The sequence below is a fragment of the Helcococcus sp. SA-HE-C1 genome, from assembly GCF_985670335.1.
The window spans coordinates 57672-115342 of the sequence record NZ_OZ484652.1 but is presented as its reverse complement, the minus strand read 5'-3'; the positions used below and the strand labels follow the sequence as shown (position 1 = coordinate 115342).

General features: G+C 28.1%; 56 protein-coding genes and 3 pseudogenes (2 of these 59 cut by a window edge). 14 read left to right on the top strand and 45 right to left on the bottom strand.

What is annotated here, in order from left to right:
• From deoC to AC4KN9_RS00515, 8 genes are all read right to left on the bottom strand, one after another.
• Window positions 1-603: the 5' portion of a deoxyribose-phosphate aldolase gene (gene deoC / locus AC4KN9_RS00550; protein ID WP_491016746.1), read on the bottom strand. Its footprint begins 63 nt before the window's first position; 603 of the gene's 666 nt are visible here — the first part of the coding sequence; it begins with the start codon at window positions 601-603; the stop codon falls past the left edge of the window.
• Complete coding sequence (locus tag AC4KN9_RS00545; RefSeq protein ID WP_491016745.1) at window positions 603-1475, bottom strand: ABC transporter permease; 873 nt, start codon at window positions 1473-1475, stop codon at window positions 603-605. Before AC4KN9_RS00545 ends, deoC begins: the two co-directional genes overlap by 1 nt.
• A complete protein-coding gene (locus tag AC4KN9_RS00540) occupies window positions 1472-2608 on the bottom strand; it encodes an ABC transporter permease (protein WP_491016744.1) in 1137 nt (378 codons plus the stop codon). Before AC4KN9_RS00540 ends, AC4KN9_RS00545 begins: the two co-directional genes overlap by 4 nt.
• On the bottom strand, window positions 2601-4124 hold the full coding sequence (locus tag AC4KN9_RS00535; RefSeq protein WP_491016743.1) for an ABC transporter ATP-binding protein: 1524 nt from the start codon (window positions 4122-4124) through the stop codon (window positions 2601-2603). The genes AC4KN9_RS00540 and AC4KN9_RS00535 overlap by 8 nt, the downstream gene beginning before the upstream one ends.
• Window positions 4125-4174: 50 nt before the next feature.
• Window positions 4175-5296, bottom strand: coding sequence for a BMP family ABC transporter substrate-binding protein (locus tag AC4KN9_RS00530; RefSeq protein WP_491016742.1), 1122 nt, complete (start codon window positions 5294-5296; stop codon window positions 4175-4177).
• Between the two features lie 220 nt (window positions 5297-5516).
• A complete protein-coding gene (locus tag AC4KN9_RS00525; RefSeq protein WP_491016741.1) occupies window positions 5517-6518 on the bottom strand; it encodes a BMP family ABC transporter substrate-binding protein in 1002 nt (333 codons plus the stop codon).
• Window positions 6518-8446 (bottom strand): ribosomal protection-like ABC-F family protein, encoded by a 1929-nt coding sequence (abc-f, locus tag AC4KN9_RS00520; RefSeq protein ID WP_491016740.1) that lies wholly within the window; start codon window positions 8444-8446, stop codon window positions 6518-6520. Before abc-f ends, AC4KN9_RS00525 begins: the two co-directional genes overlap by 1 nt.
• A gap of 190 nt (window positions 8447-8636) precedes the next feature.
• A complete protein-coding gene (locus AC4KN9_RS00515; RefSeq protein ID WP_491017910.1) occupies window positions 8637-8795 on the bottom strand; it encodes an IS3 family transposase in 159 nt (52 codons plus the stop codon).
• A 129-nt stretch (window positions 8796-8924) separates the two neighbouring features.
• Between AC4KN9_RS00515 and AC4KN9_RS00510 the strand changes: the two genes are divergently transcribed.
• Entirely contained in the window at window positions 8925-9812 is an 888-nt protein-coding gene (locus AC4KN9_RS00510) for a GNAT family N-acetyltransferase (protein ID WP_491016739.1), read from the top strand.
• Between the two features lie 580 nt (window positions 9813-10392).
• Here AC4KN9_RS00510 and AC4KN9_RS00505 read toward each other — a convergent pair.
• The 5 genes and pseudogenes from AC4KN9_RS00505 to AC4KN9_RS00485 all read right to left on the bottom strand — a co-directional run bounded on the left by AC4KN9_RS00505 (window position 10393) and on the right by AC4KN9_RS00485 (window position 15224).
• Entirely contained in the window at window positions 10393-11172 is a 780-nt protein-coding gene (locus tag AC4KN9_RS00505; protein WP_491016738.1) for an IS110 family transposase, read from the bottom strand.
• Entirely contained in the window at window positions 11102-11617 is a 516-nt protein-coding gene (locus AC4KN9_RS00500) for an IS110 family transposase (protein ID WP_491016737.1), read from the bottom strand. The genes AC4KN9_RS00505 and AC4KN9_RS00500 overlap by 71 nt, the downstream gene beginning before the upstream one ends.
• 348 nt (window positions 11618-11965) lie before the next feature.
• Window positions 11966-12607 carry a redox-sensing transcriptional repressor Rex gene (locus AC4KN9_RS00495; RefSeq protein ID WP_491016736.1) on the bottom strand — a complete coding sequence of 214 codons (642 nt, stop codon included), beginning with the start codon at window positions 12605-12607 and terminating at the stop codon, window positions 11966-11968.
• A 331-nt stretch (window positions 12608-12938) separates the two neighbouring features.
• Window positions 12939-14750 (bottom strand): annotated as a pseudogene (gene typA / locus AC4KN9_RS00490) (translational GTPase TypA).
• 90 nt (window positions 14751-14840) lie between these two features.
• The gene (locus tag AC4KN9_RS00485) at window positions 14841-15224 is read right to left on the bottom strand and encodes an ATP-binding protein (protein WP_491016735.1); all 384 of its coding nucleotides are present in this window, start codon (window positions 15222-15224) and stop codon (window positions 14841-14843) included.
• 133 nt (window positions 15225-15357) lie between these two features.
• Between AC4KN9_RS00485 and rd the strand changes: the two genes are divergently transcribed.
• Together rd and AC4KN9_RS00475 are read left to right on the top strand one after the other, a co-directional pair.
• Complete coding sequence (gene rd / locus AC4KN9_RS00480; protein ID WP_491016734.1) at window positions 15358-15516, top strand: rubredoxin; 159 nt, start codon at window positions 15358-15360, stop codon at window positions 15514-15516.
• 125 nt (window positions 15517-15641) lie between these two features.
• On the top strand, window positions 15642-16301 hold the full coding sequence (locus tag AC4KN9_RS00475; protein ID WP_491016733.1) for a TVP38/TMEM64 family protein: 660 nt from the start codon (window positions 15642-15644) through the stop codon (window positions 16299-16301).
• Window positions 16302-16348: 47 nt separating this feature from the next.
• On the opposite strand, the gene yihA is transcribed toward AC4KN9_RS00475, so the two are convergent.
• The 14 genes from yihA to tmk all read right to left on the bottom strand — a co-directional run bounded on the left by yihA (window position 16349) and on the right by tmk (window position 30350).
• Window positions 16349-16933 carry a ribosome biogenesis GTP-binding protein YihA/YsxC gene (gene yihA / locus AC4KN9_RS00470; protein WP_491016732.1) on the bottom strand — a complete coding sequence of 195 codons (585 nt, stop codon included), beginning with the start codon at window positions 16931-16933 and terminating at the stop codon, window positions 16349-16351.
• Window positions 16933-19269 (bottom strand): endopeptidase La, encoded by a 2337-nt coding sequence (gene lon, locus AC4KN9_RS00465; RefSeq protein ID WP_491016731.1) that lies wholly within the window; start codon window positions 19267-19269, stop codon window positions 16933-16935. Before lon ends, yihA begins: the two co-directional genes overlap by 1 nt.
• Window positions 19270-19302: 33 nt before the next feature.
• Window positions 19303-20517 carry an ATP-dependent Clp protease ATP-binding subunit ClpX gene (gene clpX / locus AC4KN9_RS00460; protein WP_491016730.1) on the bottom strand — a complete coding sequence of 405 codons (1215 nt, stop codon included), beginning with the start codon at window positions 20515-20517 and terminating at the stop codon, window positions 19303-19305.
• Window positions 20517-21107 carry an ATP-dependent Clp endopeptidase proteolytic subunit ClpP gene (gene clpP, locus AC4KN9_RS00455; protein ID WP_491016729.1) on the bottom strand — a complete coding sequence of 197 codons (591 nt, stop codon included), beginning with the start codon at window positions 21105-21107 and terminating at the stop codon, window positions 20517-20519. The genes clpX and clpP overlap by 1 nt, the downstream gene beginning before the upstream one ends.
• 26 nt (window positions 21108-21133) lie before the next feature.
• Window positions 21134-22471 (bottom strand): trigger factor, encoded by a 1338-nt coding sequence (tig, locus tag AC4KN9_RS00450; RefSeq protein ID WP_491016728.1) that lies wholly within the window; start codon window positions 22469-22471, stop codon window positions 21134-21136.
• Window positions 22472-22533: 62 nt separating this feature from the next.
• A complete protein-coding gene (locus AC4KN9_RS00445) occupies window positions 22534-24165 on the bottom strand; it encodes an ABC transporter substrate-binding protein (RefSeq protein WP_491016727.1) in 1632 nt (543 codons plus the stop codon).
• 2 nt (window positions 24166-24167) lie between these two features.
• Window positions 24168-25001: a DegV family protein gene (locus tag AC4KN9_RS00440; RefSeq protein WP_491016726.1), complete on the bottom strand. Its 834-nt coding sequence runs from the start codon at window positions 24999-25001 to the stop codon at window positions 24168-24170.
• A gap of 8 nt (window positions 25002-25009) precedes the next feature.
• Window positions 25010-26356 (bottom strand): phosphoglucosamine mutase, encoded by a 1347-nt coding sequence (glmM, locus tag AC4KN9_RS00435; protein ID WP_491016725.1) that lies wholly within the window; start codon window positions 26354-26356, stop codon window positions 25010-25012.
• A 76-nt stretch (window positions 26357-26432) separates the two neighbouring features.
• Window positions 26433-27239: a 16S rRNA (cytidine(1402)-2'-O)-methyltransferase gene (rsmI, locus tag AC4KN9_RS00430; protein WP_491016724.1), complete on the bottom strand. Its 807-nt coding sequence runs from the start codon at window positions 27237-27239 to the stop codon at window positions 26433-26435.
• Between the two features lie 33 nt (window positions 27240-27272).
• Window positions 27273-27890, bottom strand: a complete 618-nt coding sequence (locus tag AC4KN9_RS00425) for a hypothetical protein (RefSeq protein WP_491016723.1) — start codon at window positions 27888-27890, stop codon at window positions 27273-27275.
• Window positions 27862-28623 (bottom strand): hypothetical protein, encoded by a 762-nt coding sequence (locus tag AC4KN9_RS00420; protein ID WP_491016722.1) that lies wholly within the window; start codon window positions 28621-28623, stop codon window positions 27862-27864. The genes AC4KN9_RS00425 and AC4KN9_RS00420 overlap by 29 nt, the downstream gene beginning before the upstream one ends.
• Window positions 28610-29407, bottom strand: coding sequence for a DNA polymerase III delta subunit-related protein (locus tag AC4KN9_RS00415; protein WP_491016721.1), 798 nt, complete (start codon window positions 29405-29407; stop codon window positions 28610-28612). Before AC4KN9_RS00415 ends, AC4KN9_RS00420 begins: the two co-directional genes overlap by 14 nt.
• A complete protein-coding gene (locus AC4KN9_RS00410; protein ID WP_491016720.1) occupies window positions 29407-29733 on the bottom strand; it encodes a cyclic-di-AMP receptor in 327 nt (108 codons plus the stop codon). The genes AC4KN9_RS00415 and AC4KN9_RS00410 overlap by 1 nt, the downstream gene beginning before the upstream one ends.
• Window positions 29730-30350: a dTMP kinase gene (gene tmk, locus AC4KN9_RS00405; protein WP_491016719.1), complete on the bottom strand. Its 621-nt coding sequence runs from the start codon at window positions 30348-30350 to the stop codon at window positions 29730-29732. The genes AC4KN9_RS00410 and tmk overlap by 4 nt, the downstream gene beginning before the upstream one ends.
• A gap of 279 nt (window positions 30351-30629) precedes the next feature.
• Here tmk and AC4KN9_RS00400 point away from each other — a divergent pair, with 279 nt between their 5' ends.
• Entirely contained in the window at window positions 30630-32645 is a 2016-nt protein-coding gene (locus tag AC4KN9_RS00400; RefSeq protein ID WP_491016718.1) for an alpha-amylase family glycosyl hydrolase, read from the top strand.
• Between the two features lie 91 nt (window positions 32646-32736).
• Here the strand turns inward: AC4KN9_RS00400 and htpG are convergent, their stop codons facing one another.
• Both htpG and AC4KN9_RS00390 read right to left on the bottom strand, forming a co-directional pair.
• Entirely contained in the window at window positions 32737-34605 is a 1869-nt protein-coding gene (gene htpG, locus AC4KN9_RS00395; protein ID WP_491016717.1) for a molecular chaperone HtpG, read from the bottom strand.
• Window positions 34606-34692: 87 nt separating this feature from the next.
• A complete protein-coding gene (locus tag AC4KN9_RS00390; protein WP_491016716.1) occupies window positions 34693-36249 on the bottom strand; it encodes an N-acetylmuramoyl-L-alanine amidase family protein in 1557 nt (518 codons plus the stop codon).
• Window positions 36250-36391: 142 nt separating this feature from the next.
• Here AC4KN9_RS00390 and cbpB point away from each other — a divergent pair, with 142 nt between their 5' ends.
• Window positions 36392-36844, top strand: coding sequence for a cyclic-di-AMP-binding protein CbpB (cbpB, locus tag AC4KN9_RS00385; protein WP_491016715.1), 453 nt, complete (start codon window positions 36392-36394; stop codon window positions 36842-36844).
• 303 nt (window positions 36845-37147) lie between these two features.
• Here the strand turns inward: cbpB and AC4KN9_RS00380 are convergent, their stop codons facing one another.
• The 9 genes from AC4KN9_RS00380 to AC4KN9_RS00340 form a co-directional block, all read right to left on the bottom strand.
• Entirely contained in the window at window positions 37148-38317 is a 1170-nt protein-coding gene (locus AC4KN9_RS00380) for an IS256 family transposase (RefSeq protein WP_491017909.1), read from the bottom strand.
• Window positions 38318-38465: 148 nt separating this feature from the next.
• Window positions 38466-38957: a hypothetical protein gene (locus tag AC4KN9_RS00375; RefSeq protein WP_491016714.1), complete on the bottom strand. Its 492-nt coding sequence runs from the start codon at window positions 38955-38957 to the stop codon at window positions 38466-38468.
• Complete coding sequence (locus tag AC4KN9_RS00370) at window positions 38929-40674, bottom strand: glycoside hydrolase family 3 protein (protein ID WP_491016713.1); 1746 nt, start codon at window positions 40672-40674, stop codon at window positions 38929-38931. The genes AC4KN9_RS00375 and AC4KN9_RS00370 overlap by 29 nt, the downstream gene beginning before the upstream one ends.
• 30 nt (window positions 40675-40704) lie before the next feature.
• Complete coding sequence (locus AC4KN9_RS00365; protein WP_491016712.1) at window positions 40705-42006, bottom strand: PTS transporter subunit EIIC; 1302 nt, start codon at window positions 42004-42006, stop codon at window positions 40705-40707.
• Between the two features lie 19 nt (window positions 42007-42025).
• Window positions 42026-42124, bottom strand: coding sequence for a PTS sugar transporter subunit IIB (locus AC4KN9_RS00360; protein WP_491016711.1), 99 nt, complete (start codon window positions 42122-42124; stop codon window positions 42026-42028).
• Entirely contained in the window at window positions 42117-43025 is a 909-nt protein-coding gene (gene murQ / locus AC4KN9_RS00355; RefSeq protein ID WP_491016710.1) for an N-acetylmuramic acid 6-phosphate etherase, read from the bottom strand. Before murQ ends, AC4KN9_RS00360 begins: the two co-directional genes overlap by 8 nt.
• A gap of 14 nt (window positions 43026-43039) precedes the next feature.
• On the bottom strand, window positions 43040-44101 hold the full coding sequence (locus AC4KN9_RS00350; RefSeq protein ID WP_491016709.1) for a MupG family TIM beta-alpha barrel fold protein: 1062 nt from the start codon (window positions 44099-44101) through the stop codon (window positions 43040-43042).
• A 15-nt stretch (window positions 44102-44116) separates the two neighbouring features.
• Window positions 44117-45430, bottom strand: a complete 1314-nt coding sequence (locus AC4KN9_RS00345; RefSeq protein ID WP_491016708.1) for a PTS sugar transporter subunit IIC — start codon at window positions 45428-45430, stop codon at window positions 44117-44119.
• A gap of 7 nt (window positions 45431-45437) precedes the next feature.
• Window positions 45438-45650 carry a hypothetical protein gene (locus AC4KN9_RS00340; protein WP_491016707.1) on the bottom strand — a complete coding sequence of 71 codons (213 nt, stop codon included), beginning with the start codon at window positions 45648-45650 and terminating at the stop codon, window positions 45438-45440.
• A 237-nt stretch (window positions 45651-45887) separates the two neighbouring features.
• Here AC4KN9_RS00340 and AC4KN9_RS00335 point away from each other — a divergent pair, with 237 nt between their 5' ends.
• Together AC4KN9_RS00335 and AC4KN9_RS00330 are read left to right on the top strand one after the other, a co-directional pair.
• Window positions 45888-46190 (top strand): PTS sugar transporter subunit IIB, encoded by a 303-nt coding sequence (locus AC4KN9_RS00335; protein ID WP_491016706.1) that lies wholly within the window; start codon window positions 45888-45890, stop codon window positions 46188-46190.
• 1 nt (window position 46191) lies between these two features.
• Window positions 46192-46503: a PTS lactose/cellobiose transporter subunit IIA gene (locus AC4KN9_RS00330; protein WP_491016705.1), complete on the top strand. Its 312-nt coding sequence runs from the start codon at window positions 46192-46194 to the stop codon at window positions 46501-46503.
• Window positions 46504-46809: 306 nt separating this feature from the next.
• Here the strand turns inward: AC4KN9_RS00330 and AC4KN9_RS00325 are convergent, their stop codons facing one another.
• The 6 genes from AC4KN9_RS00325 to dnaX form a co-directional block, all read right to left on the bottom strand.
• Window positions 46810-47658 carry a MurR/RpiR family transcriptional regulator gene (locus AC4KN9_RS00325; protein ID WP_491016704.1) on the bottom strand — a complete coding sequence of 283 codons (849 nt, stop codon included), beginning with the start codon at window positions 47656-47658 and terminating at the stop codon, window positions 46810-46812.
• A 93-nt stretch (window positions 47659-47751) separates the two neighbouring features.
• On the bottom strand, window positions 47752-48807 hold the full coding sequence (locus tag AC4KN9_RS00320; protein ID WP_491016703.1) for an FAD:protein FMN transferase: 1056 nt from the start codon (window positions 48805-48807) through the stop codon (window positions 47752-47754).
• 114 nt (window positions 48808-48921) lie between these two features.
• Window positions 48922-50043, bottom strand: a complete 1122-nt coding sequence (locus AC4KN9_RS00315; RefSeq protein ID WP_491016702.1) for a hypothetical protein — start codon at window positions 50041-50043, stop codon at window positions 48922-48924.
• Between the two features lie 85 nt (window positions 50044-50128).
• Window positions 50129-50728 (bottom strand): recombination mediator RecR, encoded by a 600-nt coding sequence (recR, locus tag AC4KN9_RS00310; RefSeq protein WP_491016701.1) that lies wholly within the window; start codon window positions 50726-50728, stop codon window positions 50129-50131.
• Window positions 50729-50780: 52 nt separating this feature from the next.
• Window positions 50781-51116 carry a YbaB/EbfC family nucleoid-associated protein gene (locus AC4KN9_RS00305; RefSeq protein ID WP_491016700.1) on the bottom strand — a complete coding sequence of 112 codons (336 nt, stop codon included), beginning with the start codon at window positions 51114-51116 and terminating at the stop codon, window positions 50781-50783.
• A 24-nt stretch (window positions 51117-51140) separates the two neighbouring features.
• Window positions 51141-52787: a DNA polymerase III subunit gamma/tau gene (gene dnaX / locus AC4KN9_RS00300; protein ID WP_491016699.1), complete on the bottom strand. Its 1647-nt coding sequence runs from the start codon at window positions 52785-52787 to the stop codon at window positions 51141-51143.
• 610 nt (window positions 52788-53397) lie between these two features.
• Between dnaX and AC4KN9_RS00295 the strand changes: the two genes are divergently transcribed.
• The 7 genes and pseudogenes from AC4KN9_RS00295 to AC4KN9_RS00265 all read left to right on the top strand — a co-directional run.
• Entirely contained in the window at window positions 53398-53661 is a 264-nt protein-coding gene (locus AC4KN9_RS00295; protein WP_491016698.1) for a hypothetical protein, read from the top strand.
• Between the two features lie 301 nt (window positions 53662-53962).
• Window positions 53963-54796 carry a DNA adenine methylase gene (locus AC4KN9_RS00290; RefSeq protein ID WP_491016697.1) on the top strand — a complete coding sequence of 278 codons (834 nt, stop codon included), beginning with the start codon at window positions 53963-53965 and terminating at the stop codon, window positions 54794-54796.
• A gap of 98 nt (window positions 54797-54894) precedes the next feature.
• The gene (locus AC4KN9_RS00285; protein WP_491016696.1) at window positions 54895-55308 is read left to right on the top strand and encodes a DNA-methyltransferase; all 414 of its coding nucleotides are present in this window, start codon (window positions 54895-54897) and stop codon (window positions 55306-55308) included.
• 26 nt (window positions 55309-55334) lie between these two features.
• Window positions 55335-55607, top strand: a complete 273-nt coding sequence (locus AC4KN9_RS00280; RefSeq protein ID WP_491016695.1) for a DNA-methyltransferase — start codon at window positions 55335-55337, stop codon at window positions 55605-55607.
• Complete coding sequence (locus tag AC4KN9_RS00275; RefSeq protein WP_491016694.1) at window positions 55597-56478, top strand: type II restriction endonuclease; 882 nt, start codon at window positions 55597-55599, stop codon at window positions 56476-56478. The genes AC4KN9_RS00280 and AC4KN9_RS00275 overlap by 11 nt, the downstream gene beginning before the upstream one ends.
• Before the next feature lie 329 nt (window positions 56479-56807).
• Window positions 56808-57062, top strand: a complete 255-nt coding sequence (locus tag AC4KN9_RS00270; protein WP_491016693.1) for a hypothetical protein — start codon at window positions 56808-56810, stop codon at window positions 57060-57062.
• A pseudogene (locus AC4KN9_RS00265) lies at window positions 57023-57139 on the top strand (hypothetical protein); the annotation flags it as partial. The gene AC4KN9_RS00270 and the pseudogene AC4KN9_RS00265, both read left to right, overlap by 40 nt.
• Window positions 57140-57347: 208 nt before the next feature.
• Here AC4KN9_RS00265 and tnpA read toward each other — a convergent pair.
• A pseudogene (gene tnpA, locus AC4KN9_RS00260) lies at window positions 57348-57671 on the bottom strand (IS200/IS605 family transposase); it runs 137 nt beyond the window's last position.

Genomic DNA, 57671 nt, shown 5'->3' with positions numbered 1-57671 from the left:
TGCACCAAATTCAATAAATTTTTGTGCATCCTCAAGTGTTGATATTCCTCCAGCAGCTTTAATTTTAACATGTTTATCTACATTATTCTTAAATAACTTTACATCCTCAAATGTAGCTCCACCTGTTGAAAATCCTGTAGAAGTTTTAATATAATCTGCTCCAGACTTAGAAACTAATTTACACATTTTAATTTTTTCATCATCTGTTAAAAGTGCTGTTTCAATAATCACTTTTAAGACTAACTCTCCACAAGCTTCTTTTATTTGCTTAATTTCATCTAATACAAACTGATAATTTTTATTTTTTAATTCATTTATATTTATTACCATATCAATCTCTGTTGCACCGTTTTCAATCGCATTTTTTGTTTCAAAAACTTTGACTTTAGTTGTAGAATATCCATTTGGAAATCCAATAACTGTACAAATTACCAGTTTATCACCTGCATATTCCTTTGCTTTTTTTACATAAGAAGCTGGAATACATACTGACGCAACTTCATACTCAATAGCTTCATTTATTAACTTTTTAATTTCTTCCCATGTCACATCTTGTTTTAATTGTGTGTGATCTGCTTTACTTAAAATATTTTTTATATTCATTATCTAACTCCTTTTTCATATGGTTGTCCGTCTGCCCTTGGAGCTTCTGATTTACCTACAAGTACTAAAATTACAAGTGTTAATATGAATGGTATCATAGAAATAAATTGTGATGGAATAATTGAACTTCCACCTATATATACAGCTATAGCTTGTGCAAAACCAAAAATTAAAGCCGCTCCATACGCACCGTGAGGTGTCCATTTACCAAAAATAACTGCCGCTAGTGCTATAAATCCTTGCCCTGTAATTGAAGTTGGTGAGAAGTTTGATATAAGTGATGTTGTCACCGCTGCTCCACCAAGTCCTGCAAAAAATCCCGAAGCTATAACCGATAAATATCTTACTTTATAAACATTGATACCTAGTGTGTCTGCTGCTGCTGGATGTTCACCCACAGCCAAAACTCTAAGACCCCATTTTGTTTTATACAAAAATATCCACAATAACACTACACATAATAAAGCTACTATTGCTGTTGCCTCTATACCAAAAACTTTAGGTAATTTTTCTTTTAATACGGGTGTATTACCGCCACCAAATATTATTTGTACTAAAAATAATGTTAATCCGCTACCTATCATATTAATAGCGATACCAGAAACTGTTTGATCCGCCCTAAATGATACTGAAGCTATTGCATGAAGCAAACCAACTAAAGCTCCTGCAATCCCTGCTGAAAAGAATCCTATCCATGGATTTCCTGTAATATATGCTACTGAAGCACCCGTAAATGCACCAACAGCCATCATACCTTCTATACCTATATTAATTACACCTGATTTTTCTGAAATAACACCTGCCATTGCTCCAAATACTAAAGGAGTAGAATACATAAGTGTTATTGATAACATTGTTAATATTTGATTCATTTTTTCTCCTTTGTCTTTTTTCTACATGCCCATTTTTCTGCTAATATAGATAAAATATTTGATAAAGCAATAAAGAATATTATTATACCTATTAATACTAATACAATTTCTGAAGGAACACCAAAATTTAACTGCAATACTGTACCACCAATCTTAAATACTGCAAATAATAAACCAGCTAATATTACTCCTATTAAATTTGATCCTGCAATTAACGCAACTGAAAGTCCATCAAATCCATAATTTTCAAACATAGCTATATTTATAATTTTATGAGGTGTTAATGACATTATATTTACCGCTCCAGCTAATCCTGCTACCGCACCAGAAATCGCCATTGCTCTGATTATATTTTTATTTACATTTATACCTGCAAATTCTGCAGCGTCTTTATTAAGTCCAACTGACCTTAGTTGATATCCAAGTGTAGATTTTTTAATAATAAAATTTAGTAATATAGCTACTGCAATAGCAATTAAAATACCAAAGTTAATATCTGATCTAGCAGCAACTTTACCAATTATTGGAAAATTTACAAATGATGCATAATCTCCCGCTGCTTTTTCAGCTGCAAATAGTTTTATTTGACCCGATATATTTATAGCTGCTGTACCAGAACTTTCTTTTATAAATAATGGAGATCCAGTTGATACATACCCTATTAGATGTAAACCTATCCAGTTTAGCATAATACCTGAAATTACTTCATGAACACCAAATTTTGCCTTTAATAATCCAGAAAGACCTCCAAATAATGCTCCTCCTATTGCACCACAAAAAATTAATAAAGGTATTTGTATAAAAGCTGGGAAATCTACTAAAATCCCTACAATACCCGCAAATAAGAAACCTGCAATATATTGCCCTTCTGCACCAATATTAAATAATCCTGTCTTAAATGCAAACGCAACAGATGCACCAGTTATTATTATAGGCGTGGCTTTTATTATTAACTCTGCAACATTTCTAGGGTTTCCAAATACCCCCTTAAACATATCTCCGTACGCTACAATAGGATTGACTTTTATCGCTAGCAATAAAATTCCCGAAATAATAAAACCAAAAAGTGTCGCTAAAAATGTCTTAAACAGCTGATTGCTAAAGAGATTTTTTAATTTATATTCTTTATTCATGTTTACCTCCAGCCATTAAAAATCCGATTTCTTCTTCTGTTTTATCACCAGGTGCAAATTCATCTTGTATTTTTCCTTTATAAATTACACCTATTTTATCTGATACATTGATTACTTCATCTAATTCATAAGAAATAAGTAAAATAGATTTTCCCGCATCTCTTTCTCTTATCAATGATTTGTGTACATATTCAATCGCTCCAACATCAAGCCCTCTTGTAGGTTGTACCGCAATTAGTAAATCTGGATTTAATGACACTTCCCTACCAATTATTAATTTTTGTTGATTACCACCGGATAAAGATTTAGCTTTAAGGCCGGCTCCATCCGCTGGTCTTACATCATACTCATCAATAATTAGTTGAGCAAAATTAATAATTTCTTTATTATTTAAAATACCTTTTTTAGAATATGGTTTTTGGGAAAATAATTCTATTACTGAATTTTCTGCAACAGTAAAATCTGGTACCAATCCCCTTTTTAATCTATCCTCATGAATTGTAGCAACTTTATTATCAATGGTAAATCTTGGTGTTTGGTTTTGAATTTCAACACCATTAATTTTAATAGTTCCAGATTTTGTTTTGGTAAGATTTGTAATAGCTTCTATTAATTCCTTTTGTCCGTTTCCATCTATCCCTGCTATACCATAGATTTCTCCTTTTCTAATTTTTAGATTTAATCCATCTACGGCCTTGATTCCTCTTTTATCTTCTACTTGAAGTCCATTAATTTCAAATATTATATCCGATGGGTTAGCTATACTTTTTTCTACTTTCAAATTTACAGTATGTCCCACCATTTTTGTCGCTAAATCTTGTATACTAGATTCTGCAACATCAAGAGTATCAATATATTTACCTCTCCTTATAACTGTACATTTGCTTGCCGATTTTTTTATTTCATTTAACTTATGAGTGATAATAATTACTGTTTTACCATCATTAGTTAAACTATTCATTATAGATATAAGTTCTTCAATTTCTTGAGGTGTTAATACTGCTGTAGGTTCATCAAGTATTAAAATTTCAGCTTCACGATATAACGCTTTTAATATCTCTACTCTTTGTTGCATTCCTACAGAAATATCTTCAATTTTAGCATCTAGATCTACATACAAACCAAACTTATCAACTAACTCTTTTACTTTTTCTCTACCCTTTTTGTAATCTAAAAATCCACCTTTAGTTACTTCTTTACCTAGTAAAATATTTTGTACTACAGTAAAATTATGAACCAGCATAAAGTGTTGATGCACCATACCAATACCATTTTTTATTGCAGTTCTAGGATCTTTAATATCTACTATCTCTCCATTAATTTTGATTGAGCCTGAATCAGCATTATATAAACCATATAAAATATTCATCAAAGTAGACTTACCAGCACCATTTTCACCAAGTATTGAATGAATACTACCTTTTTTAACTTTTAGTTGTACATTGTCTAGAGCAGTAAATTTACCAAAAGTCTTTATAATATCAGTCATTTCAACAGCATATTTATTATTAGTCATACTTACTCCTTATATTTAAAACAAAAAAGAGGGGATTCCCCCTCTTTTCATTAATTAGCTACGTATTTATCAAATGTTTCTTGATTAAAAGGTGGTACTACTTTTCCTTCTTTTATTTCTTTTAATTTAACTAATGCTTCATCATGAACTTCTTTTGGATATAATGATTTATCTGTATGGTCTGGAATACCAACAGCGTCTTCATTAGCTGTATATACTATTGTTTTACCACCAAGTTTTTCACCTGATAATATTCTTTTTGATAAGTCATAAATAGCTACTTCAGCTTTTTTAAGTGCAGATGTTAATACATATTCTGGCGCTAAATAAGATTGATCTTGGTCAACACCGATAACAAATTTTTTTGCTTCTTTAGCTGCTTCTATAACACCTTTACCAACACCACCAGCTGCTTGGAATACTATATCAGCACCATCATTATACATTTTTGTTGCAATAGATTTTCCTAGAGCTTCATCACTAAAACTGTCAGCATATTGTACATCAACTTTAATGTCTTTTCCTAATTTTTTTGCTGCATCTAAAACACCAGCTCTGAAACCATATTCAAATTGATCAATAACTACACCCTTTTTACCTCCAACAAAACCAATTTTATTTGTTTTTGTTTGATAAGCTGCAATATAACCTACAAGATATGATGGTTGTTCAGCCTTAAATATAACGCCTGTTACATTTGGCAAGTTTTCATTATATGCATTGTCAATTATAGCAAAATTCGTATCTGGTGATTGTTGTGAAGCTGTTTTGATTGAGTCTGCTAACAAGTATCCAACTCCCCATACTAAGCTTGTTTTTTTATCTACTAATGTGTTTATGTTTTTTACATAATCAGCTTCTTGTTCTGATTGTACATACGATACTTCAGCTCCTGTAGCTGCTTTAGAATCGTTTAGACCTTTCCATGATGATTGGTTAAATGACTCGTCGTTAACACCACCAGTATCTGTTACCATACCTACTGATTTACCTTTTAAGTCAACTTTATCTTTAGAAGATTCTGTTTTTGTTTCTTTTTTATCGTCTTCTTTTTTAGTTTCTTCAGTTTTTGTTTCTTTTTTATTGCCTTCTTTTTTATTATTTCCGCATGCAACTAGTGAAAACACCATTACAAAAGCTAATAATAAAGATAAAATTTTTTTTGAACTCATATGTTCATCCCCCTCTATTTTTAAAAGTCCTTTTGTACTTTATAATCCTTACTATATATAATATAATCCTTTTCGTATTTTTTTTCAATAGCAAAACAAAAAAACATTTTCAAATAAATATTATTTATAATAAATCTTATAAATTTCTATTAAAATTTCTATTAAAATTTCTATTAAAATTTCTATTAAAATTTCTTAACATATTAAAAATATATTAAGTTTAGTTTTTATTTAAAAATTTATTGAATGTCTTTTCATCAAAAGGTATTAAAACCTTTTTATTTTTTATTAATTCCTTTTTTGACATCACTTTCACATATGATTCTTTAAGTAATGAGTTCTCCTCGAATTTCATTTTTAAATCTACTGCATTTTCTGATAATCCTAGAATTTGTTTACCTGATTTTTGCTTTGTATCATATATATATTTTGAAATAATTTTTTCAGATATTAATTCATAATTTTTTACTGTTGAAGCAATTACGTTTTTATGTGCATATTCATTTTGATCAAAATCTGAACCAATTATATATTTATCTTTATCTTTTGCACTTTGAATCAACCCCAATCCCGTTACACCAACATTTTGATATATAACATCTACATTTTTATCATATATTTCGTTTCCTATTTTTTTGCCTAAATCAAAATCATCAAATTTATATATATGCTTTTCAATAATTTCAATATTTTTATTTAATTCTTTAGATGCTTCATGAACTCCAGATTTGAAACCATATTCATAAAAATCTGACCATGCACCTTTTTCTGTCCCTACATACCCCACTTTATTTGTTTTAGTTACAAGCCCCGCTAAGTATCCTGCCAAATACGATGATTCATTTGTTCTGAAAAATATGCTTGTAATATTTTCATATTTTTTTTCAATGATAGAATCAAACAACACAAACAGCACTTCTTTATTTTGTTCGGAAATCCTCTTAAATTCCTCATTTAATAAAAAACTATTTCCTACGATAAGTTTATTTTGTCTCTTTATTAGAGTATCAATATTTTTGAGATAGTTTTCTTTAGTACTTGATGTAAAAGTTGTTAAATCTATTTTCTCTATTTTTTTAATTCCTTTTTGTATTTGTGCCGTTCTATTATTTTCAATTACTTTTTCTCCGTCTGTTATAAGCCCAACACTATATTTATCAGATTTTTTACTACAGGCTGTAAAAACAAAAACAATTAGTATCAATAATATTTTTTTATTCATTATGACTCCAAAATTTCTAATTTTTCATGTAACTCGAACCATTTTGTGCTAATAGTTTCTTTTTCTTTGTTTAGCTTTTCAATTTTCAAGCTTATTTCATTTGATTTTTCATAATCTTCAAAAATATCTGGCTTTGTAAATTCATGATTTAGTTCGTTTATCTCAATTTCTATTTCTTCTAATCTATTATCTATAGACTTTATTTTCTTTTCTATATTCTGAATTCTTTTTTGCTCCTCTTTTTCTCTTTTATAATCTTTTCTTTTTTTTGTTTTATTTATTTCTTGATTCTCTTCTTGATATAACTGATTTTCCTTTTTACTTAGATAATAATCGAAATTCCCCTTATATTCAACTAATGAACCATTTTCAATTTCAATTATTTTTGTACATACTTTGTTCAAAAAATATCTATCATGACTTATTAATAATACTGTTGCTTCGTAATTATTTATTGCATCTTCTAATACCTCTTTTGACTGTATGTCAAGATGATTTGTCGGCTCGTCCATTAATAAAAAATTGGAATCAGTGAGCATCAATTCTAACAATGTTACTCTAAATCTTTCTCCACCACTCAATTCTCCTACAATATTGAAAATATCATCTCCAATAAACATAAACTTTGCCAAATATGATCTCAATTCATAATGTGTTAATCCTGGAAATTTATCCCAAACTTCATCAATAACCGTTTTCTCTAAATCTAAATTTTTTTGTTCTTGATCAAAATATTCTGGAAAAACACTTACCCCTAGTGTGATTTTTCCTTTGTCGGGCTGCATCTTATTTTGTATCATTTTTAGAATTGTAGTTTTTCCCGTACCATTTTCACCAATCAAACCTACTTTTTCACCTTTATATATATTGAATGATATATTTTCGTATAATGTTTTATCATCGAACGATTTGCTTATACTTTTTATCTGTAATACATCTTGTCCACTTTCCCTTGTTGGTAAAAATCTTAAACCCATTGTATTATCAAATGTTTCTGGTCTGTCCATTAATTTCATTTTTTCTAATAGTTTTTGTCTAGATTGAGATTGTGCTATACCCCTTTTTCTTAATGATCCGCCTAAATTTGCAAATCTTTTTATTATTTCTTCTTGTCTCTCTATTTCCTTTTGCTGATTTTCGTATGCTTTTTGTTGAGTTTCTATATCTTTTTTTCTACGAGTAATAAAATCTGTATAGTTTGTATCATAAGTATAAAGTGATCCTTTTTCTAACAAAAATATTCTCTTTGCAACTTTATCTAAGAAATATCTATCATGAGAAATAAATATAACTGTTTTATTGGAGTTCTTTATCATGTTTTCAACAAATAAAATAGTTCTCATATCTAAATGATTAGTTGGTTCATCAAGCAATAGCACATCAAAATTAGAAACTAGTAATTTAGCTAATTCTAGTCTTGATTTCTCGCCACCTGACAAATAATTTATTTTATCATTAAATCTTTCTTTGGGAAATCCCATACCTATCAGCGTACTTTCTATTTTAACTTCAAAATATTCTCCACCATATCGTAAATATTTATCTAATTTTTCTGTATACTGATAGCTTAATTTTTCAAGTTTTTTTATATTTTTTTCCGTTTCCATTTCTTTCTGGAGAACTTCTATTTCTTCCTCTAATTTACTAATATACTCAAATTGAGATAACATTTCTTCATATATTGTATTTTCACTATCTAGGCTAATATTTTGTTTCATATAACCATAAGTTAAATCACCCTTTTTATATATATTTCCATCATATTCATCAATTTGATCTGTAAGTATATTAAATAATGTTGATTTACCAGATCCATTGGGACCCACTATACCAACTTTATCATTTTCATTAATTATAAAATTTACATTTGAAAATATCTCATTTATTCCATAAGATTTCCCAAGCTTGCTAACTGTAATATCCGCCATAATCTACCTCTCTATATAATTATATCAAATATTTAATTTAAGCTTAATATATAAAAAAAATTTTTTGACATAAAAAATCCCCTCCATCCGTATTAAGGTGACCCCAAAAAGTTGGACTTTATACCAGATACATTTAGAAATATTTGTCTCTGGTTTTTCATCCTAATATTTCCCCTAGGGGAAATCGCAGCTAAGCTGCATTTAATTTTCTATATTCAACCAGACTTAAATATCCAAGTTTTTCTTTTATTCTATCCTCATTGTAATATTTTATATATTCTTCAATTGTCTTTTTTAGCTCGTTAAACGACTTAAATGTTCTACTATAGTAAATTTCTTGTTTTAATATTCCGAAAAATTCCCCATAGAAAAATTATCTAAGTAATTTGCTTTTCTTGACATACTCTGTAAAATTCCGTTATTTTCTAATTTTTTAGTATATAATTAATTTATTAAAACAAACCTTAAAGGAGCTTTTATGCAAATAAAATCAAGAAACAAATTAAATGAAAAAGAAATAAAATCCATTGAAAAACTTCTAACTAAAGTTAATAGTTTTGATGGTACATATCGAGAACCTTATCTTGATAATGACTATAATTTTGATAAGAATATGCCTGCATTTTTCATGGCATATAATGATTCAGGTGATTTGATAGGAATTCTTGCTACATATGCTGATAGCAAAGATGTGGAGATTCAATTAAAAATAGATCCTGATTATAGGAGAAGAAAAATAGCTACTTGTCTATATAAAACTTTTCTGAAAGAAACCAAAGAGTATGACTTGAATACCGTATCATTTGTAACAGAAGAAGTCTTTCTTGATAATAATCCTGATATAATTAAAAATCTTAATTTAACAAAATGTGACTCTGAAGAGTTTCAATTATCGAGAAATTTTAATAAAGAAGATAGAGATGATTCATCATATGATACTAATTTGGTATTTGAAAAAGCAAGTATGAAAGATGTAGATGAATTAACTCAATTGATGCATGAAGCCTTTGACTCATCTTTAGACATTGCTGAAAGATATAATATTTCTAATATTATATCAGATACCGCAGCTATATATGTGTTGAGAAATGACAAGAATATTATATCTAGAGTATCTGTAAACTTTGCATCGGATGTAAACTATATGTACAGTGTAGCGACTAAGAAAGCATATTTAAGACAAGGCCACGCCTATACTCTTTTATCACAAACCATAAAAGAATTAGAGAAAGAAAATCAAAAAGATTTTCAAATAGCTGTAGATGTTGAAAATATTAAAGCAAAAAATCTATATGAAAAGCTTGGATTTAACATTGATACAAAAATCCTTTATTTGGACGCTTTAGATATGAACAATGTATTTTAACATAATTTTAAGAAGAGTTTAGATAGATAAGATGAATCTCAAAAAGTTGGTTCTAAGACCAACTTTTTGGAGTAGTTTATAAATATCCAGATTTTTTTAATAAAAAGACTACTATCCGTATTTCAGATGTTGGTCTTAATTCTTCATGTTTATTTATTTTATATTTATAAATTCTAAGTATTCATACAGACTTTATATACTCAATTATTTTATAAATTCAACAAATTTTCAACAAACATTTGTAAATATTCTTTTATTGGTTCGATGATATTTCCATGTTATGGCATCTTGAAACATTGAATTATTTTTATATAAAATGATTTAATCCAATTTCTTAATATTGATTTATCACTTACACCATATTTTTAGCTAAAGATCTATATCCTCCTTCATTATTTAGACATACTCTAACCACTTTTATCTTAAATTCTGTGCTATATTTTGCTATGAAAACCTGCTAACAAAAGTCAAGGAGAAAAGATAAATTAATTTTTCTTTCTCCTTGATATTTAGAGTTTAAATTTGAGCACAACAAATAAGCCGGTTATTATCGGCTTATTTCAACTATTGTTCTTTAATTCTAGGCTACTTTTAACAACTTCTTTTCTTGTTTTGATGCCATAACTTTTGCATAGTATATTCTTAAGAATTTATTTAATCCTGCAAATTTACATACTTTTTTAGCTTTTCCATCTTTTTCTTTTTTTACCATATACAGATATATATCATTTTCAGGATCTTTAGCGCTCATCATGCATTTCATAGCTTGATAACCTACTTTTCTTAGTATTGCATTGCCTCTTTTTGTTATTTTTCTCTGGTCTGCTTTAAAATTCCCTGACTCATATGGCGGTGAATCTATTCCTACAAAGGATATTAAACTTTTTTTGTTTTTAAATTTTGATAAGTCTCCAAATTCTGCTGTAATTTGCACTGCTAATTTATCTGATATTCCTGAGAATTTTTTTGCTTCTTGATATTCTTCTAAGAGCTCGGCAATTTCTATCATTTGTGATAAAATAGTATGTAGAATTTGATTTATATGTTTTATCAATTCTATTCCTTCTTGTATGTTCATTTTTGTATATGAGCTACTAGAAGGTTGAGTTGAGATACTCTCCTCTGCAAGCTTGTATATGGATTTAGCTTTATTAGCATTAGGATGGTATCTCTTTTCTTTTGCCCAGTTTTTAAAATCTTCTATGAATTTTTCTTCTGATTTTTCTAATACTAGGTCTTTGTGCCACCATATTTCTAAGAAGTCTAATAGTTTATCTTTTGAAAAATCATTAGATCCATGTGGAATTAGTTTTTTTATTCCTGGAAATGTTTGGCCTATTGTTAGGTCTATGAAGTTCATTTGATTGATTCTTAAATCCATATAGTGCTGATAGGATTCTGTTTAATTCTTTTAGGACTCTAAAACTTTCTGAATCTACTTTGTATTCTTGTAATTCTTTCCAATACATCAATCCATATTCAGCTATTTGTATGGTATCTATATTATCATTTTTAGATTTTCTAAAGTTAAGTACTCGACAAAACTGTTTCATTTTTAAAGGATTTACTACACTTACAGAGTATCCTTTGTCTTTTAATTCATAGAGGATTGGAAGATGGTATTTACCTGTTGCTTCCATGATTATTTTTACTTCTTCATTTAATGAATCTAGTTTCTTTAAAAATTCTTCTACTTTTGTTTTCTTAAGATGAACATCAAAAGGCTTCCAAATGATTTTGCTACCTTGTTCTAGTGCACATACTGTAAACTTTTCTTTTGCTATATCTATTCCTATAGATATCATTTTATTACCCTCTTTCTTTTAATTTGTAGTTTCTACCTGCACCATTACACTCATTTTAGCTCGTGACACGGACGTTTTGCCCAACCTGCTTAACCGAATATGAATAATGAAGAGGTAGTTGACAGTTTTCATGACGGATATTTTAACCCTAAAACTGACTCGTCATACTACTTCTTCATTATACAAAAATAGTGCAAGATAGAAATAATTTTCTTTCTTACACTATTTATGGTACTAAAAACTGACATCCTCAAAGTTGTTTTTAGGTCCAACTTTTTGGTGTCAGTTCAGTATAAACGGATTTTGGGGGTAACTTTTTTATACTTTTTTACTATTTAAATCCTCTATTTAATTATTTTCTGGATAATGTTCTAAGTTTCCCATATAAAAAATTAATGAATATAAAGATTCACTTAGATGAATATTTTCAACAGGTATATTTCCTTCTACATCAACGTCTATAGGTGCAAAATTCCAAACACCTTTGATATTCTTACCAGAAAGTTTATCACAAATCTCTTGAGCATTTTCTTTAGGTACTGTTATCACTACTATATCAATATTATTCTGCTCTAAAAACTCTTCTAGTTCATCAATTGGTCTAACATCAACTGTTTCATCTTCTCTCTTCTTTTCAGGCAAATCAAAAACTGCTTTGACATTAAATTCTTTGGTTTCAAATCTATTGTACTTATTAATGGCCTTACCAATATGTCCGTAACCTACAATTACAACATTGTAAGCCTTATCTAATCCTATAATTTCATTTATTGATTTTTTTAACTCTATTATTCTATATCCATATCCTTGTTGCCCGAATCCACCAAAATGATTTAAATCTTGTCTTATTTGAGAAGCTGTAAATCCTGTAATCTTGCTTAATTGCTCAGATGAAATCTTTTCAATTCCATCATCCTCAAGATTTTTAAGATATCTTAGATACTTTGGCAATCTTCTTACAACGGCAGGAGATATTTTATTTTTTTGCATATTTCCTCCTCTTATTTGTACATTATATATTATATGAAAAAGTTATTAAATTGTCAATAATTCAACAATGTTATAAAAAATAATTAGAATATAATTTAATTTGTTATTTTAAAAAAATACCAATTTCCTATTATTTTTTCCATATAACTTTCATTATCCGAATTCGATTTCACAGACTCCCAATGATTATCTACCCTTCTTAGCTTCGGATTTAAATAATCAAAAACTTCTCCATTTCTAGAAAAATAAAAACCGTACACTGTTCCTGAAACAGATATTCCACAATTTTTATAATAAAAATTGAAAATTATAAATTAATTATAATTATTTATTATATTTTTTTAGATTTTGCTCTTTGTCCAGCATTTAATATTTTCTTTCTAATTCTTAAATTTTTAGGTGTGATTTCTACATACTCATCTGCTTCTATAAATTCGAGCATTTCTTCTAAACTTAATTTTTTTGCTGGTGGCAGATTTGGTGCATCATCTGAAGATGATGATTTGATATTTGTCTTTGCTTTTCTTTTACATACATTAACTTCTATATCCAAACCTTTTGGATTTTCACCGATAATCATCCCTTCATAGACTTCTTCACCTGGTTCGATAAATAGATTTCCTCTTTTCCAGGCTGAATCAAGTGCGTATCCTGTAGCTTTACCAGTTTCAAAAGCAATAAGAGAACCAAATTGTCTTGTCGGTATTTCACCTAGATATTCTTCATATGATTCAAATTCTGTATTTATAATACCTGTTCCCTTAGTATCTGATATGAACTCTTGTCTATAACCAATTAAACCTCTTGATGGCATCTTAAATACTAATCTTCTATATCCCGAAGATATGTTTTCCATGTGTATCATCTCAGCTTTTCTAACACCTAATTTATTAATTATTGTACCTACATAAGTTTCATCAACGTCAATTGTAACTAATTCCATTGGTTCTAATAATTTTTCTTTTTCTCTCCTAAATAAAACTTCAGGTTTTGATACTTGAAATTCATAACCTTCTCTTCTCATATTTTCTATAAGAACTGACAAATGGAGTTCTCCTCTACCATTAACCTTAAAAGCATCTGTTGATTCTGTATCTTCGATTTTAAGACTTACATCTGTCTCTTGCTCTTTCATCAATCTTGCTCTCAAATGCCTTGAAGTAACATATTCTCCTTCAAGTCCTGCAAATGGTGAGTTATTTACGATAAACCTCATAGCTAATGTTGGTTCTGAAATTTTTACAAACTCGATTGGATTCATTTCTTCACTAGAACATAATGTATCTCCTATTGCAATACCTTCCACTCCTGAAATAGCTACTATTGAACCCGCTTTGGCCTCTTGTACTTCCACTCTATTTAATCCTTCAAATTCATAAATAGTGGTAATCTTTGCTTTGATTAGTTTATTTTCTTCGTTATAGTTTTTAATAAAGGCTTGATCTCCAACTTTTATAGTACCATGTTCCACTTTACCGATACCTATTCTTCCTAAATACTCACTATAATCGGTAGTAGAAATTAGTGCCTTAAAAGGTGCATCTTTATCTCCAGTTGGTTCTGGAATATATTTTACAATTGTGTCAAGTAAATCTTTTAAATTTTCTTTTTGTTAATCTCTTTCTAAACTCGCCCATCCATTTTTACCTGATGCATAAATGATTGGTGCTTCTAAATATGATTCTGGTGCTTCTAAGTTAATAAACAAATCAATTATTTCATCTATTACTTCTTCTGGTCTAGCTCTATCCCTATCTATTTTATTTAAGCAAATTAATGCTGGCAATTCTAATTCAATCGCCTTTTTAATTACAAATTTTGTCTGAGGCATAACACCTTCAAAAGCATCTACTAATAGTAATACACCATCTGCCATTTTTAAGACACGTTCTACCTCTCCACCAAAATCTGCATGTCCGGGTGTATCTATAATATTTATTTTTATATCATTGTAGTTAATTGCTGTGTTTTTAGAAAGAATTGTAATTCCTCTTTCTTTTTCAATATCATTGTTATCCATTACTCTTTCAGATATTTCTTGATTTTCCCTAAATATTCCACTTTGTTTTAATAATGAATCTACTAATGTAGTTTTTCCATGATCAACATGGGCTATTATTGCTATATTTCTTATTTTTTTCATAAAAACTCCTTGTTTATTGACTATAAAATATTACCACAAAAATAGATAATATCAAATAAAAAAAATTCCAATCATATGACTGGAATAAAATTAAATTCGGATATCACACCTTACATTATTTTTATATATTTCTAATTTATCTACTAATGACTTAACAATCATAAGACCTCTTCCGCTTGATTTAAAGTCATGGATATTGTATTTTTCTATATTATTAAAGCCAATTCCTTCATCTTTGACTTCTATATGTATATTATCAAAATCTATCGATAATAAAAGTTTTATGCATTTTTCAGTATCGTATTTATTACCATGTTCATGACAATTAATTAATAATTCGCTTAAAATAAGACGAACGTCAAAACATAGATCTTCATCATTTATTATTGGTTTTATATCTTTAAGTATATTTTTTACAACTTCATTTATTAAAATCATATCACCAAATATTTCATTGTCATACCTATAAAGCATAATTTCACCTTCCGTTATTTTTCTTAAATATATTTACCCAATAATTTTATATTTAACCAATATATCAATTCCTTTGAAATTTTGCTAAAAATCATGTATAATATTAGTACAACTAAAAAATAAGGAGGCTGTAATGGCAAAATGGGAATGCACAGCATGTGGATATATTTATGACCCTGAGGTTGGTGATCCAGATAACGGCATCGACGAAGGTACATCATTTGACGAACTGCCAGAAGATTGGGTTTGTCCTGTGTGTGGCGTAGATAAAGATATGTTTGAAGAATTATAAGAAAGTACATAAGATGAATGCAAAATAGCATTCATCTTTTTTTACCATAAAACTATGATTTTTATTACAAAGTTGTATTTCCTAAAATTTATAATATATGATATCCTATTTAGAATGGGGGGATTATGAATGAAGATAACGAATTAATTGATAAGCAATTAGAAGAAATCAAACATGAATATGTTGACGAAAAAACTAATGAAAAGAGAAAAAAATTAAAGATAATTGGGGGTATACTTTTTGTTATAACAATAATTTTAACCATCCTTGCATTTAGGAATGGTTATTTCAATGATACAAAAAAATTTACTCTACTATTAAATAGATTTGGGATTTTTGCTCCCATTATATTTATTGTAATTCAGACTTTTTTAACCGTTTTTCCTGTTTCACCTACTGCCATAACAAATATATCTGTAATTTTGGCATATGGTCCAATTTATGGTTTTTTTCTGAACTATATCGCCATAATGATTGGTTCTGTAATTAACTTTTATTTAGGTAGAAAATATGGTAAAAAATTTATTGGATTATTATTTGATGATAAAACTATTAATAAACAAGTAGATTGGCTTAATAGAGGTCGAAAAATTGAAATAATGTTTATATTAGTTTTAATAATACCATTTTTGCCCGACGATATATCGTGTATGATTTGTGGCATGACTGATTTTAAATTTAAGAGATTTTTTATAATCACCTCTATTATTAAACTCTGGTCTATCCCACTAATGCTATTTATAATGCTTAATGGATATCAAGCCCTATTTAATTTTCTGAATTAAAAAAACGTCCTTCCAGTGGCTAAAAAAGCTATTAGAAGGACGTTTTATTATTGTAATATTCTATTCAATATACCATAAATATATTCTCTATTTTCTTTTGTTTCAGAAGAATAATAAATTAATTTCGATTTATCTGTAATATTAAATTTGTCTGCTACAATTTTAATATGTTTATGAAGTCTTGATTTACCAATTTTATCAAGTTTTGTTGCTACAACATATCCAGAAAACCCCATTTCTAAGATCCAATTATACATCATTAGATCATCATTTGTTGGCTCGTGTCGTAAGTCAACTAAAAGTATAACTTCTTTTAGATTTTCTCTTATAGATAAATATCTTTCAATTGTTTCTGCCCATTTGGCCTTTTCAGTCTTTGAAACGGCTGCATATCCATATCCCGGCAAATCTACTAATCTAAATTTTTCATCAATATTATAAAAATTTAACGTTCTTGTTTTACCTGGTTGAGAACTTGTTCTTGCTAAATTTTTTCTATTTATTAAAGAATTAATAAGTGAAGATTTCCCAACATTTGAACGTCCTGCTAATGCTATTTCAGGTAGATTATTATCTGGATATTGTTCCTCTAATACTGCTATTTTTTCTAATGTTGGATTATTTATTTTCATTATTTTTCCTCTTTTTCCAATGCTAATTCTATAACTTTTTTTACATCTGCTACTAAATGGAAGTTCATATCATTCAATACCTCTTCTGGTATATCATCTAAATCCTTCTCATTTTGCTTTGGTATTATGACATTATTTATACCATATCTTTTAGCGGCTAGTACTTTTTCTTTAAGACCACCTATTGGCAATACTCTACCTCTAATAGTAACCTCTCCAGTCATAGCTATATCTTGTCTAACTTTTCTGCTAGTTAACGCAGACACTATCCCTGTTGTAATTGTAATTCCTGCTGAAGGCCCATCTTTGGGGGTAGCTCCTTCTGGTACATGCACGTGAATATCTGTTTCTTCAAAAACTTTTTTTCCTAAATTAAAATACTCTTGTTCTGATTTTATAAACGAAATTGATGCAATAGCTGATTCCTTCATTACATCTCCAAGAGATCCTGTTAATTGAGTTTTTCCTTTACCATTCATAGTATTTACTTCAATTTGAAGTAATTCTCCACCTACACTAGTCCATGCTAGACCTGTAACAATACCCACTTCAGGTTCTCTGACAATATCATCATCTAAAACTTTTTCACTTCCTAAAAAATCTTTATAGTTTTTAACGGTTACTGATACGGTTTCTGCACCTTCAACTATTTTCATAGCTACTTTTCTACAAATTTTAGCAATTTGCCTTTCAAGATTTCTAACTCCCGATTCTCTAGTATAATTTTTAATTACCTTAACAATTACTTTATCTGATATTTTAATTTTAAATCTTTTTAATCCATTTTCTTTTATTTGTTTAGGAATTAAGTATTTTTTAGCTATTATAATTTTATCATATTCTGTATATCCGGAAACTTCAATAACTTCCATCCTATCTAAAAGTGCAGAAGGTATAGTTTGAGTTGTATTTGCTGTAGTAACAAACATAACTTTAGATAAATCAACTGGAATTTCGATATATCTATCTAAAAATTCACTATTTTGATTTGGGTCAAGTAGCTCTAGTAGAGCTGATGCTGGATCGGCTTTGTATGATGAAGATATTTTGTCTATTTCATCAAGTAAAAATACCGGATTTAATGTTTTTGCTTTCTGAAGATTTGTAATTATCCTCCCTGGCATTGCCCCAATATAAGTCTTCCTATGTCCTCTTATCTCACTTTCATCCGTAACTCCACCTAATCTCATAGAAATATACTCTCTATTCATAGATTCCGCAACAGATTTAACTATGGATGTTTTCCCCACTCCTGGCGGTCCAACTAAACAAAGGATCGAACCTTTTACATCTTTTTTCAATTTTAATACAGAAAGATATTCTAAGATTCTTTCTTTTACATCTTTTAGCCCATGATGATCTTTATCCAAAACTTTTTTTGAATTTTTTATATCAATTTTATATTCTGTAAACTTACCAAATGGAACATCCAAAACATTATCTAAATATGTTCTTACTACATTTATCTCCGGTGAAGCATTAGCTAAAAATTCAAGCCTTGAAAGTTCTTTTAATAAATGTTCTTTACTTTGTTCACTAATAGCAAGGTTTTCTATTCTTTCTTTATATAACGTGATATCATCTACTTCATCTTCTCGAATTAAGTTTAATTCCTTCTTTAAAATTTCCAGTTGCTCTCTTAGATAATATTCTTTTTGACTTTGATTTATTTTAGCAGTTATTTTATCTCGGATAGAATCTTTATATTCAATCATTAATCTTTCTTCCATAATCAAGTTAATTAATTTTAATGCTCTCGAATAGGCATCCATTTCCTCAATAAGAGACTGTATAGTAAAAATATTTTTAAGATTTATATATATAATAACATTATCTAGCATTGTGGATAAATTTTTATCCGTTTCTAGTTTATATTTTATAACATCTGAAAATTCTTCTTTTATTTCTAATAGCTTTTTAACCTCTTCCAAGATTACTTGTCTAATAGCATAATCTTCTTCATCATCTTCTTTGATATATTGATATTCTTCAATATTAACTTCAAAGAATTGTGATTTAGATTCATATTTGAGTATTTTGGCTCTACTTACACCTTCTACCATTACTTTTATTCTACCATTTGGTAAATTAATACTTTGTTTTATTTTGCAAAGTATTCCTATTGTATTTAAATTATCTTCTTCTATAGCTTCAACACTTGGATTAATCTGAGTTGTAATAAATACGTAAGAATCTCTATTTTTTGCTTCAATTATAGCATTAATAGATTCTTTTCTTTCCGCCTCAAAGCTTATAGAAACTTCTGGTAATATCCATATACCTCTTATAGCAATCATAGGAACAGTTCTTTTTAATATATTGTATGATTCTGTCATTTTCTCCTCCATTATAAAAAAAGGGCTAAGCCCTTATACTAACGTAGGAGATTTTTTATCTTTTATCGTTTCATCTGTTACTATACATTTTTTAATATCTTTTTTATTTGGTATATCAAACATAATGTCGAGTAACGAATCTTCTAGTATAGCCCTTAGTCCTCTTGCACCTGTATTTCTCTTTATAGCTAATTTTGCGATTTCTTCAATAGAACCCTCTTCAAAAATTAACTCTACTCCATCAAGTCTAAATAGCTCTTCATATTGTTTTATCAAAGCATTCTTGGGTTCAGTAAGTATCCTTACTAACGCTTCCTCATTTAGTTCATCAAGTGTAGCAATAATCGGTATACGTCCAATAAATTCTGGTATGAGCCCATATTTCATTAAGTCTTGAGGTAATACCTTATCAAGAACTCTCGCCTCATTTTCTTGATTTGATAGAAAATCGGCACCAAATCCTATTGACTTAGTCTCCACTCTTTTTTCTATGATTTTTTCAAGCCCTTCAAATGCTCCACCAACAATGAATAATATGTTTGTTGTATCAACATGTATATATTCTTGATTTGGATGTTTTCTTCCTCCCTTAGGCGGTACATTGGCAATGGTTCCTTCTATTAGCTTTAATAATGATTGCTGTACTCCTTCGCCACTAACATCTCTAGTAATGGACATATTTTCGCTTTTTTTAGTGATTTTATCTATTTCATCTACATAAATAATTCCAGTTTGTGCTTTTTCAATATCAAAATCAGCAGCTTGTACTAATTTTAGGATAATATTTTCTACATCTTCACCTACATATCCAGCCTCTGTTAAGCTTGTAGCATCTGCTATAGCAAATGGAACATCTAAAATATCCGCTAATGTTTGTGCTAACAGTGTCTTTCCTGAACCTGTTGGTCCAATAAGACAAATATTAGATTTTTGAAGATTAGTTTCAGATTTTTTTCCATATTTTATTCTTTTATAATGGTTGTAAACTGCTACTGCTAAAGTTTTTTTAGCCTTATCTTGTTTGATTACAAATTCATCTAAAAAATTTTTAATTTCTTGAGGCGTACGAAGTTCAAAATCATTAATCAGACCTTTTTCTTCATATTCTTCTTCAAGTACTTCTTGACAAAGAGATATACATTCATTACAAATATAGACACCATCTGGCCCTGAAATCATTTTATTTACATCTTTTGCTGATTTTCCACAAAATGAGCATCTAACTTCTTTTTCTACAAATTTTGCCATTAAATTTCCTTATGACTTTCTATAACTTTATCAATTAAACCATAATCTAAAGCTTCTTGTGCTGTCATATATTTATCTCTTTCAGTATCTTTTTGAATTTGTTCAGTATCTTGACCTGAATTATCTGATAAAATTTTATTTAAGCGTTCTCTAATTTTTAATATTTGTTCTGCAACTATATTTATATCTGTTGCCTGCCCTTGAGCACCACCAAGTGGTTGATGTATCAAAATATTTGAATTTGGTAACGAAAATCTCTTTCCCTTTTTTCCACTTGTTAATAAAACTGCTCCCATACTAGCAGCTTGACCAATGCAAATTGTTGAAACATCTGGCTTAATATAATTCATAGTATCATAAATTGCAAGTCCTGCTGTTACAGAGCCTCCTGGTGAATTTATATATAGTTGAATATCTTTTTCTGGATCTTCAAATTCAAGCAAAAGTAATTGTGCAACAATCACATCAGCCATTTGGTCATTAATTTCTCCTGATACGAACACAATTCTTTCTCTTAAAAGTCTTGAATATATATCGTATGCTCTTTCACCTCTATTAGTAGTTTCAATCACTGTAGGTACTAACGTCATAAATCCCCCCTCAACAGTTTTTTATTTTACTCTTTGTCTTCTGATTCTTCTTTGTCTTCTGATTCTTCTTTAGCTTCTACAAACACTACATTTTCTTTTAATTCATCAATGACTCTTCTTCTCTTCAATACATTTTTAATTGCTTTTTCAGAGATTTGAGATTTTATTAATTTAATAAATTCTTCGTCACCTTCTCTATTGTAGTCTACAGCAACTTTTTCATATTCTGCTGAAACATCTTCATCAGAAACTTCATAATTTTTTTCCTCTACCATCTTGTCTAAAATAACTTCGATTTTTACTTTGTTTTCAGCTCTTTCTCTTAATTGTTCCATTACTTCTTCTTTTGATGATCCGCTTAATTGGAAGAAAGTATCCATATCCATTCCCATTTGACTGATTTGATGTTCATATTCTTTATATTCAACTTTTAGTTGATCTTCAACCATTTGCTTTGGAACATCAAACTCAGTTCTTGAAATCACTTCATCGATAACTGCATTTTCCAAAGCTAATTCATTTTCTTTTTTTAGATTTTCTTCTAATTCTTTTCTTATTGAGTCTTTGTATTCGTCAACTGTATCAAATTCAGAAACATCCATTACAAATTCTTCATCTAATTCTGGATAAACTTCTTCTTTTACTTCATTTATTTTAACCTTAAATGTTACCATTTGACCTTTTAGCTCTTCTACACCATAATCTTCTGGAAAAGTGATGTCAAATTCAATTTCTTCACCTTTGTTTTTACCTTCTAACTCTTTCTCGAATCCTGGTATAAATTGACCTGAACCAATTACCAAATCATATCCTTCAGCTTTTCCACCTTCAAATGATTTTCCGTCCTTAAATCCTTCAAAATCAATATTTACTTGATCACCTTCAATAACTTCTCTATCTACAGGTTTAACAACTTTATTTTTTTCGATTTCTTCTTGAATTTTAGCATCTACTAATTCTTCAGAAACTTCTTTTTCAAGCTCTTCAACTTCAATATTTGAATAGTCTGCTAGTTCAATTTCTGGGAATGTTTCAACTTCAAATCTAATTTCAATATCTTTTCCTTCTTTGATTTCCTCTTCAATATCTATTTGAGGTTTTGAAACAGGGCTTAGCCCTAACTCTTCGATTGCTTTTTCATACATTTCTGGTAATACTAAATCAATAGCATCATTCCAAAATATTTCTTTACCATAGTTAGCTTCAATAATAGCTCTTGGAGCTTTTCCTTTTCTAAATCCTGCAATATTAAATCTGCCTTTATTTTTATTGTAAGCATCTTGTAATTTTTCCTTAAATGTTTCATATCTTAAAACTTCTGTAAACACCGCTACATTTTTTTCATGTGATACTAATTTACTCATTTATTCCTCCTAATAGTAATCTTTCTTTATAACTATACAATTATAGCATAAAACATATTTTTTCAATAATCAATTTCTTTCAAATTATTTATATGATCAAGTCCAACAAATTCATTCATATTTAAGTTTTTAATTTTCTTATTTATTATAGTAGTTATATTTTCATTTGCCATTACAATGTAGGGTGTTTCTTCATTAAATTTGTTAGTCCAAAGCTTTGATAAATCTTGTATTTCTGGACTATTTACATTCTCTTTTACTTTCTCTAATAAATATAAAAATCTATTATTTATTTCTTTGGATAATTCACTACTTGTCCCTTTTTCTTCAATATCTACATTGAAGTCTTCTGGTATCTCTCTCATAAAATGCTGTGATATATATAAATCATACCCTTTTTCTTCAATTAAAGCTCTATACATTTTATCACTAGAAAGTTTTTTTACCTTTAATTGTATTCCGTTTTCATTAAATGTTTTTATAAAATCTTTTTCTATAGAATTAAATAATTTATTATCTTCTTGTACTATAAGATTTAGTGTCATATTTTTTTCATCTTTATTAGTAATGTTGTTAAATTTTTTACTACTAATTTCACTTCTATTATCTTCTCTATGCCAATTATTAAACCAAGAATTTGAATACACTGGAATTGTTGGATAACTATATACTCCTTCTCCAATATTTGTATCAATAATTTTCTTAAAATCTATAATTTCCTTAATTTTTTTTCTATATTTTTTATCCTTAAATAAATTGTTTTTATTAAATCCTAAAAAATGATAGATATTAGATTGATGCTTCAAACTCTTTGAATAGTCTGATAATCTAGAGATATTATTATCTAAAAATCTTCTATTTTGAATTTGATACAAGATATCTAAATCTCCTCTCTCATATTGATTTATTGCAGAAAAAAAATCTAATAGTGAAATTTCTATTTTTTTTAATTTTATTTTGGAGTCTTCTTCTGTCTTTTTTAGAGACAATGTAACTTTTGAATCTGAATAATCTGTTACTTGATAATATCCAGATGTATTTGTAAATTTTAAATCTTTAATTTTATTTACATTTCCATATTCAAATTGATTTTCATTTATGTCTAAAATTGGGAATATTAAGTTTTTTATGTTTGAGAAATCAGGTCTTTGAAAATGAAATTTAATGAAATGATTTCCTAATATTTCTATTCCCTCAAACTTGGGATTTATACCACTTTTATATTCGTAATAACCTTCTATTTTTTCTGCATAAGGCGCATACCCTCCACTATATGATGGATCAGCTAAAACTTTATAAGTATTATAGATGTTGTTAATTGTAATTTCATCACCATTTTGAAATTTCAAACCTTTTTTTAGAACAACTGCAATAGTCTTTCCACCATTTTCATACCAATACTCTTTCGCTGCCTTTAGTTCAATCTCGTTATTTTTATCCCTAGTAAATAAACTTGTATGAAGTAATTTGGTAATTAATGATATGTCATTTTCACCATCAAATAATGGATTTAATGGATTTTTTAGTTTATTTATTCCTATCCTTAAGGCATCTGATTTAATCTTTTTATGTGGATTTTTTATAAAATCTTCACTTTCTTTAATCTTATTCTCAGCTTTGGGTATACTGTAAATTATAAGAAAAAATAAAAATATTAAGATTAATAAAAAATTTTTTTTAAATAACTTAAACATAATTAAAATGCCATAATTATTCCATTTTTATTAGCATATACCGCTGATAAACCAGTACCCTCAAATATTTTAATTTCCTTAAATTTATACCTTTTTTGTACCAATTCTTTTAATTGGTTTGCTCTTTCTTCATTTCTTATATGTGTGATATATAAAATTCTATCGCTCGTGTTTTCAGCTAACTCACCAATCGTTTCTATCATTTTACTCATTGCTTTTTTAAGTCCTCTTGACTTATGCTTTACCTTTATTTCTCCATCATTATTAACGCATATAGGATAGATATTTAACGCTGAAGCAACAAAACCTGCAACTTTCGACATTCTACCATTTTTAATTAATGTATCTAAATCTTCAAGTACAAATATAGTGTTCATTGATTCAATAAATTTTTCTGTCTTTTTAATTATATTTTCAAAACTCTCATTTTCTTCAAATAAACTCTGAATTTTACTTATCACTTGTGTTTCTCCACATGCTGCTGATTTAGAGTCAAATACATGAACTTTTATCTCTGGATTTTCTTCTTCAATCATTGTTTTAGCAATATTCGCACTATTATATGCCCCTGATAATTTTTTTGATATAGAAACCATGTATATTTCATCATATCCTTCTATATTTCTCATAAATGATTCCGGAGTAGGGGCTGCCGTTCTAGATACTTCCTTGGAATTCTTTATATTCGTTAATAAATCATCAATATTCAAGTTATCATCAGCAATATAATGTTTGTCTTCTACATCAATAAAAAATGGTGCTTTTCTTATATCACTCTTTTTTCTGATTTCTTCATTTAACTCAGCACAAGAGTCTGTAATTATAAGTCTTTTCATTTCCACCTCTATTCCACTATAAATCCTTTTTCTCTGATAAGATCTATTACTTTTTTAACATTTTCTTTACACGTATTTTCATCTTCAGCTTCAACCATAACTCTAATCAATGGCTCTGTGCCTGAAGCTCTAACTAAAATTCTACCCCTATTTTCTAATTCTTTTTCAATTTCTTTTACCTTGTTTTTTATATCTTCATTATTCAAAACTTTATTTTTATCATAAACTTTAATATTTGTTAAATTTTGTGGATATATCTTAAAGTCTTTAGCTAGAAGTGATAAAGATGTCTTTAGTCTAACCATTGTTTCTACTAATTTTAGTGACGTCAATATACCGTCTCCTGTTGTAGCGTATTTTGAGAGTATTATATGACCAGATTGTTCACCACCTATTGAATATTCTGATTTTCTCATTTCTTCCGATACGTATTTATCACCAACTGAAGTTTTAATATATTCAATTTCCAAGTCATCAAAAGCTTTATAAAGACCAATATTTGACATTACTGTTGTTACAACTATATTTTTGTTTAATTCCCCTAACTCTTTTAAGTATTTACCTAATATATATAAAATATGATCACCTGTAATCTCATTTCCTTTTTCATCTACAGCTAAACATCTATCTGCATCTCCATCATAGGCTATACCTATGTCATATCTACCTTTTTTTACAGATTCAATTAAATTATCTAAGTATGTTGAGCCACAATTTCTATTAATATTAAAACCGTCTGGTTTATTGTAAATCATATCTACATCTGCGCCTAATATATCAAATACATTATTTGCTATTTGATATGCTGCTCCATTTGATGCATCTATCAAGACTCTTATTCCCTTAAATGATTTTGTTACTGTAGTAGTTAAATACGCAATATATCTGTTTCTACCTAATATATAATCTACTGTACGCCCTATTTCATCTCCCTTAGATAGGGGTATAGTATCTGTTTGTGAATCCAAATAGTTTTCCAATTCTTCTATTAATTTTCCTTCTATTTTATAGCCTTCTGAATCAATAAGTTTTATACCATTATCAAAATATGGATTGTGACTTGCAGAAATCATAATACCACAATCAAAGTCTTCAGTTCTAGTTACATATGATACGCTAGGTGTTGTTGTAACGTGTAAAAGATATGCATCTGCACCACTAGATGTTATACCAGCTGACAATGCACTTTCAAACATATAACTCGATCTTCTTGTATCTTTACCTATCAGTATTTTAGCTTCATTATTTTTGAGTTTAAAATGATGACCTAAAAATCTACCAATTTTGAAAGCATGATATACTGTTAATTCTTTATTTGCCTCACCTCTAAATCCATCTGTACCAAAATATCTCATTAATATTCTCCTATATTTTATTACTTTAATTATACTATAAACTCTAAATATATTTATAGTATGTAAATTATTTTTTTTATAATCTTAACGAAATTTCATATACTTGATTTTTGCTCATATCAAAATCCTTAACTATTTGCTTAACAGCAGACTTTTTAGTATATCCTTCCTTAAGTAATTCCAACATTTTCTTTTCAATAAATTCTTCGCTTATCTCTTCTTCAACATTATCTACATCTACAACAACTACAATCTCTCCCTTTTCTAGCACTTCATAATCCTTATAATCTTTGGCCATAAATATTTGTATTGATTCATACATTTTTGATATCTCTCTAATTATTGCTATTTTTCTTTCAGGTATTTCCGTAGATAAATCCTCTAAGGTTCTTAATATCCTATGTGGGGATTCATAAAATAGTTGTGTGTGTTTACATTCTTTTATATTTTTTATAAATCTATTCCTTGATGTTCCTTTATTTGGTATAAATCCTAAAAATGTAAATTGTGAATTATTAAAACCGCTCATCACAATCGCTGTAATTGATGCTGATGCTCCTGGTAAAACTGTATATTCTATATTATTTTCAATTAAGTTTTTTATCAATATATTTCCTGGATTTGATATGCCAGGCATGCCAGCATCAGATATAATTGCAATAGAATTTCCTTTTTTTTCTAAAGTAATTATTTCTTCAGACCTCTCCGTCTCATTGAATTTATGGTAGGATATTAGTTTTTTATCTATATTAAAATGTCTTAAAAGTTTACTACTCGTTCTCGTGTCTTCGCATGCTATATAGTCAACTTCTCTTAACACATTTAACGCTCTTATTGTAATATCTTCTAAATTCCCAATTGGTGTTGGTACAAAATATATCATGATTCCTCCAAAAAATAAAACTGACCCACTTGGTCAGTTTTGGTCTTTTTTATCTCTAACAACAAAAATTACTAGTAAAATAAATGTCAAAAAGGCTATAATCACTAATCCTATATCATAGATTGAATGTCTAAATTTATTATAGTCTATATCCAATTTTACATCAAAAAATTTAGCAAGCTGTGTTTCAAAAATATTATCAGGAAAATCTAATTCTAAAAGATTATGATTTTCAATATTGTACTGATACCATGCTTCATGCCCATCTGATCTAACTAGGCGTACAAGATACTCTCCTTCATATCCAAATCTATTTATTTTGTACCCTTGTATTCCATTTAATTGAGCTATATTAACTTCTTCTAAATTAAATAACCTTAAATCTTCGTTAAATATCTTGTTGAATTTTGTAGGTCCATAAATATTTCCTTTTATATTTGTAAACTTCTTAAATTCTTTAAGTATTTCACCATCATCTGAAAACGTGTATAGATTCGGTTCTTCCAGTTGACTTTCTTTAAGTGGTATAAGCATACTACCTGAATTATCAATATAAACTTTATATTTATTACCTTTAATATTTTGTTCTATAACTTTAAGTCCTTCAAACTTACTATTTTCACTAAAATCGTAAAAAAGAATCTTTTTCAATATTTTTATTTTTATATTTAAATTTTTCTTTTTCAGGTTTTTCCCATCTAAACGTATATGTGTTGGTATAATTTCCATTTCTTAATACTATAACATTTACCTTTTGAAAATTTGGATTAACTTTTAAATTACCTTCCACAACTGTATCTTTACTATCTGTTTCCAACTTAAACTCTATTTCTTGAGTATTTTTATCTATTTTTAAATTATATTCATTTTTATTTTGAATTATTTCTTCTTCTAATTTAGCATTTGAAACTTCAACTTTTTTTATGTAGGGTTTTTTTAAATGACCTAAATACTCTTCTTTTTGCTCTTCTGAAAGATTTTCTAAAATAGTTTTTCTTATCTCTTCATCACTTAAAGTTTTTTTATTTTCAGTAACAAGGAAGTACACTGTATCTGTTCTAGAAATTACTACACCACCTTTTGTCTTAGCATTTATATCGATTTTTAATTTGTAAACCCCTATCTTTGTAGGCGTAAATTCAACTTTAACTAACTTATTATTTACAAATGTTTCAGATTCTATATCTCCGATATTTTTAACATCATTTACTGCACCAGAGATTAAAACTTTACCACTCACTTCTTTTTCAAATTCATAATTTCTTCCAAATAATATCTTATCACCAACCCTATATGTGGAGTTGGCAAATAAAACATTCTCATAAAAGGCTATAAACATAAAAATTATTAAACTTGAATATACAATTTTATTAATTTTTTTCATGATATTTATCCATTAATTTTTTACTTTCAATATTTTCAGCTATTATCAAAAACAATAAACTTTCAATAGCTATTTGAAAATTTATATTTACATTCAATAAAGCTTTAATTTTCTCTATTCTTAAAATTATTTCTTCTATAGAATTCTTTATTAGATACGATTGATTTAGTTGTTTACCATCTATATTTTTTCTTCCTTGTATTAATTCAGAAAAAATATGCGTAAGAATAAAAAGAGTTTCTACCTTTCTTTCAGATAGAATCTTAAAAGTATCTTTTTCTTTGCTAATAATATAATAGTTTCCTGATAAGGCTTTTTGAATTAAAGAAAACACTTCTCCAAATAGTTCCTTATCAAAATTTACTATATTTTTCCTTAAACTTATAACTTGACTTCTTGAAATAATTGTATTTAATAACTTATTTCTATTATCAGTAGTCATAATAACAATGCTATAGCCTGGTAGTTCTTCAAGAGTTTTAAGTAACGCATTTTGAGCTTCTACTCTCATTAAATGTGCATCTTCTATAACCATTATTCTATACTTATATCCTGCTGGAGCCTCATATACTCTTTTTGTCAGCTCTCTTATTAAAGAAATGGAAATAGTACTTTTTTCAGTTCTAATAACTTCAACTATATTTTCTGCATTCCCTTCAAATCGAAGTAATTTTTTTGAAAATTCTAAATATTGTTCTTTAATTTCATCTGAATTTCCTTCAAAAATATATGAATGAAAAACTGAGTTGTTCTCTATTTGTTCTTTTAATATATTTTTTAACATTAGTATTTTATAAATTGTTCTACATCTAAGATAAATATTGTCGCTCCTCCTACAGTTATCTCTAACGGAAGGGATTGAAATAATGGACCTTGATCATTATGGTTTATTATTGTAGTAGTTGTAGCTCTTTTTTTACAATTTTCATCTATTATTTCTAAACATTTTTCAACTTTATTTTTATCAACACCTAGAAGTAATGTAGTATTTCCCTCTTTTAAAAACCCGCCTGTTGTAGCTAGTTTAGTAACTGAAAATTCATTTTCAACCAATTCTTCCATCAATGAACTAACATCTCTATCTTGAACTATAACTATTAATAATTTCATTTTTCCTCCAATATTTCTTTAATTTTTTCTAAAGTTTCATTAGCTACTTCTTCTATATTTCTAGAGGCATCAATTACAATATATTTATCACCTTTTATTAGATTTTTATACCCTTCATATACCTTTTTATGAAAATTATTTTTCTCTTCTTCAAATCTATCTGCTTTTGAAGATACTTTTTTTCGTTCTAAAACTGTTATGGGGTCTACATCAAGAAAAAATGTGTAATCTGGACTCAAATCGTCTGTAGCAAATTCATTTATAGTTTTAACCTTTTCTACACCTAATCCTCTTGCACTACCTTGGTACACAAGAGACGAAAGTACGTATCTATCTGAAATTACTAGTTTATTCTGTGATAAAGCTGGTTTAATGACTTCTTCAACATTTTGTGATCTAATAGCAGCAAATAGTAAAGCTTCTGTTTTATCATCTATTTCTAAATTGGAATTATCCAATAGAATCTCTCTTATTTTTTCACCTATTTTAGTACCGCCAGGTTCTCTAGTCATTATGTAGTCAATATTACTATCTATAAGGTATTCCTTTACTTTCTCTAAAACTGTAGTTTTTCCAAATCCATCTGTACCTTCGAAAACAATAAATTTTCCTCTCATATTCCCTCCCTATTTAATATATTATATATGTTTTTATAGGTTTTTGCCATTATATTTTTTATAAAATCTATTGTAGGTAATGATATGTGTCAAGAAAATATTTCATAAATAATATCGAATAAATAATGTCTTTATAACCAAAATTTTTTAATGTTAATATAAATGTTTATAAATTTATTTAATTTTATATATACATAATAATTCTTATTATTGTTTGTTTTATGACAAATCTCTTAAAATACTGTATACTGTATTTGATGGCTTTTAAGAGGAGGAATTATGAATACAAACATAGACGACTTAGGTATATTTAAATACAATCCTTACTTAAATGATTTCAAGGATGATATCATTTTAAGAATTAAAAAGTACGAAAATAAAAAAACTGAATTATTAGGAAAAAAAAGAAAACTTTCTAGCATAGCTAATTTTCATGAATACTATGGATTCCGTAGAACTAGAAAAGGATGGATATATAGAGAATGGCTACCTGCAGCAGATGAAGTATCCCTACTTGGAGACTTTAACAACTGGAATAAAGAAAGTCATAAATTAAGAAGAATAGATGACAAAACATGGCAAATCTCTATAGACGGGTTGAACACCATCCCTCACAATAGTAGGTTAAAAATAATTGTAAAAAAAGATGGCATTGAACACTATAGAGTTCCAATGTTTATAAATAAAGTAAATCAAGAGGTAAAAGAAGATGGAAATCTAGATTTTTACGGATTAATGAATAATCCTGTAAAAACATATAAATTCAAAAATAAACTAAAATTTGACAAAAATTTTAAGCCATTTATATATGAAACTCATATTGGAATAGCTCAAGAAAAAGAAGGAATTGGTACTTACGAAGAATTTATTAATATTTTACCTAGAATTAAATCTCTAGGATATAATACTATCCAAATAATGGCTATAGCTTCTCATGTATACTATGGTTCATTTGGATATCATGTAACTAACTATTTTTCAGCATCTCATTGGTTTGGAGATATTGAAAATCTAAAGAAACTAATTGATAAAGCTCATGAGTTCGGCCTAGCTGTACTTATGGACGTAGTACATTCTCACGCTTCAAAAAATATTCATGAAGGTATAAATTACTACGACACTACCGATTATCAACTATTTCATTCTGGAGATAGGGGAAACCATGGATTATGGGATTCTAAATTATTTGATTATGAAAAAAATGATGTTATTAAATTTTTATTATCAAATCTTAGATATTTTCTAGAAGAATATAACTTTGATGGATTTAGATTTGACGGTGTTACATCCATGATATATCATAACCACGGAATAGGGAGTGTATTTGCTTCATATAATGATTACTTTTCAATGAACACAGATATAGACGCTTTAGTTTATTTAACTCTTGCAAATGAGCTTATAAAGGAAATTAAACCTCAATCTATCTCTATTGCAGAAGATGTTAGTGGAATGCCTGGACTTGGTGTTGCAGTTGAAGATGGCGGGATTGGCTTTGACTACAGATTTAATATGGGTATCCCTGATTTTTGGACAAAATCTTTAGAGTTAGATGATCACGAATGGAGCATGAACTGGATGTGGCACGAATTAACGTCTAAGAGAGCTGATGAAAAGACTATATCTTATGTCGAAAGTCATGATCAAGCGTTAGTTGGAGATAAGACAATTATGTTTAAGCTAGCTGATTCAGAGCTGTATTGGAATATGAATATAGAAAATAGTAGTCACTTAATACATAGAGCTATTGCACTCCATAAACTTATTACCTCTGTTACTATAAATACTGCAGCTGATGGATACTTAAACTTTATGGGAAATGAGTTTGGGCATCCTGAGTGGATTGATTTTCCATCAGAACAAAATAATTGGTCTTACAAATACGCAAAGAGACAATGGCATTTAGTAGATGATGTGAATTTAAAATATCATTGGCTCAACAACTTTAATAAGGCTACAATTTCTTTTGTAAAGGAACATAAACTAATAGGTAAATACTCAAGACTTACTTTTATACACAACGAATTTAAATTATTAATGTTTAAGCGAGGAGATTTGTATTTTATATATAATTTCCATCCTACTCGTTCATATGAATCACTTTCAATTCCCATTGAAGAAAAAGGTGATTTTAAAGTTATCTTTAACAGTGACGATGCTAGATTTGGTGGTCTAGATAGAATATCTAGTGACTATGTATATGAGAGTAAAGATGTTATCGGTACAGAATTAGATTATAATATTAATATCTATTCACCAAGTAGAACTATGATGGTATTAAAAAAAATTGATTAAAATAAATAAAACAATCAAAATAAACTCCAAAATCGAGGTAGGATTTTGGAGTTTATTCTTTATACTTAATAATTTATTAGATATTTCTAAACTACTTTATCAGAGAATTTACTTCTCTTGTAAATTCAACAACGTCCTTTATTTTTAATCCCGCAATTAACCTTGCTTGATTATATAATACATTTGTTATGGTTTTTATTTTTTCACTATCATTATGTGAAAGAGCATCTATCAATTTATTATAAAATACATGGTTAGGATTTATTTCAAGTACTTTTTGTGCTTTTAAACCATAATTTTGTTCTTGTAAAGATAGTGTTTTTTCCATTTCAATAGAAATATCTCCTTTTGATGTTAAAAGTGAAGCGTCATCTACAAGTCTTTTTGAAACTTTCACTTCAATAACTTCCTCTCCAAGTACCGATTTCATTTCTTCTATTAAAGATTTTTCATTAGATTTTTCAGCTTCTGTTTTTTCTTCTTCAACTTTTTCTTCTTCAAACTCTTCTTCAAAAGCAGATTTAAACTTAACTTCATTATAATCTGACATCAATTTAATAACAAACTCATCTATGTGATCTTGCAGGAATATAACCTCTATATCTTTATTTTCGAACATTTTTAATGCTGGCTGTTTTTTGATTGACTCATATGACTCTCCAGTAGCATAATATATATATTTTTGATTATCTTTCTTATCATTAATATATTCTTCTAGCGTCTTAAATTCTTGAGATTTTGAAGACTTAAATAGTAATAAATCTTCCAGATCTTTTTTCTTAGATCCTTGGCTCTCATAAATTCCTGCTTTTAAGCTCAATCCAAAAACTTCATAAAATTTTACATATTTATCTCTATCATCTAAAAGTATAGATTTTAATTCCGATAAAATTTTCTTCTCTAAATTTTTAGCAATAGATAAAAATCTTCTGTTATTTTGTAATATTTCTCTTGAAATATTTAATGATAAATCTTCGCTATCTACTATACCTTTAACGAATGAAAGATAATCAGGCAATAAGTCGTCATTTTTTTCCATTATCATTACACCATTCGAATAAAGCTCTAAACCTCCTGAAAAATTACTTGTATAGAATTGCATAGGCTTTTGTGTGGGAATATACAAAATTGCTTTATAATTGATCATTCCTTCGGTAGATAAGTGAACCCAAGACAATGGATCATCAAAACCATATCTTTGTGCATGGTAAAAGTTTTTATAATCTTCAGAAGTAAGCTCATTTTTATTTTTTTTCCAAATAGGAACCATAGAATTTAGAGTTTCTACTTCAGTGATTTCTTCAAACTCTTCATCTTCACTTTCTTTAGGAACGCTCTTTGTAACTTCCATATTTATAGGATACTTAATATAGTTAGAATATTTTTTTATTAAATGCTTTAAGAATCCTTGATTTAAGTATTCACTAAAGTCGTCATCCTCTGTGTCTTCTTTAATATATAGTTTTACAGTTGTACCCACTTCATCTTTACTTGCTTCAGAGATATCATATCCATCCGCACCCTCACTCACCCATAAGTACGCTTTTTCATCATCTTTTTTAGTTAGCACTTCTATTTTATTGGCAACCATAAATGATGAATAAAAACCAACACCGAATTGTCCAATGATTGAAATTTCATCATCTTTATTCAACTTTTTAAAATCTAAAGAACCACTTTTCGCTATAGTTCCTAAATTATTCTCTAAATCTTCTTTTGACATTCCAATACCATTATCAGAAATACTTAAGACTCTATCTTTTTCGTTTATTTCTAAGAAAATATTAAAATCTGATTTATTTACTGCATTTTTTGAATTTAATTGATTGTAATATCTTTTATCAATAGCATCAGAAGCATTCGATACTAATTCTCTAATAAAGATTTCTTTATTTGTATAGATTGAATTAATCATTAAATCTAATATACGTTTTGATTCTGTTTCAAAATTTTTCTTCATATTTTCTCCTTTTTGTTATCACTTAATATTATTGAGTGCTATTTTTGTTTGTAAATAAAAGCTTCTCAGTAAGAAGCCTTTATTTTATTATTTTAACCTTAAATCGAAGTGTTTTGCAACTAATTCTAATAATTTATCCGCTAAAATTTCTTGTTTTTCTAAATAAACTTTTGAATCTTTATAGTTTGTGTGGAATACAGATTCTAAAATATATTTTTCTTTAGCTCTATTTCCTCTAAATACTCCCCAAATATCTCCATCACCTAAATTAGCTGACCTAGAAAATCCACCACTTGTTCTAGCATATTTTACACCTCTATTTTTTGTGTTTAATAATCTTTCCCAAGCTTCAGTTACTTCCTTAGCAAATTGATGAGATTTATTCGAGTTACTTCCCCACATCTCAACTCCTCTAACTTCTGGACTCGCTGCATTTGAGTGAATTGAAATAAATAAATCTGCTTCTGATGACATTCTAGCTCTTTCTGATAAGCTAGGATCTGAATCATTTACACTTCTAGTTGTTTTAACAGTTAAATTCGCATATTTTTTAGCTGCTTTTATTATAGTTTGTGTAAATTCAAAGTTTTGATCACCTTCATTAAATAATAAACCACCTCTATTACTTACCCTTCCTGGGCCATGACCAGGATTTAAGTAAAGTAAGAAATTGCCCTTCTTATGTTTTGTGTTATTACTTGAATCTGTATCTAATTCTTTTTTATTTTCTTTAGATTTTGAAGGAGACACTTCTTTAGTCTCTTCTTTTATTTTTGAATCAGAACCATTCTCCACCACAGATTTAAGTATCCATCCACCTGCTTGATTTGGATTTTTACTGATATTTATAGCATCGCCAGATACTTTATAAATATAATATTCTCCAGATCCCATTGTTCCAGGTGAGTTAACTCCTGATATAGCATCAAAAGCAGTAATATAAACCTTAGTTCTTTCTTTTAAAATAACTTTTACATCTGTATCTGAAGATTCTTTTGATTTTTCAGAAGCCTTAGATTGTTTTTCAGAAGGTTTTTTTGTTACCACAACATCTAATTTGGATTTATCAGAACCCTTTACTCCTTCTGAAGCTTTAACCCATGCTCCAGGTACATTTTTAATCTTAGAAATATTTATTACATCTCCAAGCTCCTTAAAAATATAATATTCACCAGGGTTATATTTTTTTACAGGATTTTCATCTTTAGCCGCATCATATGCTGATAAAAAAACATCGGTTGTTTTAGTCAATGCAAATTTATCATTTGATACCACTTTTTTTGATTTTTTTGTATTTCTTAAACTTTCTAAACTAACCCACCCACCTGAAGATGCTTTGTTTTTTGAAATATTAACTGAACTATTAGCTAACTTATAAACGTAATAATCCCCTGCTGAATACTTAGCAACTGAATTTTTTTTATTTTTAGCATCATACGAATTTAAGTATACATCTATGTCTTTAGGCACATTTATTGTTAAATTTTCTAGATTAGCCTCTAAATTATACTTTTCAGCAACTTTTTTCAATTTTTCTTTATCATTAAAAGCTCCTGAAGTCGCAAAATTTAAACCAAATGGTAATAAGATAGCAAATAATAATACTGATACCATTAGTTTTATATTGATTTTCTTCACTTTCATAAACACCTCTTTCTTTTTTTCTATATTAATTAAATTATATCATATATGTATCAAAATAGTAACATTTATATTACAAAGTTGTAGATGATTTTAATTTTGAAATTGAAATTTCTATATATTATAATAGTTATGAGGTAAAAAAATGATAAATAAAGAAACTAAAAATCTATTCTTAAATGATACATCTTGTATAGTTACCGAAACCAGTAATATATCTATGGTTTTTGAAGACAACTCTTTAAGCCATGCTATGCTAATTTTAAGGGAATCAAACTTTACTCAAATCCCAGTTTTAAATTATGACAAAAAGTTTATAGGCTTAATATCCTTACATCAAATTTATAAAAAACTTGATGAAGAATTGTTCAACGGGTTTGAGGCTTTACATAATTTAAAAGTTAAAGACTATGTTGACGAACACTATGCGGTAATAAACGAGAATTTTGATTTAGAACAAGTACTTAAATTATTAATAGATTATAATTTTATAAATTTAATAGATGTTGAAAACAACTATAAAGGTATGATTACGAGAAGTGCCGTTTTAAAACAATTTAATCGACTCGCTCATAGCAATAAATCAGTTTTTGATTAGTGTTCTTAATATTTTCACTATTTTATATAACTGTTCTTTTATATTTTCAAAAATAAAAACTCCTGACTGTTTTATACTAATCAGGAGTTTTCTAAATATAAAATACTATAAGGGTCTGTAAATAATTTTGTGTATCAACCTATTTCCTGATATTAAAGGGTATGGGTTGATACATTTTTTGTATCAATAGACATTCATTTCTTAAGAAATGAAGCTTAACTTAATTTTACACATTATTAATACACTGTCAAATTTTGTTAAAAATTTGCAGATATTTTTTACTATTGCTTTCTATTTTTTTTATTATATCCTCCCTTCAAAATATATTGATAATTGTGATAACACCTTATCCCAACCTCTTATTCTACTAGTCCACTTAGCTGAAGCATCTGCCATAGCTAGATAAAGACTTTTTTGTAATGCATAATCATTTGGAAATATTGCTTTATTTTTAGTTACTTTTCTTAACTGTCTATTAAAGTTTTCCATAGCATTTGTTGTGTATATCATCTTTCTAATACCTTCAGGATACTTAAAATATGTTGATAATTCAGCCCAATTATTTCTCCATGAAGATACACATGTAGGATATTTCTTACCCCACTTATCTTCAAATACATCTAAATTGGTTAGTGCTAAATCTTCTGTAGATGCTTTGTATATTGACTTTAAGTCCTTCATCAACTCTCTAATATCTTTGTATGATACATATTTAGTAGAGTTTCTTATTTGATGTATTATACATTTTTGTATTTCTGCTTTTGGATAGACTGCTTCTATTGCTTGAGTAAATCCTGGTAGATTGTCTGTTGAGAAGATTAATACATCTTCTAGCCCACGTTCTTTTAATTGATTTAATACTAAAAGCCAATATTTACTTGATTCATTTTCTCCAACCCACATACCAAGTATTTCCTTAAAGCCTTCTAAATTGTATCCTAAAGCTATGTAAACAGCTTTTTTAACTACAATATTATTTTCTCTAACATGATAGTGGATTGCATCTAAAAACACCATTGGATAGACCTTATCTAGTGGTCTGTTTTGCCACTCTTCTATTGTTGGAAGTATCTTGTTAGTTATTTTACTTACCATAGTTTCTGATAATCCAAAACCATAAATTTCTTTAATATGAGCTGATATGTCTCTAGTAGTCATACCTTTTGCATACATTGATATTATTTGATTCTCTATATTTGATATGTCTTTTTCATATTTTTTAAGTACTTGTGGTTCAAATGAAGCATCTCTATCTCTTGGGATATTAAGATCTATATTTCCATATGAAGATTTAACAGTCTTTTTACTTGATCCATTTCTAGTGTTTAGTGATAGTGGAACTTGTCCATATTCATAGTCTAGATGCTCATCAAGTTCAGATTTAAGCATTTGTTCTATTGCATCACCTAAAAGGTCTTTAAGTGCATTTTGTAAATCCTGAGCAGTTTCTGGTTGATATTCTTCTAGTAACATTTTAGTTATTTTATTTAGTCTTGTTTCTGGTCTTTTTCTTGGCATAAAAATTCCTCCTAATTAGTTTTTCTTTACCCTAATCAGGAGGTTTCTATACACAAAATTTTACACAGTCTCTACTATAAAGTCTAGATTTCAATCTTAAATCTTATTTGTTTTTTCTTTTCATAAACATCAAAACTAAATACCCTATAATTGATATCATTGCAATACCTACTAAAGGCAAAATTCCTCTATCGCCTGTTTCAGGATTCAAAACATTACCTGATGGTGTATTATCACCTTTCTCTGGTTTAATATCTTCATGATTTTTTTCATTCTCTTTTTTTGTTTCTATTTTAGTTTCTGTTTCCTTAGCTGTTTCTTTTTCTTTTTCTATTTCCGTTTCCTTAGCTGTCTCTTTTTCCTTTTCAACTACTTTATCATTAAGATCATTAATCAAAGTCACTAAACCGTATCCAAATGGATATTTGATTTTTCCGTATTTATAATCCTCTGTAATTTCAGGAATATCAACTGGTAATTTACCCGATGATGCAACTTTACCAAAAATTATATCCAAAGATGTAGGGATATTCGGCCCAAAAGTTTTTACAGGATCTGAACCTTTTTCAGTCAGGATCCATACCTTTAGCACCATATGCAAGAACTAAAGATTTCGCATTTTTATATCTATCTAGATCATAAGGTTTTGCAATACTTAATACCACATGATTTTGATTGTTATTATTAGCAATATCAACAACCATTTGAGGAACATTTGATTGCCATGACTCTGGAGATAGTTGAGATTGTTTCGCTATTTCACTTATTACAACAATATAATCATAACCTTCCATTTGTTTTTCTAATTGCTCTTTTGTTGTTGTTTTGTTATAAGCTACAGTTGTGTATTCTACGTCTTTTGGTATTATACCCTCTCTTTGAAGTCTATCAAAACCATAATTTAATCCTGGAATTTCATTATTGTAAGCTGCTAACATCAAGACTTTTTCCCCAGATTTCGGCTTAAATGGTAACATATTTTCATTTTTACCAACTGTAATAGATTTTTGTGTTATAGTTCTCTGTACTTCTAAATGTTTTTTATATTCAACTACAGAAAGTGCATTCTTCACTTTTTCTTCAACAGGTTGACTATATTTAGATAAATCAGAAATTCCTCTTTTTTCTTTTAGTTCTAATATCCTTCTTACTGAATCATTCAGTCTTTCTTCTGATATTTCACCGTCTTTTACAGCCTTTTCTAGTATAGAATATACATTTTCTAATTTTTCAACATCTGCATTACTACGCATTATAACTGGCATTAATAATATATCAGCTCCAGCCTTAAAACTTCTTAAGCTAGCCTCAGCTTGACCAAAATGATCCGCTATAGCTTGCATATTTAGAGCATCGGTTATAATTACTCCTTTATATTTCATTTCTTCCCTTATTATTCCAGTCAATATATCATCTGATAATGTAGCCGGTATTGATACTTCCTTTCCATCTTTCTTAGAAATCGCTTTATCTTTCTCTAATTTAGGATATGAAATATGAGCTGTCATTATCATGTCTACGCCTTCTTCGACAGCTTTCTTAAATGGCAGCAATTCCATCTTCATAACTTCTTCTTTTGTTTTATTCACTTCTGGTAATCCAATATGGCTATCTACTTCTGTATCTCCATGCCCTGGAAAATGCTTAACAGCAGCACTTACTTTATTTTCTTGAAGACCTTTTACTAATTGAGCTCCTATTTCTCCAACTAATTCAGGGTTAGAAGAAATTGAACGCTCTCCAATTACGGGATTATTCGGATTATTATTAACATCTAATACTGGTGCTAAGTCAGCATTTATCCCCAAAGAATCTAGTTCTTCTGCAATAACTTTTCCATATTCATAAGCTAATTTTAAATCTCTCGTAGCTCCTATAGCCATATTCCCCGGTAAACTTGTACCTGTTCCTAACCTTACAACTTTACCACCTTCTTGATCAATAGATAATAAAAATGGAGGTAAATTATTTTCTAAAGCTAACTTTTGATATTCGCTAGTTAATCTTGTTGTTTGTTCAGTATCAACTACATTTTCGGCAAATAGTATTATTCCACCAAATTTATATTCTTTAATTATTTTTTTTATTTCAGGATTTAATGTTGTGACATTTTTTTCTATATCATCACCTTCAGATTTCCATTTTCTAAAATCTGGCATTATAATTTGCCCTATTTTTTCTCTTAATGTCATATTTTTTATTTTTTCTGATATAGTTTTCGAAACGTTCCTATCAATCGCTCTTGATTGATTAATAGGAAGCATACCGAACACTATTGTAAACGCTAGCAATGTTGATATTAATTTTTTCATAATATTTCCTTTCTAAGATTAAATAAAGCACTAAAATTCCATAACGTCATTATCTTTTATCACTAATTTTGTTATTATAAATCCAGCAATATAAGAAATCACTAGACCAATAAAGTAATAGAGCATTCCCATATATCCTTTCATCAATGGTATAGCAACTAAACCACTAGGTCCCCATGCTGTTGACACTACATTCATCAACATTACAAAAGCCCCGCCAAATCCAGCACCTAATCCTGCTGTGATAAAAGGCTTAAACAAAGGCAATGTTACACCATATATTAAAGGCTCTCCTACACCTAGGAATCCAGCCGGTAATGCACCATTAATTATTTTAACCAATTTTTGATTCCCAACTTTTTTAGCTGTCATGTAAATCGCAATAGCAGCTCCTACTTGACCAGCACCGGCCATAGCTAATACCGGAAATAAAGATACGCCTCCCATTTGCTCTAACTGAATCGCATAAATAGGAATTAATCCATGATGTAAACCTAACAGCACCATAGGTAAAAATACAGCCGCTAAAATATATCCACTCAGTATTCTTACTATTGTAATATTTGAATTAATAATTACTGATAAAATAGAAACTAGTCCGTCACTTAAAAATCCAGCTACCGGCATTATCGCAAAAACGAATATTAATCCTGTAAATAATATTGACGCAAACGGAGTTACTATTAAATCTAAAACATCCGGGACTGATTTTCTTATTCTTCTCTCAACTTTTGACAATAACCAAACGCCGAAAACCACACCAATGATTCCACCTTTACCCGTTGTTAAAATTGATTCTAGAGGAATTTTTTCATTAAATAGACCAAATATTTTTGAAATTTCATTAATATTAGAACCAATACTGATCGCTCCTATCATACCACCAAGTGCTGGTGTTGCTCCAAAAACTTCAGCAGATTTTATACCTGTATAAATTGCAAAATACCCTAAAAATCCTCCACTAAATAAGCTAAATATTAATGATACTGTCTTAAACGATTCTGATAGAACCTTTTGTTGGACTAATTGGTTTATTAGATTTGAAAAACCAAAAAATATCCCAGCTGCAATTATAGCAGGAATCATCGGGATAAATATATCCGCAATAACTTTTAATGCACCTTTTACAACATTATCTTTTTGTCCATCCTTAATTTTTTTCTTGTTGTTTTTCCAATCTGTATCTTTTTCATTTCTTGATAATTTAAGGTATTTTATAGCTTCATCTGTTACCTTTTTTGCTTTACCTGGTCCTAAAACCACTTGATAGCTATTTCCTTCTTTTACCACCCCCAAGACACTTTCAATATTTTTTAATTCTTCTTCATTCACTTTTGAAATATCCTTAATCTCAGAATCTCAACCTTGTCATACAATTAAAGATATTTATTATATTATCCTTTCCCCCTAGATAACTTATAATGTTTTTAGCCAAATCTAAATTATTCATGTTTTTCTCCTATATTTATATTTTGAATATTTCCATCAGATTTTTTTAATATCTTCTCAGCATCTTCTTTTTTTACATTTAATATTATCATTACAATAGCTAATTTAACATGTCCATTAGCTTCACTTAGTTTTCGAATCGCAATTTTATCATTTACACCGGTTACTGATTTAACAATGTTAATACCTCTAACTTGTAATTTTTTATTGGACAATTTTAAATCTACCATATAATTTTTATAAACCTTACCCGCCATTTTCATACTTATCGTACTAATCATATTTAAAATTAATTTAGTTGATGTGCCAGCTTTTAGCCTTGTAGAGCCTGTTAAAACCTCAGGCCCTGGAATTACTTCTATAGGATACCTACTAATTTTACCTATCTCACTATTATCGGTACAAGCTATCGAACCCGTTATAGCTCCTACTTTATTGGCATATTCTATACCTCCAATTACATACGGAGTTCTACCACTCGCAGCAACTCCTATAACCGCATCTTTAGAAGTTAAATTTATTTTTCTTAAATCTTCTTCTCCCAGGATAGGATTATCTTCCGCTCCTTCTTTAGCCTTTACAAATGCATTTTCTCCACCTGCTATAATTCCCACTACAGTTTCATAATCAACACCAAAAGTTGGAGGACATTCTACAGCATCCAAGACACCAAGTCTTCCACTTGTACCTGCTCCGATATAAATTATTCTACCACCTTGTTTTAAGCATTCTCCCGTTTTTTCTATCAATTTAGATATATTTTCATACTCGTTTTCAATACACTTCACGGCATTTATATCTTCCTTATTCATAAGTTTTACAGATTCTAGTATGCTCATCTCACTAAAATTAATAGAATTGGGATTTTCTTTTTCTGTTTTTATGTCACTTAAATCTATCAATTGCAAACTCCTTTCTATTTCTTAAATATAAATTTTATATCACCCTTAATATATTTTAATAAGGGTATGTCTTTAATGTCTATATTACCTAAAACATTAACTCTATCATCTTGATTCAAATTAACCTTCACTATCTGAATTTCACCATTATATCTACCATATAATTTATTATCAATTGTGATTGAACCAATCTTTCTTTCTATCGAATTAAAAGGTTCAATTTTAGACTTTATCTCAACTCTTGATAAGGTACTTCTGATTACATATTTAGAAAAATCTTTACGATTCTTGTGTTCTTTCCAAAAATATTTCTCAACCTCATGATTATTTATATTATAACTTTCTAGCTTAAGTACAATAGTTCTATTTTTATAATAGTCAAAAATCCTTTCAAACGTTTCATTTTTTACACTAATATCGCCAATTAAAACCTCGTCAACTAAATAGTTTTCTATCAAATCGAGATATGCTGTAAACGTATAAATATTTCTATGATCTTCAAGTGTAGGAAGCCCTTTAAAAATTGGACCTCTTAATTTTTCATCACCTTGAATAAATGCTTGTATTTTAAATCCTTTTTTCTTGAAAAATTTATTTCTCTCTAATAAAAATTCTTCAGAAAGACCAGTTTCTACCCTTGGATAAAAATTATGACAAACAGTAATTTCTTTAAGATTTAACCCTGCTTTTTCTAGTAAATTACAATATTTTTCATCAATGGTACTCGCATTTAATATAACTTCAAACTTTTTGCTAATTTCAAAAATATCCTTTGTAGAAAAACCATAATCAATTCTTAGTTTTTTAATTCCAATTGATTGATAAAAATCAATCAGTTCGTTAAATGTGAAATTAAATTTAGATAGAGTATTTGTTGAAATATCAATCATTAGACTCATATCCCTCTCATTTACATAATTAGATAGTTTTTTTATTTTTTCTATTATATCTTTACTATTTTCTTCAGTAATATGCATTGATGTAAAAATATTTTTAACACCATATTTTTTAGATTTATCTATATATCTCTGTATTTCTTTTATAGGTTCTGACAAATATACTGATATTCCCAGCATTATCCCTCCTTAAAATCACTTACTACTTAAATACTCTTTTCCAATATCCATATTTTTTTCTAAATCTTGTTTTTCCATTATTTTTATAAATGGGTAGAATATAGCCCCCATTACCAACCATCCTAACACAACGTATAGAGCTGGTAATATTGAAGCGTTAGTAGCCAAAAATGTTTTTATAGGAGCTGGCATTATCCAAGGGACAGCTAACACTGGTACTGGCAATATCCCTATCGTAGTTAGTATTACAGACATAATAGCTAAAACAACATAAGAAACTATAAATGGAATCATTAAAAGAGGATTCATCATAATTGGTATACCAAAGATTAAAGGTTCACCTATATTAAACAATGCAGCTGGCAAAGCTAATATTCCTAACGATTTTAATCTTGAAGATTTTGAAAAAGCCATAACCGCTGCTAAAGGAAGTAGACCAGTCCATATATAGTTATCCATATAAATTGCTGTATATGTATATGGTAAGTTTTGTAAACTTCCTGTTAATCTTAAAGCTTCTTGATTAGCCGCTCCCATTTGAGCCCAAATTGTTCCACCTACACTACCTACAATATTACCACCATGTATACCAACTGACCATAAAACCCTATTTAAAAATGATGCTAAAATACCTGCTATACCTGAATCCCCGACACTAACTAACGGTTCAAATATTGATTGAATTAATTTTGGTATATTTATATTAATAACATGACCTAAAATCCACCAGAATAAAACAACAACAAAACTAGGAATTAAAGCTACAAAAGCTTGAGATACCATTGGTGGTACATTTTCCGGAAGTTTTATAACAATTTTTTTGGTAATGAAGAATCTATAAATTTCAACTGAAACTATACCTACTATAATCGCTGTAAACACACCCAAAGCACCTATATACTGAGTCGGAATACCTGTAAAATTTTGAGCTTTTTGTCCATTTTCAACTAAAACTTTAACAGTTTTAACTGGATTTAATAACAAGAAACACGCTGTGGATAAGATAACTGGTTGTATAATATCAATTTTATAATTTTTATTCTTGTTGTACCACTCTGTTAGACCATAAGAAACAGTTATAACAGTATAAAAACCTATAAATTGCGTACCAACTCCCGAAGCTGTGGCTAAAACTTTTCTAAATTCACCCAAAGCATCTGTATATGGTTTATATGGAAAAGATGCAAATATTAAAAATATTGAACCTATAACTAATAGACTCATTATTCCTAATCCCATTCTTTGCATAACTTGAATGTATCTCATTTGAGAAAACTTAATTAAAGGAGGCGCTATTCTTTCTTCTACAAATTTTGTTAATTTATTCATAATATTACTATTCCTTTCTTGCCTTAATTATTAAGCTAGAACTTATTGGATTATTTTTTATAATATATTTAACTTCTGATAAAACTTCATCTTCGTCATCAGTTGTCTCATAAAAAATATTTATTCCTTCGGTTTTTAAGTAAGTTAAATTATATTTTTCAACATTCTCCAATATTTTTTTAACTTTATCTTGCATTAACGGGCTAGTTATCACTATCATTTGTCCTCCTAAATTATTATTTTATTATGATTATATGATATAAGAAATCGAAATCATTTACAATGTTATAATTAAAATATGAAATAAAGTTTCATATTTTGAAAAGATTGTAAATTATATGTAAATAAAAGGTAAATTATAGGTTTTTATTGTTTTTTATTTTCTAATCATTAAAAATAACCTTTTCACAATATTTTTTTTATGATACTATATATACATAAAAAGCTAGGAGGTATGATGAAAAATATAGTTTTAATCTGTGCGGCTGGGATGAGCACATCTCTTTTAGTAAATAAAATGAGAAAGTATAGTGAAGAAATAAATTATGATGCAAATATAAACGCATATCCAATGTCAGAAATAGATAAACATGGAAAAGATGCGGATATAATTCTATTAGGGCCGCAAGTTAGATTTAATTTAGAAAAAGTTAAATCAACATTCCCAGAGAAACATGTCCAAGTTATTGAAACAGTAGATTATGGAATGATGAATGGTGAGAATGTTATAAAAAGTGTTATAAGCGTAATAGGTGAATAATATGAATATAGAAGAAATCAGCTTTAAAATAATAGCTTCCGTTGGAACCGCACGTTCTCTATTTATAGAAGCTATTAACGAAGCAAAAAAAGGTAATTTTGAATTAGCAAAAAATAAAATTATGAAAGGTCACGATTTTTTTAATGAAGGACATAAAGTTCATCTAGAACTAATCACTCAAGAGGCCGATGAAACTCAAGATCCTATAAAACTCAACCTAATATTGATGCATGCCGAAGACCAATTAATGAGTGCTGAATCCTTTGGAATTTTAGCGGATCAATTTATAGATGTTTATAAAAAAATTATATAAATATAAGTATTATATTTATATATTGTAATTCCTCTTGAAATTAATACTGATATAGACAACTACAAAATTAATACAAATAGTAATAAGTTTATATACAATATTACCAAATAAAAAAGAGTTATAATAGTTAGTTTTATCTAATAATTATAGCTCTCTTTTTTATATAATTTAAGATCATCGTTAATAATTAAAGTAAATTTCTGTTAAGTTTTATAATAATTTGTTTACTCTCTTTTAGGAATGTAAAAAACTTAAGATAATATAACTTTTAACATTATTTAGGATAGTAAATATAATTTACGTTATTTATTCAGATTTACCTAAAACTTCATTAGTTTTTATTATTTTTTTCAAAAATTCATCCTTATACATTTCTAAATATGCATTATATAATACATCAATAATTATAAGCTGCGAAATTCTACTCGAACTAGCTGCCGTTCTTAAATTATTCTCTATATTGGGGACATTAAGACTAAAATCTGACATATTTAATAATTTATTGTTTGAATATTTTGTAATAGATATCAGCTTAGCATTATTTAATTTTATATTTTGAGCTATATCTAAAATTTCACGAGTTTGTCCAGAGTATGAAATTACAATAGCAATTTCATCCTTCTGTATATTCATAGAATTTATGATTTGTAAATGAGTATCTTCATAAAGTACAGTTAGTTTATTAATTCTTTCTAATTTTTGTTGAAAATCTTTAGCTACAAGAAAACTAGCACCTATTCCAAACAATCTTATAATTTTATTTTTATCTATTAATTTTACAATTTGATTTATCTGATTGTAATCTATTAGATTATATGTATTATTTAACGATCTGATATTTTCATTAAAAATTTCTGTAATAATTTCTTTTTCGCCAGAATTTCTATTTTTAGTAAGATTACTTTCAATTAACTCATCATTGAAATTAATATCATTTAAAAGAGCGAGTTTTAAGTCCCTAAATCCTAAAAATCCATTTTTTTTACAAACTCTAACAATGGTTGCTGGACTACAATAGCCTTTCTTAGCTAAAGTATGAATATCCATCTCTGTAACTTCTCTTATATTATCTAAAATATATTTAATTACCGACTTTTCTACATCTGTAGCCTGACTTGTATAGTAACTTTCTAATCTATAAATTACTTTTTTCATTTCATCTATTCCATTCTATTTTTATTATGCTAATTTGAAATAATTTAATATTTTTATGTTACATAAAATCAATTTAATTTCTTATTATATCTATTATCTAGATTTAGCTCCTTTTGATTTTAGATATTTATCCATAAACTTAGTATTAGTTTTTTCCTCATCTGTAGCCCAGACTATTCCCGCTTCTATCCCGTAGTTTTTTATTATCTTTTCTGCTTCCTCTTTAGTTGATAAATAAACGGCTGTAGAAAGTATATCTGCTAATCCTGAGTCTTTTGCTAGTACTGAGGTTGATCTATATCTTGTCTCAGGGTAAAAAGTTTTAGGATCAACTATATGATGATATCTTTTCCCTTTATGATTAAAAAATCTTTGATAATCACCACTTGTAACTACTGACCATGAACCATCTAAGAACAAGACATCTAAATATTCACTCGCTTTTAAATTAGGATTTTGTAGGGCTATTCCCCATGTCTTTCTGCCATCTGCTGGTTCTCCTATAGTTCTGACATTTCCACCAGCATTTATTGAAGCATGTTTTATTCCCTTTTCTTCCAGTTTTTTTGAAATTAATTCTGTTGCATAACCTTTCGCTGTTGCTCCTAAATTTATTTTAACTTTGGGATTTTTTATATACACAGTACTATTTTGTTTATCAATTTCAACATCATTTATATCTGTATATTTACCAGCTTCTTCAATATCTTCTTTTTTAGGTAATTCCGTTTCAAATTCATCACGACCTGAATTTTTTTGACTATAATTATGCCATATTTCTAGCACTGAACCCATTGCAACGTTTACCTTGCCTAAAGTTTTTTCGTGTGCTTCTTTTGATAAAATTATTAAGTCTAGTAAATCTTTTTCTACCTTTACCGGTTGTTTTCCTGCATTATCATTTATGGTTTTCACATTTGAAATACTTTCATAATTTTTATAATTATCATATAACTTATGCAATCTCTTATATTCGCTTTCCACAAAGCTCGAATTTCTCTTAAATTCTTTTTCATTTTTAGCATATTCTAAATATGTAATTTGAGTATCAAATGTATCATAAAAAGTTTTATTAAACTTTTCCACCTTTTCATTTGAACATCCTACTAAAATTAATATTAAAACAATTATGATTAAACTCTTTTTCATTTTAAATTATTCTCCTTTGCATGTATAGCATATTATACTATAAAATCACCCAAATAAAAAAGTTGTCAATAGATAACCTTTGTTACCTTTGACAACTTCTATTAATTTATATTTTTATTTTGCTGCTTCTGATAAAGCTTTTAAGTATACATTAGCTTTTATTGTAACTGATGATAATAAATCAGCGTCTTTAGGCTTTCCTTTTTCGTCAACTTCTAATGCAGAAATATCTGAGTGTTTTTTACCTTTTGTCCAGCCCTCGAGAGCTTTAGCTTGTTCAAACCATTCTTTTCCTATTTTTGAAGCTTTTTTCATGCCATATTTATCTCCAAGTTGAACTTTTGTCGTTCCCTCTTTAGGTAAATCTTTTGATGGAGTTCCGTCTTGATTTAATGGCACCGTATTTTGAGCATTATCTAAAAACGCTTCTACTATTGTGCCGTCTTCTTTAGTCGCTACAACAGCTATTACTGTTTCATATTGAACACTAGCACCTTTTCCATCAGCAGATTCTTTTGTCATATTTCCTAATGATGTAATCGCCTTATAGTTAACTTTTGCAACTTCCTTAACATCTCTCGCGTTTTCCCATGCATTTACAACAGCTTTTTGATAGTCTCCAATGTCAATTGTAACTGAAGATACTAAATCAGCCTCACTAGGTACATTTTGATGACCTTCGTCTTTTTTAGTTGTAGGGATTCCTGCAACTTCATCTGCTGTTTTTCCTACAATATATTCTTCAAAAGATTTCATTTGTTCATGCCATTCTTTTTTAATACCTGACGCCTTTTTCATTCCATATTTATCTCCAAGTTCTTTTTTAGTCATGAACTCTAATTCTGAAATTGGTTTTTCAAATTTTCCTTCTTTTGTGACCCCAACTTTTGACTGAGCATTGTCAATTTCAGCTTTTATAATTTTACCATCCTTATCAAAAGATACTGTCGCAAAAATTGCATTTTGTTCTGTATTAATATTTTCACCACGTTCTTTGGCATTTAGTTTAATAATTTTACCTAAGCCAACTTTTGCAATTTTTTTATTTGTTTTACTTGATGTTTCCGCTTTGTCTTTTTCCTTAGAAGTTTCTTTTAAAGTTTCAATTTTAGTTTCTGTTTTTGTTTCATTGATAACTTCTTTTGGAGTTTCTTTTTTTCTGTTAGTTAATAATAATACAATAATCACTACCATCAACGTAATTTGTAAATATTGTAAGTAATTTATTTTTTTCATATCCCTCTCCATATGTACTTTTTGATTAAATAAATTTTCTATATCTATTATATATATTTTTTGTATCTTTGTCAATTTTTTGTCATTATAGGTCTCTTCTATCTTCTAGCGCCTTACTCAATGTTATCTCATCAAAATATTCCAAATTTCCTCCTACGGGTATACCACTTGCTATTCTCGTAAATTTAACATTTGAATCTCTTAAAAGTTCCTTTATAAATAGCATAGTAGTTTCCCCCTCAACTGTAGGCGATATTGCAAATATAATTTCAGTAATATCTTCATTTTTAACCCTATCTACAATAGCGTCTATTCCTATATTTGCAGTATCAAGCATTGTAGTTGGTTTTATTAAACCTTTTAGCACATGATATCTTCCATTAAATGTATTGGTATTTTCTATTGTTAAAAGATTTGTAACATCCTCTACAACACAAACAATTTCTGAATTTCTGCTAGTATCTTTGCAAATACTACAAATTTTATCTTCAGTCAAATTCCCACAAATTTCGCATCTAGTAATATTATCCCTTGCACTTTCCAAAGATATAATTAATGAATTTATTTTCTCTACATCCATATCGACTATATGCAAAGCCATCCTTTGTGCTGATTTCCTACCTACTGATGGTAATTTTCTTAAAGATTCTATTAATTCTTCTAAAGAACTTGGATAATTGAACATATTCACCTCACAATAAAAAAGGTGGCTGCGCCACCTCAAAGTCATAATTTTATTAAAACATACCAGGTAAGTTTATACCACCTGTTATTTTACCCATTTTAGTTTCTGAAAGCTGTTCAACTTGTTTAATAGCATCGTTTACAGCTGTTAAAACTAAATCTTGTAGCATTTCAACGTCTTCTGGATCTACGGCTTCTGGATCTATTTTGATTGATAATATTTCCTTTTTACCATTAGCTTCTACTTCAACCATTCCTCCACCAGAACTAGCAGTAACTTTAGCTTCTTCAATTTCCTTTTGAGTAGCTTCCATCTTCTTTTGCATTTGTTGTACTTGTTTCATCATTTGACCCATATTTCCACCGCCAAATCCACCTCTTTTAGCCATTTGTTCCTCCTATTTTTTTTATCCTTACTTGTCTTTAATTATTAGTTTATCCTCTGGAAAAATTTTTTTCAACTTATTTATATTATCCGAACTTTCTTTTTTTAAAGATGATTCCTTAAATTCTTTACATTCTATTTCATATTCTTTTCCCACTACTCGTTTTAAATCTTCTTTAGCTTTTACAAAATAGAGATTCATACCTAAATGAAAATTAATTTTATCCTTACTAATGTATAAAATTATTTTATTGGATCTTTGTTTTATGTCTTTTAACCCTTCCAAAAGCAATTTCGTGTGCGGATATTTTTCTCTTAAAATTTTTAATAGCACTTGTGTATGATTTTCTGAATTTTTAGTTTTCTTAATTGAATCTGTATTTTCAATGAGCTCTTCTTTTTTTAATTCCTTATTTTCTTTTTCTTCTGCTAAGTTGCTCTTTTCAGCATTCTTTTTTTCCAAATCATCATATTCGGTAAATACCTTTTCAATATCATCTACATTTACACTTTGTTTTGATAACTCTTTTGTTGTTATATTTTTTTGATTTATAGCTCCATGTTCTTCTAAGTACGAAATTCTATCTTCAAGATTTTTAATTTTCGCCTCAATTTGTTTTCTTGGCATAAAACTAATTAACCTTGTCGATGCTATCTTAAAAAGTATTGATGAACTATCACTTTTTCGCATAATTTCTTCATATTCTATCAATATATCGGTACTATTTACCAATTGTTCTAAACTTATATTGTCAAGAAGATTTTCTACGATATTTTCCTTAACTCCTATTTTCATATAAATTAAATCATTAAAAAATAGTATTATCTCTTTAATAAAATGATTAGGGTCTTTTCCCTTATTTAATTCTTCATCAATTAATTTGTACAACTCACTTATATTTTTTTGAAATATCGCTTTACAATAGGATCTCTTAATATCATCACTAAACACCCCAAGTAAATCATAGACATCATCAACGTTAATAACATCTTTTCCTATAGAAATCACTTGGTCTAATACGCTTAAAGCATCTCTCATCGCTCCAGAAGCTACTGTCCCTATAACTTCTACAGCCCTCTCTTCCATAGAAACACCTTCTATATTTAAGATATTTTTTATTTGCGTTTTTATATCTTTTATAGATAGTGATTTAAATTCAAATCTTTGCGTTCTGGAAAGTATTGTATTAGGTATTTTTTCAATTTCTGTAGTTGCCAAAATGAATATTAGGTGTTTAGGTGGTTCTTCCATTATTTTTAATAACGCATTGAATCCCTCATTCGTAATCATATGAGCTTCGTCTATGATGTATACTTTATATCTTAAAAGCGTAGGAGGATATATAACCTGCTCACGAAGTTGTCTTATATCTTCAATACCACGATTTGATGCCGCGTCCATTTCAACAATATCCATGCTACTTTCTTCTTGAATAGCAATACAATTTTGACATTTGTTACAAGGTATTCCAGACTCTAAATCTAAACAGTTTACGGCTTTTGCAAATATTTTTGCAGTAGAAGTCTTGCCTGTTCCCCTCGTTCCTGAAAAAATATAGGCATGTGAAATTTTATTATTTTTAATTTGATTTCGTAAAATATTTACGATATTATCCTGACCATAAACCTCTTCAAAAGTTTTTGGACGATATTTTCTATATAATGCTTGCCTCATAAATCACCTCAAAATAATTATACCATAAGTATATATAGTTTTATCCTATTTAGCGTTATAAGAATATATGTATATAAAAAAACCTTGAAAATATTATTCTAAGGTGACCCCAAAAAGTTGGACTTTATACCAGATACATATTGAATGTTGCTACTGGAATAATAGCTTCATGATTTCCTATTACGTAATATTAAGAAATTTCACCTTCATTCTTTTTCTTTTCTTTAGTAAGAAAATCCACTGCAAATGTCTTTTGTAATAATGCATCTCCTTTATATTTTTCATTTGTCAATAGTGGAATATTTTTTATTTATTGAACATTTTGGAAGAATTGAAATTTTAAAAAGAATAATAAATTGATTCAATATATAGGAAGATTTGGTATAATTAATTTATGTAAATTTATATTTTAAGGTATAGGAGTCAAGATGAAAAAAGAAAGCTAATTAGATTTTTGTTTTTAATTCTCATAGTATATATGATTTTAGATTATATTAATATATTAACTAAAGTAGGAATAAATGTTAAAGATATAAATTAAAAAATTTTAAACATATTAATAGTAATAGTTTTATATATGACAATGTTCTATTTTATAGAACGTAAACAAATGGAAATAGATCATAAACAAATAGAAAAAGAAAAAAATGAAATAGCAAATATTATTCTCAAAAATATTTATGAAATGTGCTTAGATAACATACATATCTATAATGATGATATAATTAATAATTATATAGTTCCAAACTGTAATTTTGACAAACTAATATATGAAGATGAGTATATGAGTAATTTATTAAATCTACCAATTCAGAATAAAAATATTATATATGATTTATTAGAAGACGGTATAATCTCAAAAAAAATTATATGAAAATTATTTAGTCTGTAAAAAATCTATAGAGAATATCTAAATATAAGAATTATGCTTTATGATAAACCAGAGTTATCAAATGATAAAAAACATTCGTGATATCTGAGTTAAAAAAATCATTAGATAATCTAAATATCTATAATAAATGATATACCTATATAAATGAAACCTATAAGAAAGAAATAGTGTAACGGATTTTTGAAAATTGTATAAAGAATTTACTTAATAAATAATATAAAGACTAAATTTTAATAAAGTTGGTAGATTTTGAATTTTAACATTTGATATAATGGAGAAAAAGATGAAAAACTATGATATTAAACCTTTTACAAAATGGGTTGGAGGTAAAAGGCAATTACTAGATGAAATAGAGAGATTGTTACCAGAATCTTATAATACGTATTATGAACCTTTTGTAGGTGGAGGAGCTTTGTTTCTTTACTTACAACCTAAAAATGCTGTAATTAATGATATGAATTCGGATTTAATATTATCATATAAAGCAATAAAAGATGATTTGAGAAATCTTGTCCAAGAATTAGAATATCATAAAGAAAACAATTCAAAAGAATATTTTTTAAATTTGAGAAGCTATGATAGAGATGAGAGGATAAACTCTCTATCAGATACACAAAAAGCTGCAAGGATAATGTATATGTTAAGGGTTTGTTTCAATGGCATGTATCGTGTAAATTCAAAAAATCAATTTAATGTACCATATGGGAGATATAAAAATCCAAAGATTGTAGACGAAGAACTTCTGAAAAATATAAGTGAATACTTAAATTCATCAGGTATATTAATTTTCAATAAAGATTTTGAAGAAGTAATAAAAACTTGTAAAGCAGGAGATTTCGTTTATTTTGATCCTCCATACATTCCTATAAATGAAACTAGTTCTTTTACATCTTATACTGATGAAGGATTCTATTATGAAGATCAAATTAGATTAAGAGATGTGTTTTCAGAACTTACAAGAAAAAATGTTTATTGTATGTTATCAAATTCATACTCGCCAATAACCTTAGAACTATATAAGGAATTTAATATACATGAAGTGAAAGCTAAAAGGAGTATTAATTCTGTCGCTTCAAAACGTGGTGAAATATCAGAAGTAATTGTTACTAATTATTAATTATCTTTTCATTTTAAATATATTTACTAGGAGGCTATAAAATTAACTATTATAAAGAGAAAAATATTCGCTTAATTTTGGGAGACTGCTTCGAAATAATGAAAAAATTACCTAAAGAAAGTTTTGATATGATCTTTGCAGATCCCCCATATTTTTTAAGTAATGGTGGAATATCTAATAGCGGAGGGAAAGTAGTATCTGTAAATAAAGGAGATTGGGATAAAGCTAGTAGTTTAGAAGAAAAACACGAATTTAATAGAGCTTGGATAAAAATTGCTAAAGATTTATTAAAACCAAATGGAACAATCTGGATATCTGGAACATTGCACAATATCTATTCTGTAGGCATGGCACTTGAACAAGAAGGTTTTAAGATTCTAAACAATATTACATGGAAAAAATTAAATCCTCCTCCAAACCTTTCTTGTAGATATTTTACTCATTCTACAGAAACTGTTCTATGGGCTAGAAAAAAAACAAAAAAGCTCGCCATTATTATAATTATGATTTAATGAAAAAATATAATGATGGAAAACAAATGAAAGATGTTTGGGAAGGAGCATTAACTCCTAAAATAGAGAAAATATATGGAAAACATCCTACACAGAAACCAGAATATTTATTACACAGAATAATTGAATCTTCCACAAAAGAGAATGATTTAATACTAGATCCTTTTCTAGGATCTGGAACTACAGGAGTTGTATCGAAAAAATTAAATAGAAAATTTATTGGTATAGAAAAATGTGAAGAATATTTAGAAATTGCAGAAAAACGAATAAAAAGTTTGGGAGTAAAATATGAATTATAGTAATAGGTTAGAGTATTTTATTGATACTTTATCTATGTCAAACAAAACCCCTAATTATTTTATTAATTGGGAAAAAGTAGTAAGGAATACGAATGAGTTTGAGTTAGAATTAAACACATTAAATTATTTAGTAGGAAAAGATGATATTATAAATGAGACAAGAGAGCTTTTTAGAAAGCAACCTGAACTCATAAGGACGATACCGTCATTAATTGCGGAAAGAAATAAAGAGATTGTAATCTTAGACTTAAATGAATTTGTAATGACTTACAAAAACCTTAATTTTAAGACCATAGATAAAGATAATATAGACCTTTATGTAGATTTTTGTGAAAGCGTAGGATTATTAGATTTCATTAAAAATCATGCAAATAAATCACTTGTAGATTATGTATATGGTGTTGAAGCAGGTTTAGATAGTAATGGAAGAAAAAATAGAAGCGGAACTAATATGGAAACAATTGTAGAAGAGTATGTTTCAAGTATTTCTAAGGAATACAATCTTGAATATATTTCTCAAGCTAAATCTTCTCAAATTCAATCTAAATGGGGGAAAATTGTTCCGACTGATAAAGCGAATAGAAGTTTTGATTTAGCTATCTACAATAAAACTATAGATAAACTATTTTTAATTGAAACAAATTACTATAATGGTGGAGGTAGTAAGCTAAAATCTGTATGCGGTGAATTTATGAATTTAAATAGATTAATAAGTGGAGATGAAAATATTAGTTTTATATGGGTAACAGATGGACAAGGATGGAAAACAGCTATAAACCCAATTACTGAAGCTATGGAAGAAATAAATAATATATTAAACCTTCACATGATTTTTAGTGATGGGCTTCTAAAAGATATTTTAAGTAAATAAAAACTATGTCTTCAAATATTGCTAAACTTATAAAAATATATTTTATTAAATAAAACAGAGGCTAAAAATGTCCAAAGGTATAATTTATGTAATGACAATTGTAGTTCCTGGTCTTCTAAAAATAGGGTAAACCGGTAGAAACAACTATGAATCAAGGATGTATATATTAGAAAAAAAAACGGATATTCTAATGTTACAGGATTGACTCGTAGATTTGCTATAGAAGTGAAAGATTATGATGAAAAAGAAAAGTTGATTGATGAAATTTTAAAAAAAGCAAGGTTCCAAATACAGAGCTATATGCTTTAGACGAAAATTTAGTTATCAACTTGCTTTCATCATTTGAGGGAACAATTGTATATCCTAAAGAAAAAACCAAAGAAGAAATATTTAATGATTCTATTAAAGAATTAGAGATAAAATCCGATTCAGTATTTATTCTTGGTGGAAGATATTACTTAAATAGAAAAGTCAGAGGATTCGGAAAGGTTAAAGGTGAAGCAATAGTTGAAGATGGAATATTTAAAGTCTTAAAAGGAAGTATCTGTGCACCAGAAAAAAAGGATTTGTTCCTGAAATTATAAAAAACGCTAGGATAGATAATAATATTATAATGGAAGATGTAATTTGTAGTTCTCCATCAACTGCTGGAGCGCTTGTAATTGGAGTGTCTAGTAACGGATGGATAGTATGGAAAGATAAAGACGGCAATAAGTTGAGTGTCTTTAGAATCATAACCACCAGCTTAGCTGGTGGTTTGCACTGCCCCTATAAGGGGCTTTTTCCTGCTGTGCACCTTGTGCACATTGAAAGTCTGCCAACTGCACTAGTTTCTCAACTGGTGCTAAAGCACCTTGTTTACTTTATATTTATTTCATTTTCTTTCCAGAAAACGGATTTATATATTCTTTTATACTTATTTGATCAGCTGTATAATCTTCTTTTAACTGATTTCTTATATATTCTTGTATCTTCTTTGCATTTTTTCCTGCTGTATCTACAAAGTACCCTCTACACCAAAAATTTCTATTTCCATACTTGTACTTTAAATGTGCATGTCTATCAAATATTATTAGACTACTCTTTCCTTTTAAGTATCCCATGATTTCTGAAACACTATATTTAGGTGGAATCTCAATCAACATATGAATATGGTCAGGGCATAATTCTGCTTCTATTATATTTATATTTTT

What these genes read in the sequence shown, in the direction of transcription:
- AC4KN9_RS00545 (WP_491016745.1), bottom strand. Translation starts at nt 1,475, where the DNA reads ATGAATCAAATATTAACAATGTTATCAATAACACTTATGTATTCTACT.
- AC4KN9_RS00540 (WP_491016744.1), bottom strand. Translation starts at nt 2,608, where the DNA reads ATGAATAAAGAATATAAATTAAAAAATCTCTTTAGCAATCAGCTGTTT.
- AC4KN9_RS00535 (WP_491016743.1), bottom strand. Translation starts at nt 4,124, where the DNA reads ATGACTAATAATAAATATGCTGTTGAAATGACTGATATTATAAAGACT.
- AC4KN9_RS00530 (WP_491016742.1), bottom strand. Translation starts at nt 5,296, where the DNA reads ATGAGTTCAAAAAAAATTTTATCTTTATTATTAGCTTTTGTAATGGTG.
- AC4KN9_RS00525 (WP_491016741.1), bottom strand. Translation starts at nt 6,518, where the DNA reads ATGAATAAAAAAATATTATTGATACTAATTGTTTTTGTTTTTACAGCC.
- abc-f (WP_491016740.1), bottom strand. Translation starts at nt 8,446, where the DNA reads ATGGCGGATATTACAGTTAGCAAGCTTGGGAAATCTTATGGAATAAAT.
- AC4KN9_RS00510 (WP_491016739.1), top strand. Translation starts at nt 8,925, where the DNA reads ATGCAAATAAAATCAAGAAACAAATTAAATGAAAAAGAAATAAAATCC.
- AC4KN9_RS00505 (WP_491016738.1), bottom strand. Translation starts at nt 11,172, where the DNA reads ATGAACTTCATAGACCTAACAATAGGCCAAACATTTCCAGGAATAAAA.
- AC4KN9_RS00500 (WP_491016737.1), bottom strand. Translation starts at nt 11,617, where the DNA reads ATGATATCTATAGGAATAGATATAGCAAAAGAAAAGTTTACAGTATGT.
- AC4KN9_RS00495 (WP_491016736.1), bottom strand. Translation starts at nt 12,607, where the DNA reads ATGCAAAAAAATAAAATATCTCCTGCCGTTGTAAGAAGATTGCCAAAG.
- AC4KN9_RS00485 (WP_491016735.1), bottom strand. Translation starts at nt 15,224, where the DNA reads ATGCTTTATAGGTATGACAATGAAATATTTGGTGATATGATTTTAATA.
- rd (WP_491016734.1), top strand. Translation starts at nt 15,358, where the DNA reads ATGGCAAAATGGGAATGCACAGCATGTGGATATATTTATGACCCTGAG.
- AC4KN9_RS00475 (WP_491016733.1), top strand. Translation starts at nt 15,642, where the DNA reads ATGAATGAAGATAACGAATTAATTGATAAGCAATTAGAAGAAATCAAA.
- yihA (WP_491016732.1), bottom strand. Translation starts at nt 16,933, where the DNA reads ATGAAAATAAATAATCCAACATTAGAAAAAATAGCAGTATTAGAGGAA.
- lon (WP_491016731.1), bottom strand. Translation starts at nt 19,269, where the DNA reads ATGACAGAATCATACAATATATTAAAAAGAACTGTTCCTATGATTGCT.
- clpX (WP_491016730.1), bottom strand. Translation starts at nt 20,517, where the DNA reads ATGGCAAAATTTGTAGAAAAAGAAGTTAGATGCTCATTTTGTGGAAAA.
- clpP (WP_491016729.1), bottom strand. Translation starts at nt 21,107, where the DNA reads ATGACGTTAGTACCTACAGTGATTGAAACTACTAATAGAGGTGAAAGA.
- tig (WP_491016728.1), bottom strand. Translation starts at nt 22,471, where the DNA reads ATGAGTAAATTAGTATCACATGAAAAAAATGTAGCGGTGTTTACAGAA.
- AC4KN9_RS00445 (WP_491016727.1), bottom strand. Translation starts at nt 24,165, where the DNA reads ATGTTTAAGTTATTTAAAAAAAATTTTTTATTAATCTTAATATTTTTA.
- AC4KN9_RS00440 (WP_491016726.1), bottom strand. Translation starts at nt 25,001, where the DNA reads ATGAAAAGACTTATAATTACAGACTCTTGTGCTGAGTTAAATGAAGAA.
- glmM (WP_491016725.1), bottom strand. Translation starts at nt 26,356, where the DNA reads ATGAGATATTTTGGTACAGATGGATTTAGAGGTGAGGCAAATAAAGAA.
- rsmI (WP_491016724.1), bottom strand. Translation starts at nt 27,239, where the DNA reads ATGATATATTTTGTACCAACACCAATTGGGAATTTAGAAGATATTACA.
- AC4KN9_RS00420 (WP_491016722.1), bottom strand. Translation starts at nt 28,623, where the DNA reads ATGAAAAAAATTAATAAAATTGTATATTCAAGTTTAATAATTTTTATG.
- AC4KN9_RS00415 (WP_491016721.1), bottom strand. Translation starts at nt 29,407, where the DNA reads ATGTTAAAAAATATATTAAAAGAACAAATAGAGAACAACTCAGTTTTT.
- AC4KN9_RS00410 (WP_491016720.1), bottom strand. Translation starts at nt 29,733, where the DNA reads ATGAAATTATTAATAGTTATAGTTCAAGATAGAGATGTTAGTTCATTG.
- tmk (WP_491016719.1), bottom strand. Translation starts at nt 30,350, where the DNA reads ATGAGAGGAAAATTTATTGTTTTCGAAGGTACAGATGGATTTGGAAAA.
- AC4KN9_RS00400 (WP_491016718.1), top strand. Translation starts at nt 30,630, where the DNA reads ATGAATACAAACATAGACGACTTAGGTATATTTAAATACAATCCTTAC.
- htpG (WP_491016717.1), bottom strand. Translation starts at nt 34,605, where the DNA reads ATGAAGAAAAATTTTGAAACAGAATCAAAACGTATATTAGATTTAATG.
- AC4KN9_RS00390 (WP_491016716.1), bottom strand. Translation starts at nt 36,249, where the DNA reads ATGAAAGTGAAGAAAATCAATATAAAACTAATGGTATCAGTATTATTA.
- cbpB (WP_491016715.1), top strand. Translation starts at nt 36,392, where the DNA reads ATGATAAATAAAGAAACTAAAAATCTATTCTTAAATGATACATCTTGT.
- AC4KN9_RS00380 (WP_491017909.1), bottom strand. Translation starts at nt 38,317, where the DNA reads ATGTTACTAGAAGAATATCAACCAGAAACTGCTCAGGATTTACAAAAT.
- AC4KN9_RS00375 (WP_491016714.1), bottom strand. Translation starts at nt 38,957, where the DNA reads ATGGTGCTAAAGGTATGGATCCTGACTGAAAAAGGTTCAGATCCTGTA.
- AC4KN9_RS00370 (WP_491016713.1), bottom strand. Translation starts at nt 40,674, where the DNA reads ATGAAAAAATTAATATCAACATTGCTAGCGTTTACAATAGTGTTCGGT.
- AC4KN9_RS00360 (WP_491016711.1), bottom strand. Translation starts at nt 42,124, where the DNA reads ATGAATAATTTAGATTTGGCTAAAAACATTATAAGTTATCTAGGGGGA.
- AC4KN9_RS00350 (WP_491016709.1), bottom strand. Translation starts at nt 44,101, where the DNA reads ATGCTGGGAATATCAGTATATTTGTCAGAACCTATAAAAGAAATACAG.
- AC4KN9_RS00345 (WP_491016708.1), bottom strand. Translation starts at nt 45,430, where the DNA reads ATGAATAAATTAACAAAATTTGTAGAAGAAAGAATAGCGCCTCCTTTA.
- AC4KN9_RS00340 (WP_491016707.1), bottom strand. Translation starts at nt 45,650, where the DNA reads ATGATAGTGATAACTAGCCCGTTAATGCAAGATAAAGTTAAAAAAATA.
- AC4KN9_RS00335 (WP_491016706.1), top strand. Translation starts at nt 45,888, where the DNA reads ATGAAAAATATAGTTTTAATCTGTGCGGCTGGGATGAGCACATCTCTT.
- AC4KN9_RS00330 (WP_491016705.1), top strand. Translation starts at nt 46,192, where the DNA reads ATGAATATAGAAGAAATCAGCTTTAAAATAATAGCTTCCGTTGGAACC.
- AC4KN9_RS00325 (WP_491016704.1), bottom strand. Translation starts at nt 47,658, where the DNA reads ATGAAAAAAGTAATTTATAGATTAGAAAGTTACTATACAAGTCAGGCT.
- AC4KN9_RS00320 (WP_491016703.1), bottom strand. Translation starts at nt 48,807, where the DNA reads ATGAAAAAGAGTTTAATCATAATTGTTTTAATATTAATTTTAGTAGGA.
- AC4KN9_RS00315 (WP_491016702.1), bottom strand. Translation starts at nt 50,043, where the DNA reads ATGAAAAAAATAAATTACTTACAATATTTACAAATTACGTTGATGGTA.
- recR (WP_491016701.1), bottom strand. Translation starts at nt 50,728, where the DNA reads ATGTTCAATTATCCAAGTTCTTTAGAAGAATTAATAGAATCTTTAAGA.
- AC4KN9_RS00305 (WP_491016700.1), bottom strand. Translation starts at nt 51,116, where the DNA reads ATGGCTAAAAGAGGTGGATTTGGCGGTGGAAATATGGGTCAAATGATG.
- dnaX (WP_491016699.1), bottom strand. Translation starts at nt 52,787, where the DNA reads ATGAGGCAAGCATTATATAGAAAATATCGTCCAAAAACTTTTGAAGAG.
- AC4KN9_RS00295 (WP_491016698.1), top strand. Translation starts at nt 53,398, where the DNA reads ATGGAAATAGATCATAAACAAATAGAAAAAGAAAAAAATGAAATAGCA.
- AC4KN9_RS00290 (WP_491016697.1), top strand. Translation starts at nt 53,963, where the DNA reads ATGAAAAACTATGATATTAAACCTTTTACAAAATGGGTTGGAGGTAAA.
- AC4KN9_RS00285 (WP_491016696.1), top strand. Translation starts at nt 54,895, where the DNA reads ATGAAAAAATTACCTAAAGAAAGTTTTGATATGATCTTTGCAGATCCC.
- AC4KN9_RS00280 (WP_491016695.1), top strand. Translation starts at nt 55,335, where the DNA reads ATGAAAGATGTTTGGGAAGGAGCATTAACTCCTAAAATAGAGAAAATA.
- AC4KN9_RS00275 (WP_491016694.1), top strand. Translation starts at nt 55,597, where the DNA reads ATGAATTATAGTAATAGGTTAGAGTATTTTATTGATACTTTATCTATG.